Genomic DNA, 57,671 nt, shown 5'->3' with positions numbered 1-57,671 from the left:
CACATTCCGAAAGGTTACCTGTATGCCGCGATTGGCTTCTCGATCATCATCGAAGTGTTTAACCAGATTGCGCGTCGCAACTTTATTCGTCACCAGTCGACTTTGCCGCTGCGTGCGCGTACTGCCGATGCCATCCTGCGTTTGATGGGGGGGAAACGTCAGGCCAATGTTCAGCACGATGCCGATAACCCGATGCCTATCCCGGTACCGGAAGGTGCGTTTGCCGAAGAAGAACGTTACATGATTAACGGCGTACTGACGCTGGCGTCGCGTTCTCTGCGCGGGATCATGACGCCGCGCGGTGAAATAAGTTGGGTTGACGCTAATCTCGGGGTGGATGAAATCCGTGAGCAGCTGCTCTCCTCACCGCACAGTCTGTTCCCGGTATGTCGCGGTGAACTGGATGAAATCATCGGTATCGTACGTGCTAAAGAACTGCTGGTGGCGCTCGAAGAAGGTGTTGATGTGGCGGCGATTGCTTCGGCGTCTCCGGCGATTATCGTCCCTGAAACCCTTGACCCGATCAACCTACTGGGCGTGCTGCGTCGTGCTCGCGGGAGCTTCGTTATCGTGACCAACGAGTTTGGTGTGGTACAAGGCCTGGTCACGCCGCTGGATGTGCTGGAAGCCATTGCGGGTGAATTCCCGGACGCTGACGAAACGCCGGAAATCATTACCGATGGTGACGGCTGGCTGGTAAAAGGCGGTACAGATTTGCATGCCTTGCAGCAGGCGCTTGATGTTGAGCACCTTGCCGATGACGATGATATCGCGACGGTCGCGGGCCTCGTGATCTCGGCAAATGGTCACATTCCCCGTGTGGGCGATGTGATTGATGTAGGGCCACTGCATATCACCATCATTGAAGCCAATGATTATCGTGTTGATCTGGTTCGCATTGTTAAAGAGCAACCGGCGCACGATGAAGATGAGTAAGCGTTAACGTAACGGCATAACGGGCGTGATATGTCCATTATGCCGGGCGGGCGGCGGTTGGCTGCCCGCCAGCCATTTGGGAAAATCACGTAGCGGCATCGGCTGTGCGTACAAATACCCTTGCAAAATATGCACGCCATGACGGCGCAAATACTTCGCCTGTTCTTGTGTTTCCACACCCTCCGCCACCAGTTCAATATTCAGTCTTTGCCCCAGAGCGATGATGATATCGGTCACCGTCGAGTTAACCGCGTCAGAACCTATAGCTGCGGTAAATGACTTATCAATTTTCAGCACGTCAGGACGTAATGTTTCAAGCCAGGAAAATGAACTGTTGCCGGTGCCGAAGTCATCAATCGCCAGTTTGACGTTTTTACGATGCAGCTCGCGGGCAATCCGATAATCAACATCCAGTAAGGCATCGCGTTCGGTGATTTCGAGGATTAGTTGCTGAATCGGGTTAGCGCTAAACCAGTACTGATTGAGATCTTTTATCAGCACACCACGGCGAAAATGGCTGGGTGCGACGTTAATGCCAACATGAAACTGACTACTCATTGGGAAAACATGCCGCTGACGGATGGTTTCTGCCATCACATAGCGGGTCAGTGGCACAATTAAATGATGTTCTTCCGCGATAGGAATAAACACATCCGGTGAAATCCAGCCCTGACGTGGATTGTTCCAGCGCAGCAAAATCTCTACACCAATACATTGCTGGCTGCGCGCATTAAGCAAAGGCTGGCAGAACAATTCGAACTCATGTTGCGCCAGGCCCAGATTGATTTCACGGGAAAAACTCATCCGGTAAGCGGTCGCCAGCCAGGCGATATAGCCCACAAGTAAACTTAGCAGCACCGCCAGCGGTAATTGTGTTGGAAGATAGTGCCATGCCAGCGCCGTAGCCCCCGGACCATTAACGTTAATGGTAAAAGGAAAGCGTTGCGAAGAAACATGATAGTTTTCATTGTCTTCAGGTTGCGGAAGGGAATCTACCAGCCCATTACCATAGAGCAAATGCCGATCGTCCACCGTCAGGCTGGCGCTACTGATTTGCGGCAGTTGTGGCTCAAGCAGCATTGCCGCCAGTAAGTCGATGTTGATCATCTCCATGACCCCAGCATTGCTGCTGCCCGCTGCAGGCGTCCATTGAATCAAAACCGGACTGCCTTTAATCAGGGCATGGTCGGTCGTCAGTCGTAAAAGTGGTTGCGGTGCAGGAAGTTCAGCCAGAATGTCCACGACGGGCACATTGCGATAACCAAAAATGCTGGAGCAATAAAGTGTGCCGTCTTGCACCAGGCCAATGGATCGCACAGTTTGGAGTTTTGCCGCCTGTTTACGTAATGGCAAATGGGCGACAGAGCAGGGCAGACCAATTAGCGGAAGTAAGACTTCGCTACCTGCCTGTAGGGGAAGCAGTACTTTATCTAATTCCTCTACAGCGTGATTGGCGAATTGTACTACCCGTTGTTGATTTAAGTTACGCTGTGAAATAAATCGCACGCTCAGGGTCGAAGCGAGCGTAACGAGTGCGCAAATCGTACAAACAATCATTCGATTACGGCGATAGGTTTTAATGATCCGTTGTGCTTTTTGCATGCGGGCCACCCTGTAAGCGTATGGCGACAAACGCCTGACGCAACAGTGGAAGTGTAGTGGGGAAAATTACAGCAGACGAGAAAGCAGGGATAAATTCGCCCATCCGTTGCAGATGGGCGAGGATAAAGTATTAGTCACACTGGACTTTAATTGCCAGACCACCACGAGACGTTTCGCGGTACTTGGCGTTCATGTCTTTACCGGTTTCGTACATCGTTTCGATGACTTTATCCAGCGAGACGCGCGGCGCACTGGTGCGACGCAGGGCCATCCGCGCGGCGTTAATCGCCTTGACTGACGCAATGGCGTTACGTTCAATGCACGGCACCTGAACTTGCCCTGCAACAGGGTCACAGGTCAGACCGAGGTTGTGCTCCATGCCAATTTCCGCTGCCACACAAACCTGTTCCGGGCTACCGCCCAACAGCTCGGCAAGGCCCGCAGCAGCCATTGAACAGGCAACACCCACTTCGCCCTGGCAACCGACTTCCGCACCGGAAATAGAGGCGTTCATTTTATACAGTGCACCAATCGCGCCCGCAGCCATAAAGTAACGGGTATAGATGTCCGGGCTAACCGATTCAATAAAGTGGTCATAATAAGCCAGCACTGCCGGAACAATGCCACAAGCACCGTTGGTTGGCGCAGTTACCACACGACCACCGGCGGCGTTTTCTTCGTTAACTGCCAGCGCAAACATGTTTACCCAGTCAATGACATTCATCGGATCGTTAGACAGTTTATCGCTGGAAACCAGCATCCGGCGCAGGGCCGACGCACGACGCGGCACGCGCAGCGGGCCTGGCAGTACGCCTTCGGTGTTCATCCCGCGATCGATACATGCCTGCATGGTTTGCCAGACATGCGCGAAATACTCATCGATCTCTTTCTTGCTGTGCAGCGCCAGTTCGTTCTGCATAGCGAGACCAGACAGCGAATAGCCGGTTTCATTACAGTACGCGAGCAGTTCGGTGGCAGATTTGAACGGATACGGCACGCTCACTTCGTTGGCTGCATCCTGACCAAAGTGTTCTTCATCGACGATAAAACCGCCGCCGATGGAATAATAAGTTTTGCTGTAGACGACTTCATCGCCGTTATAGGCGTGGATTTGCATACCGTTTTCATGCAGCGGCAGGTTGCCGTTATGAAAACGCATCCCGTTGTCGCGCGGGAAATCCACTTCATGCCGTCCCTGTGCCAGCAGCAGACGTTCGCGCTCTTCTACGTCGCGAATAAAACCGGGAATACTGTCGATATCCACGGTGGCAGGTTCGTTACCTGCAAGACCCATAATAATGGCGATATCGGTGTGGTGGCCTTTACCCGTCAGCGACAGTGAACCATAAACGTCCACGGCAACGCGAGTAACGCTATCCAGTAAGCCTTTTTCGACCAGATCATCGACAAACTGTTTACCCGCCTTCATAGGCCCTACGGTATGGGAAGATGAGGGACCAATCCCCACCTTAAACATGTCGAATAGACTAATCACGATAATACTCCTGACAAGGTGACTGGACTTCCAGTAACGAACGAATAACAGCGCATAGTGTAAGAGGGAACGCGGCGACTGGCTTAACTATTCACATGAATTAAACTAATCAAAAACCGCGATTTAACTAATATTGCGATGATTGTCTCAAGTAGTGTTTTGTAGATGTAAAGATAAGTATAGTCAGGGTTTCACACCAATTTGCAGCGCCAGCTCACGAATTATGCCTGCGGTCATTCCCCATACAAAATACTGTTCATACCAGGACAGCCATACCCGATGTGAATCGCCACGGCGATAGATATCTAACGGGTGATAACGGCCTAAATGCAGCGCCTGGGCGAGCGGCATTTCAAACACAGCGGAGACTTCATCTTCACTGGCGCGATACGGTAGATCGGGCGGGATAATGCCGACCACTGGGGTTACCTGGTAGCCAGTTACGCTATCGACGGGCGGCAGCACGCCGATAACTTCAACGGCGGAAGGCGGTATAGCGACCTCTTCTTCAGCTTCGCGCAGCGCGGCGGCGATAACTGACGCGTCCGTGTCATCGACTGCACCTCCAGGGAATGCCACTTGTCCGGCGTGTTTACGCAGATGAATCGAACGCTGAGTCAGCAACAACCCCGGTTGCGGTCGACGGACGATGGGGATTAACACGGCAGCCTGACGATGATTTAACGTTTCCCGGTTAATTTGCGGGCGCAAAAGTTGAAAGCGCGATAAAAAATCATCAAGCGTCAGGCTACGGTATTCCACGTCTTACTTCTCCAGTTGGCGTAATATCTTATTAACTTTATCAAAAGTTTCCTGATATTCCGCTTCTTCCTGGCTATCGGCGACAATTCCACCGCCCGCAGAGCAGTAAATTTGTCCGTTAATGGCAGTCAGCGTGCGGATAGTTATGCTGGTATCCATGTTGCCGCAAAAGCTCAAATAGCCAATGCTACCGCACCAGGCATTGCGTCGCTGCGGTTCCAGTTCGTCGATAATTTCCATAGCCCGTACTTTCGGTGCTCCAGTTATTGAGCCACCAGGAAAAGCTGCGCGCAGCAGATCGCTGGTGTGTAACTGTTCTGGTAGTTGCGCCGTTATGGTGCTGACCAGATGATGCACGGCAGGGAAGGGTTCCACCACGAACAGCTCTGGTACTTTTACCGAACCTGCTACGGCAACACGACCGATATCATTACGCATTAAATCGACAATCATCAGATTTTCGGCACGATCTTTCGCTGAGTTCGCCAGTTTTTCTGCTTGTTTGCTATCTTCCTGAGGATCGGGCAGGCGTGGTAGCGTGCCTTTAATCGGGCGGGTCTGGATTTCACTATTATCACAAAGAATAAACCGCTCTGGCGAAAGGCTTAAAATCGCGCCCTGTTCAAGACGTAAAAAAGCGCTAAATGGCGCGCGGTTGGCCTGATTAAGCTGAAGGAATGCCTGCCATTCATCGCCAGAATAGGTCGCATGGAAACGCTGGGCGAGATTCACCTGATAGCAATCACCGCTGTGCAGATATTCCTGTACCTGGCGAAATTTTTCGCCGTACAGCTCGCGGGTCATATTGGATTGCCAGTCGGAAGTGAGCGTGAAATCTTCCTGCGGCGAGAATTGCTGGCTTTCCAGCCAGGCCCGACGGGCATTGACATCATTATGACTCAGCAAAGAAACTGTTTGACGCTGGTGGTCGACAATGAGCGCCCAGTCGTAGATACCCACAGCCATATCCGGCAGAACGATATCTTGCTGCGCAATTTCTGGCAGTGACTCAAAACGGCGGCCCAGATCGTAGCCAAACAACCCCAGCGCGCCGCCCTGAAATGGCAAATCTTCGTTATGCGCTGGGCGAATGTCTGCGCGATCCAACACCTGCTGGAGCACCTGTAGCGGGTCATCAGTGGTCGTTGTGCGTTTTTCGCTTTCACTAACAACGGTTTCTTTACCGAAAGTGGTTAAAGTGCAAATCGGCTCGGCGACCACAATATCAAAGCGGCTATATGGATGATCGGCATAGCCGGAGTGTAAAAGCATCGCCCACGGCAGGTGACTTAAGCGGGAGAAATAAAATTCAGCGGCGTCCTGACGCCAGGGTAAAGTAATCACAGCGGGAGATAACGTCTTCATCAGTCCTGACTCTACTGGCTATGTGCCGGGTAGCATGAAATAATTAGCGCCAACAATTTAGCAGGAGTTAACAATGTTTGCAGGTTTACCTTCACTCACCCATGAACAGCAGCAAAAAGCCGTCGAGCGGATCCAGGAACTGATGGCACAAGGGATGAGCAGCGGCCAGGCAATCGCGTTGGTGGCAGAAGAGCTGCGTGCCAACCATTCCGGCGAGCGAATCGTGGCGCGTTTTGAGGATGAAGACGAGTAAAACTCTAATCCGTATCGCTTTCGTTATAGAAGCCGATGATTATTTGATTGTGAGAAAAAGGACGCTTTTTATATGTGGTTAAAAGCGTCCTACCCCATTTATGCTGATGTAAATTTAACTCAGACCAGTGCTTTTAGTTCTTCCTGCATATATGTTGAAAAGTATTCAGGATTTTTAATCACAATGCGTTCACCAGACTCCATTTTTTTTGCCCATCCAACCATTTTTTCCGTGAACCCAGGGTTCCAGCCTTCCTGGTCAGCTCGCGCCGTAATATCAGCGGCACTCGCGGGTACTCCCAGTTCTTTCAAATATTTAAAGATTCCCTTCGCCGTGCTTTCATTCATCGAACTTGGTGTTGGCGCTGATACATCCATGGCACCAATGAAATCCAGGGCTTTATCTATTACAGCAGGCATATTCTTATCCTTAAAATTAACCATGTTATCGATAAGGCTATATATGACCTTAATTTGCATCTAATATCAAAGGGATTATAACGATATGGCACGAGTTAACCTGTTGACATTCAGGTGTTTTAAAGGTAGCAGCTCATGGTGTGTTATCCAGTAAGAGGGAGAAAATTAACGGTCAGTTCTCACGCTATAACCAGATTGTTCAGCTAAGAAAGAAAACCAGAGATGCTAATCGAAGGGCGAACACAACGGCATTGTTATGTTTATTTATATAGTTAGTTTATAGCTAAAATTGAAATTATAAAAATAAATAATGAATTAGCAGGAGCATCAACAGTAATATCTTAATCTCTGGTCGATTTATGTAAAACCGACCAGTATTATCGATAAATTATCGTCTGACTTATTTTGCTTCGATAAAGCTTACACCGCAGCCACAATCTTAATTTCAACTTTATACTTCGGGTTCATCAAACCCGCTTGTACCGTGCAGCGCACCGGCGCATGACCCGCGACAACCCAGGCATCCCACGCTTTATTCATCGCCGCGAAGTCGTTTTTATCAGCCAGGAAAATGGTGGCATCCAGAATGCTCGATTTATTGCTGCCCTGTTTTTCCAGCACGGCGTCAATCTGCGCCAGCGTGTTGGCGGTTTGCTCAAAGGCATTGGCGTCAAGGTTTTCCGGCACACCCGTATAGTAGAGAGTGTTGTTGTGGATCACGACATCAGACCAGCGGGCTTCGGCGTCGATACGAACGATAGTCATCATTTTGTCCTCATTATCCTTCCATTTTCGTGCTGCAAAGACTGCCACAATGTGAGGTCGCCGTCACCACTTCAACTGGCGAAAGCGCCCTCATCCTGACATAATCCCTGTTCAAATCAACAGGGGGTAGTGTGACGGACGATTTTGCACCAGACGGTCAGCTGGCGAAAGCGATACCAGGCTTTAAGCCGCGAGAACCACAGCGTCAGATGGCGGTAGCCGTCGCCGGGGCGATAGATAAAAGCCAGCCGCTGGTGGTGGAGGCCGGAACCGGTACGGGCAAAACCTACGCTTACCTGGCCCCTGCGCTGCGGGCGAAAAAGAAAGTCATTATCTCGACCGGTTCAAAAGCGTTGCAGGATCAGCTCTACAGCCGCGATTTGCCAACGGTTTCAAAGGCGTTGAAATATACGGGCAACGTGGCGTTGCTGAAAGGGCGCTCTAACTACCTCTGCCTCGAACGTCTCGAACAGCAGGCGCTGGCGGGTGGCGATCTACCGGTGCAAATTTTAAGCGATGTGATCCTGCTGCGCTCCTGGTCTAATCAAACAGTCGATGGTGATATCAGCACCTGCGTCAGCGTGGCGGAAGATTCACAGGCGTGGCCGCTGGTCACCAGCACCAACGACAACTGCCTTGGCAGCGACTGCCCGATGTATAAAGATTGCTTTGTGGTTAAAGCACGCAAAAAAGCGATGGACGCCGATGTGGTGGTGGTAAACCATCATCTCTTTCTGGCGGATATGGTGGTGAAAGAGAGTGGATTTGGCGAACTGATCCCGGAAGCTGACGTCATGATCTTCGACGAAGCCCACCAACTGCCTGACATTGCCAGCCAGTATTTTGGTCAGTCACTCTCCAGTCGACAACTGCTCGACCTGGCAAAAGACATCACCATCGCCTACCGCACCGAATTAAAAGACACCCAGCAGTTACAAAAGTGCGCCGACCGCCTTGCCCAGAGCGCGCAGGATTTTCGCCTGCAATTAGGTGAGCCAGGTTATCGTGGCAACCTGCGCGAACTGTTAGCTAATCCGCAAATTCAGCGAGCATTTTTACTGCTCGATGACACCCTGGAACTTTGTTATGACGTGGCGAAACTGTCGCTGGGGCGTTCCGCCTTGCTGGATGCGGCATTTGAGCGCGCCACGTTGTATCGTACGCGGCTGAAACGGCTAAAAGAGATCAATCAGCCGGGCTACAGCTACTGGTACGAATGCACTTCGCGCCATTTTACTCTGGCACTCACGCCGCTCAGCGTGGCGGATAAATTCAAAGAGTTAATGGCGCAAAAACCAGGTAGCTGGATCTTTACCTCAGCAACGCTGTCGGTGAATGACGATCTGCATCATTTTACCTCGCGGCTTGGCATTGAACAGGCAGAGTCGTTGCTGTTACCCAGCCCGTTTGATTACAGCCGCCAGGCGTTACTCTGTGTGCCGCGCAACCTGCCGCAAACCAATCAACCGGGCTCCGCACGGCAACTGGCGGCAATGTTGCGACCGATCATCGAAGCTAACAACGGTCGTTGTTTTATGCTTTGTACCTCGCACGCCATGATGCGCGATCTGGCCGAGCAGTTCCGCGCTACCATGACGCTTCCCGTTTTGTTGCAGGGGGAAACCAGCAAAGGGCAACTGTTGCAGCAATTTGTCAGCGCCGGTAACGCGCTTCTTGTGGCAACCAGCAGCTTCTGGGAAGGGGTGGATGTGCGTGGCGATACATTGTCATTGGTGATTATCGACAAGTTGCCGTTTACCTCACCGGATGATCCACTATTAAAAGCGCGCATGGAAGATTGCCGTTTGCGCGGAGGCGACCCGTTCGATGAAGTACAGCTGCCGGATGCGGTCATTACTCTCAAGCAGGGGGTAGGGCGACTGATTCGCGACGCCGACGATCGAGGGGTTTTGGTGATTTGCGACAATCGGCTGGTGATGCGCCCTTACGGCGCGACGTTTCTCGCCAGTCTGCCGCCAGCGCCGCGCACCCGTGACATTGCCCGTGCGGTTCGTTTCCTTGCGATACCATCCTCCAGGTAATTTGTGATGGAGTATGGTATGATGCGCGCCTTTTTATTGATCTAAGCACGAAGACCCATGCGAATTCTGGCTATCGATACCGCGACAGAGGCCTGCTCTGTCGCCCTGTGGAACGACGGTACTGTCAACGCTCATTTTGAGCTTTGCCCTCGTGAACATACTCAACGAATCTTACCGATGGTGCAGGATATCCTGACCACCAGCGGAACTTCCCTGACGGACATAAATGCTCTGGCTTACGGGCGCGGCCCCGGTAGCTTTACCGGCGTGCGCATTGGTATTGGCATTGCGCAAGGGCTGGCGCTTGGCGCGGAATTACCGATGATTGGCGTCTCCACGCTAATGACGATGGCGCAAGGGGCGTGGCGCAAAAACGGCGCAACCCGCGTGCTGGCAGCCATTGACGCGCGAATGGGCGAAGTTTACTGGGCCGAATATCAGCGTGATGAAAATGGTATCTGGCACGGTGAAGAAACCGAAGCCGTACTCAAACCTGAACTCGTTCATGAACGGATGCAACAGCTTTCCGGCGAATGGGTGACGGTAGGGACGGGCTGGCAAGCCTGGCCGGATCTCGGTAAAGAGAGCGGGCTGGTTTTGCGCGATGGTGAAGTATTACTGCCTGCCGCAGAAGATATGCTGCCGATTGCTTGTCAGATGTTTGCTGAGGGTAAAACAGTGGCGGTGGAACATGCCGAGCCGGTTTATTTACGTAACAACGTCGCGTGGAAGAAACTTCCGGGCAAAGAATGAATCTTAAGAGTATGCCCTGAGAAAAAAGGAGTCGCATCATGGCGGTTCAAAAGAATGTTATCAAAGGCATACTGGCAGGTACGTTTGCGCTAATGCTGAGCGGTTGTGTCACTGTGCCGGACGCCATTAAAGGCAACAGTCCCACGCCGCAACAAGATTTAGTTCGGGTAATGAGTGCGCCGCAGCTGTACGTTGGTCAGGAGGCACGCTTTGGTGGCAAAGTGGTTGCGGTACAAAACCAGCAAGGGAAAACCCGCCTGGAAATTGCTACCGTACCGCTCGACAGCGGAGCCAGACCAACTTTGGGAGAACCTTCACGCGGGCGCATTTATGCCGATGTGAACGGTTTTCTTGATCCGGTGGATTTCCGTGGACAACTGGTTACGGTAGTCGGGCCAATCACCGGTGCGGTTGACGGCAAAATCGGCAACACGCCCTATAAATTTATGGTGATGCAGGTAACGGGTTACAAACGTTGGCATTTAACCCAGCAGGTGATTATGCCGCCTCAGCCGATTGATCCATGGTTTTATGGCGGTCGTGGCTGGCCCTATGGCTACGGTGGATGGGGCTGGTATAATCCCGGCCCCGCGAGAGTACAAACTGTTGTAACTGAATAATTGCTTGTTTTTAAAGAAAAAGAAACAGCGGCTGGTCCGCTGTTTCTGCATTCTTACGGTAAAGATAAAAATAAATAGTGACGCGCTTCGCAACCTTTTCGTTGGGTAATTATCAAGCTGGTATGATGAGTTAATATTATGTTAACGGCATGTATATCATTTGGGGTTGCGATGACGACGAACACGCATTTTAGAGGTGAAGAATTGAAGAAGGTTTGGCTTAACCGTTATCCCGCGGACGTTCCGACGGAGATCAACCCTGACCGTTATCAATCTCTGGTAGATATGTTTGAGCAGTCGGTCGCGCGCTACGCCGATCAACCCGCGTTTGTGAATATGGGGGAGGTGATGACCTTCCGCAAACTGGAAGAACGCAGTCGCGCGTTTGCCGCTTATTTGCAACAAGGGTTGGGACTGAAGAAAGGCGATCGCGTTGCGTTGATGATGCCTAATTTATTGCAATATCCGGTGGCGCTGTTTGGCATTTTGCGTGCCGGGATGATTGTCGTAAACGTTAACCCGTTGTATACCCCGCGTGAACTTGAGCATCAGCTTAACGATAGCGGCGCATCGGCGATTGTTATCGTGTCTAACTTTGCCCACACTCTGGAAAAAGTGGTTGATAAAACCGCCGTTCAGCACGTAATTCTGACCCGTATGGGCGATCAGCTATCTACGGCAAAAGGCACGGTAGTCAACTTCGTTGTTAAATACATCAAGCGTCTGGTGCCGAAATACCATCTGCCAGATGCCATTTCATTTCGTAGCGCCCTGCACAACGGCTACCGGATGCAGTACGTCAAACCCGAACTGGTGCCGGAAGATTTAGCTTTCCTGCAATACACCGGCGGTACCACTGGTGTGGCGAAAGGCGCGATGCTGACTCACCGCAATATGCTGGCGAACCTGGAACAGGTTAACGCGACCTATGGTCCGCTGTTGCATCCGGGCAAAGAGCTGGTGGTGACGGCGCTGCCGCTGTATCACATTTTTGCACTGACCATTAACTGCCTGCTGTTTATCGAACTGGGTGGGCAGAACCTGCTTATCACTAACCCGCGCGATATTCCAGGGTTGGTAAAAGAGTTAGCGAAATATCCGTTTACCGCGATAACCGGCGTTAACACCTTGTTCAATGCGTTGCTGAACAATAAAGAGTTCCAGCAGCTGGATTTCTCCAGTCTGCATCTTTCTGCAGGCGGTGGTATGCCTGTTCAACAAGTGGTGGCTGAACGTTGGGTGAAACTGACCGGACAGTATCTGCTGGAAGGTTATGGCCTGACCGAGTGTGCGCCGCTGGTCAGCGTTAACCCGTATGATATTGATTATCATAGTGGTAGCATCGGTTTGCCGGTGCCGTCGACGGAAGCCAAACTGGTGGATGACGATGATAATGAAGTACCACCGGGTCAACCGGGTGAGCTTTGTGTCAAAGGACCGCAGGTGATGCTGGGTTACTGGCAGCGTCCGGATGCTACCGATGAGATCATCAAAAATGGCTGGTTACACACTGGCGATATCGCGGTGATGGATGAAGAAGGATTCCTGCGCATTGTCGATCGTAAAAAAGACATGATTCTGGTTTCCGGTTTTAACGTCTATCCCAACGAGATTGAAGATGTCGTCATGCAGCATCCTGGCGTACAGGAAGTCGCGGCTGTTGGCGTACCTTCCGGCTCCAGTGGTGAAGCGGTGAAAATCTTCGTAGTGAAAAAAGATCCATCGCTTACCGAAGAGTCACTGGTGACTTTTTGCCGCCGTCAGCTCACGGGCTACAAAGTACCGAAGCTGGTGGAGTTTCGTGATGAGTTACCGAAATCTAACGTCGGAAAAATTTTGCGACGAGAATTACGTGACGAAGCGCGCGGCAAAGTGGACAATAAAGCCTGAGCGTTAAGTCAGTCGTCAGACGCCGGTTAATCCGGCGTTTTTTTTGACGCCCACTAAAGAGAATACAATTTGAATTACCAAATGATTACCACGGACGATGCGCTGGCTTCTTTGTGTGAAGCTGTCCGTGCCTTTCCGGCGATAGCCCTGGATACTGAATTTGTTCGTACGCGCACCTATTACCCGCAGCTGGGTCTAATTCAACTTTTCGATGGCGAGCATCTGGCGCTAATTGATCCTCTCGGGATCACCGACTGGTCACCGCTGAAAGCGATCCTGCGCGATCAGTCCATCACAAAATTTCTCCATGCAGGCAGTGAAGATCTGGAAGTGTTCCTCAATGTCTTTGGCGAATTACCACAACCCCTGATTGACACGCAAATCCTTGCTGCCTTCTGCGGACGCCCGATGTCATGGGGTTTTGCTTCCATGGTGGAAGAGTATTCCGGCGTTACGCTCGACAAGAGTGAATCGCGCACCGACTGGCTGGCCAGACCGCTGACCGAACGTCAGTGTGAATACGCAGCGGCGGATGTCTGGTATCTGTTACCGATCACCGCAAAGCTTATGGTAGAAACGGAGGCCTCCGGCTGGCTACCTGCGGCGCTGGATGAATGCCGCCTGATGCAAATGCGTCGTCAGGAAGTCGTTGCACCGGAAGATACCTGGCGTGATATCACCAATGCCTGGCAGTTACGCACACGCCAACTGGCCTGTCTGCAACTGTTAGCCGACTGGCGACTGCGCAAGGCGCGGGAGCGCGATCTGGCGGTGAACTTTGTCGTGCGTGAAGAGCATTTGTGGTCGGTAGCGCGTTATATGCCGGGAAGTTTAGGCGAACTGGACAGCCTGGGCTTATCCGGTAGCGAAATCCGCTTTCACGGTAAAACGCTGCTGGCGCTGGTGGAAAAAGCGCAGACATTGCCGGAAGAGACCTTACCGCAGCCGATGCTTAACCTGATGGACATGCCGGGTTATCGTAAAGCGTTTAAAGCGATTAAGTCGTTGATTACTGACGTGAGCGAAACACACAAGATCAGCGCCGAATTGCTGGCATCGCGTCGGCAAATCAACCAGCTGCTGAACTGGCACTGGAAACTGAAACCGCAGAACAATTTGCCGGAGCTGATTTCCGGCTGGCGTGGTGAGCTGATGGCGGAAGCATTACACAATTTATTGCAGGAATATCCACAGTAAAATCTTCCGAAGCCGGACTGGGCGCGCTCAGCGCCACATCCGGCTTCGGCAAACTACAAATCCAAAACCAGGCGTTTACCCTTCGCGCGTGAACAACAGATCAACATACTTTGCTGGCTGGCACGCTCTTCATCGCTAAAATACTGATCCCGATGGTCAGCTTCACCTTCCAGTATTGCCGTTTCGCAGGTTCCGCATACCCCTTCACGACATAAACATTCCACTTTCGCTGCTTTACTATTTTCAATAACCTGCAAAATAGTCATCTCTTCCGGCACCACAAACTCTTTTCCGGAACGGGCAAGCACCAGCGTAAATGCATCGCCGGTTTTGTCTTCGATAGCAAATTGCTCAAAGTGCAGCGTATCGATGGCGATGTCCAGACGCGCAGCTTCACTTCTTACCGCCTCATTTAGCGCCTCGGGGCCACAGGTATAAACATGTGTGCCAGGTTCGATATCCGCCAATAATCGCGCTAATTCCAGTCGTGTTCCGGTTGATGAATGATGCAAATGGACTTTCTCGGCCTGCGGATGCTGGACTAGCTCATCACGAAATGCGCAACTTTCTGGATTTCGCGAGCAGTAATGTAACTGCCAGTCGACGTCGCTGTATTGCAACTCTGCCATGTGCGACAGGAAAGGGGTGATACCAATACCGCCCGCGATAAACAGATGCTTTCTGGCCGAGGGAATTAGCGCAAACAGATTATTAGGCGTCGAAATGGTCAACCGATCGCCTGCTTTCACCTGCTGATGCAAAAAGCGCGAACCACCGCGCGAGTTTTCTTCCAGCCGAACGGCAATCTGATAACGAGACGTATCGAGTGGCGAACTCAGCAGTGAGTACGCATTGCTGTACTGGTTATCACCATCGCTCATCTGCACAATGATGTGACTTCCTCCAGTAAACGCAGGTAATGGTTTGCCATCGGTTGCCACCAGCGTGAAGCGTTTCACCTGTTCGGTAAGGGGGTCAACCTGACTCACCTGTACTTCAAACATTTGATAGTCTGACATTGCTGTACTCCATCAAAAATCAGCCCGGCGGCGGAAAATACCGCCGCCGATGTCATTAGTCCTTAAACACCTGCGCCAGCAGATTATGGAAATGGGCGATACCATGTTCGGAAATGCCACTACCGCTACTGTCGGCCATGATGCGCCCCTGACCACGATAGCCACGCGATTTCAGCCCTTTCTGTACGCTTTCAACCAGACGTAAATCTTCCGGACGGAACACATCGCGATACCACTCAATCAGCGATTTTTGCTCGTCGGTTAACTCTTCATTGGTGAAGTAAATATCGTAGTTTTGCAGGGTAGTTTCAGAATCCACCGGGAATTCATAAATGACCGTCATCATGCCTTTGATCGGGGTGACGTTCAGCATCGTGCACGGCCACAGCCAGAAACCATGGAATGCCGCATCCGTGCCCTCTTTGAATTTGAAAGACTGTTCGGACGGTTTGGCGAAACCGTACTGCAGCGTCCAGTTACCGTGCATGGTGTGCCAGTAACGATCAACCTGAACGGAGTCGGAGAAACCTGGATGCGCCGGACCACAGTGATAGCACTCGAGATAGTTATCGACAATGTTCTTCCAGTTGGCAGGCGTGCGGGTGGTAAAGCGGGCCGCCAGTTTCAGGTCATGGACTTCCGGGCAGGCTTCCAGCACTTTCGCCCCCAGACCGGGTAACTGATCTTCTACGCTGGTGGCGTTGGGGTCCATGTTGATGAAGACGAATCCGGCATATTCTTCCAGACGTACTGGAACCAGTTGCGCTTTGTCGCTATCGAAATTGGCGACGTTTTCGCAGTTACGCGCATGGGCCAGGTTGCCATCGAGTTTGAATGCCCAGGCGTGATACGGGCAGGTAATCACATTTTTCGCTTTCCCTTCGCCGCTCAATAACTGATGACCACGGTGCGGGCAAACGTTATAGAACGCGCGCAAAACCTTATCACGACCGCGTACCAGCACGATGCTTTCGCCAATGATCTCACGCGTCACATAATCATTGGCATTCGCCAGTTCGCTGCTGTGAGCGACGCAAATCCAGCTTTTGGCGAAGACGTTCTCTTTTTCGTGTTCAAACGCGTTCTGATCGGTATAAAAACGGGCAGGAATGGTCCACGCCTCTTGTGGGTTAGCGCAAAAATTTTCGGGTAGTACAAAGTCAGGGCTCAGATTGCTCATAGGGATACCTTTATCGTTAGGATGATGGCGCTCAGTTGTCGCCTTTGAATACGGTTCCCGCAGGGAGCACTGGCGTTTTTTCCAGGGCTTCAACCGGTGTCTGCGGGAGATAATGTTCAACTTGATGAGCCGGAATGTCGGCGTAATCCTGTTTCAGCCAGCGAACAAATCCGCCGACTTTCACCAGTAAAATGGCGAGGAAGGGAAGGGCAGTGAGGACGACGGTAGTTTTCATTGTTTCCAGCGAAGCACCGGTAAACAAGATGGAAAGCGGGATCAGGGTGATCACCACGCACCAGAATAGGCGAAGACCACGGTCAGGGTCGTCACCTTCCTGAAGATTTCGCGTACTGGTCGCCGCCATAGTGTAGGCCACCGCATCCATATGCGAGGCAAGGAAAATAATCATCACGCCCAGGTATGCGGCGAGGAATAATTTACCGGCTGGCAATGACATCAGAACTTGTTGAACGGCAGTTTCACCGCCCAACGTTTCCAGCACTTGCGGGACGTTGATCACGCCATTGATAAACTGATGAATAGCATAGCTTTCCATTACGCCGAAGAAGAACCAGCAGCCGACGGTGCTTCCGAGGATCAAGCCCCAAATAACTTCTTTGATCTTACGACCGCGCGAAACTCGGGTGACAAACATTGCTACGCCAGGGGTGTATGAGATCCACCACAGCCAGTAGAAAACGGTCCAGTTGCGGGTAAATGAACCATCGCCAAGCGGATCGGTGAATAAGCTCATTTGCAGGAAGTTTTGCGTGGTCAGGCCGATGGCATTGATGATGCTGTTGGTAATAAATTCGGTTGGACCGACAATCAGCACCAGTAATGGCAGCAGGAATGCGCCCCAGCCAACCATTTTGCTTAGACGTTGCAAACCGTTGTTGATACCAATCCACGAGCTTAGGCAAAAAATGCCGCCGGAAAGCAGGATCACAAATGCCTGTACGGTAAAGTTATCGGGTAAACCGGTCAGCGCGGAAAGCCCACGGGTAAAGGTTGCTGCGGTGACAACAAGGGAAATGGTCAGTGCGCCGACAGTGGCGATCAGGAACATCAAATCGACCAGTTTCCCCCACGGGCCTTGCGGGCGAACGCCGGTAATAGCAGCAATAATGCCGGAAAGGCTCAGCCCTTTATTTTTCCGCACATGAAAGTGATAAGCCATGATTAAGAGGCCAGCGTATAAGTTGCCCAGGCGCTGATGCCCCAGTGGAAGAAGGAGTAGGGAACGCTAAATTCGAGTGCCTGTTGTGAACGCGGTGCGATATTTAATCCAGGCGTTTGATAATAATAGGCCCATTCAGCAACCCCCCAATAAAGCGTAGAAGAACCTAAACCTGCACAAATAAACATAAACAGCCAGGAGAGCGTGCTGTATTCCGGTTTTTCTTCGCCAAGACGAATATTGCCGTATTTACTGGTGGCTAAATAAATCACCAGTCCCATTGCCAGCAAAACCAATACCTGTACGGCGGAACCTAACGTACGCGTAACAAAAGTGTATATTGCGTTGGCCGCGTCGGCCGATTGTTGTGGGAAAAGGCTTAATGCAGCTGCGATGAAAAGAATGGCCACCAGGCTGATGCTTATCAACGGCACATCTTTTTTCTTAACATTGCTCATCATGAGTCATCTCCTGGGCATAAAAGCCCGTCTCTGGCTTTTGCCAGTTGTAATTATTTGCAGGGTATGAGTTGTATGTTGTGTTTAACAAATTGATTATTTACATGTTACATAAATTAAACAATTAAGAATACGGAAAGCCATAAAACACGAAACGGAAACAATAAAAGGTGAAATGACGCAGGTTATTTACTGCAAAGAACGAATAAAAAAACCGCGTCAGTGACGCGGTTCAAATAAACTGGTTTGACCTTAACGCAAAATAATTTTGCAAATCGCGTCGGCAACCTGTGGCGTGGTGGCATTGCCTTTCATATCAGGTGTTTTCGGCCCGTGAGCAATCACTTCTTCAATCGCGGCCAGAATACCGTTATGCGCTTGCCGGAAACGCTCATCGCCATTGCCGAGAAAATCGAGCATCATTGCACCGGCCCAAATTGTGGCGATAGGGTTAGCAATATTTTTCCCGTAGATATCCGGCGCGGAACCGTGGACTGGCTCGAAGAGCGACGGGAAAGTGCGTTCTGGATTCAGGTTGGCGGATGGGGCAATGCCGATGGTGCCGGTGCAGGCCGGGCCAAGATCGGAAAGAATATCGCCAAACAAATTAGACGCCACCACCACATCGAAGCGTTCCGGCTGCATCACAAAACGTGCGCAGAGAATATCAATATGCTGCTTGTCCCAGCGGATCTCCGGGTAATTCTCAGCCATTGCTTCCACTCGCTCATCCCAGTACGGCATGCTGATGGCTAAACCGTTCGATTTAGTGGCAGAAGTTAGCGTCTTACGTGGGCGGCTTTGCGCAAGTTCAAAGGCATAGCGCAAAATACGATCGACACCACGACGAGTAAATACCGATTCCTGAATGACGACTTCATGCTCTGTACCTTCATTCACTCTACCGCCGAGCGAGGAATATTCGCCTTCGGTGTTTTCCCTGACCACGTAAAAATCGATGTCGCCAGGCTGTTTTCCCGCCAGCGGGCAGGGAACGCCAGGAAAGAGACGAACCGGGCGCAGGTTGACGTACTGGTCGAACTCACGACGAAATTTCAGCAGCGAACCCCACAACGAAATATGGTCCGGAACGGTATCCGGCCAGCCGACGGCACCAAAATAGATGGCGTCGAAACGACTAAGTTGCTTATGCCAGTCGTCCGGCATCATTTTACCGTGATGGCTGTAATACTCGCAGCTCGCCCACTCCATTTGCTCAAAACTCAAGGCGAAGCCCCAGCGCTCAGCGGCAGCCTGTAACACGCGAATCCCTTCAGGAAGGACTTCTTTGCCAATCCCGTCTCCCGGGATCGCAGCAATACGCATCGTTTTCATCATTGGGTTCTCACTTCCTGACCATCAAAATTGACAATACCCTCATCCTATAATTGACTGAAAAGGAATTAATCCCCGTAACTGGTGAAACATAAAACACGAATCATGAATAATTTACCGCTGCTGAACGATTTGCGCGTCTTTATGCTGGTGGCTCGCCGGGCTGGTTTTGCCTCCGTGGCAGAAGAATTGGGCGTTTCACCGGCGTTCGTCAGCAAGCGCATCGCCTTGCTGGAGCAAACGCTAAACGTGGTGTTGTTACACCGCACCACCCGCCGCGTCACCATTACCGAAGAAGGAGAGCGGATTTATGAATGGGCGCAGCGGATTTTGCAAGATGTCGGCCAGATGATGGACGAGCTTTCTGACGTGCGTCAGGTGCCGCAGGGGATGTTGCGTATTATCAGCAGCTTTGGTTTTGGACGACAGGTAGTGGCTCCGGCGTTATCAGCGCTGGCGAAAGCGTATCCGCAACTGGAATTACGTTTTGATGTGGAAGACCGGTTGGTCGATTTGGTCAATGAAGGTGTCGATCTCGATATTCGCATTGGCGATGACATCGCCCCTAATTTAATCGCCCGCAAACTGGCGACCAATTACCGCATTCTCTGCGCTTCGCCGGAATTTATTGCGCAATATGGCACGCCGAAACATTTAACCGACCTTTCTGCATTGCCATGTCTGGTCATTAAAGAGCGCGATCATCCTTTTGGTGTCTGGCAATTACGCAATAAAGAAGGCCACCATGCGATTAAAGTCACCGGCCCGCTGTCGTCTAATCATGGAGAAATTGTCCATCAGTGGTGTCTCGATGGGCAGGGGATTGCTCTGCGCTCCTGGTGGGATGTTAGCGAAAATATTGCCAGTGGACATTTAGTGCAAGTGCTACCGGAGTATTACCAGCCAGCAAATGTCTGGGCCGTTTATGTTTCAAGGCTGGCGACGTCAGCGAAAGTGCGGATAACGGTAGAATTTTTACGCCAGTATTTTGCCGAGCACTACCCGAATTTTTCACTGGACCACGCCTGATTAATGATTCAATTATCGGGTTGATATCAGGTTAAACCCTGATTTTCTCCTTTCTAAGCCGCTAGAGATTGGTTAGCATATTCACCTTTAATCGCGCATGATCGATAGATAATTAAAGAGGTTAATGTGTTCGCTGAATACGGGGTACTGAATTACTGGACCTATCTGGTTGGAGCCATTTTTATTGTGTTGGTGCCAGGGCCAAATACCCTGTTTGTACTCAAAAATAGCGTCAGTAGCGGTATCAAAGGCGGCTATCTTGCGGCCTGTGGCGTATTTATTGGCGATGCAGTATTGATGTTTCTGGCATGGGCCGGAGTGGCGACATTAATTAAAACCACCCCGATATTATTCAACATTGTACGTTATCTCGGTGCGTTTTATTTGCTCTACCTGGGGAGTAAAATTCTCTACGCGACCCTGAAGGGTAAAAATAGCGAGGTCAAATCCGACGAGCCCCAATACGGTGCCATCTTTAAGCGCGCGTTAATTTTGAGCCTGACTAATCCGAAAGCCATTTTGTTCTATGTGTCGTTTTTTGTACAGTTTATCGATGTTAATGCTCCACATACGGGAATTTCATTCTTTATTCTGGCGACGACGCTGGAACTGGTGAGTTTCTGCTATTTGAGCTTCCTGATTATTTCTGGTGCTTTTGTCACACAGTACATACGTACCAAAAAGAAACTGGCTAAAGTGGGCAACTCACTGATTGGTTTGATGTTCGTAGGTTTTGCCGCCCGACTGGCGACGCTGCAGTCCTAATGCTTTCAGCCCGCGTTATCGCGGGCTTCCTGCCTGTAATCTTTCCTTATTCATCGCTGATACGGTGCTAAAGAGTAACCAATAAATGGTATTTAAAATGCAAATTATCAGGCGTACCCTGAAACGGCTGAAATAAACTGTTTTCAGCACATTCATCGAAGGAGGGAAAAGGATGCTGCAAATCCCACAGAATTATATTCATACGCGCTCAACGCCTTTCTGGAATAAACAAACTGCGCCTGCCGGAATATTCGAACGTCATCTTGATAAAGGAACGCGCCCGGGGGTTTACCCACGCCTTTCCGTTATGCATGGGGCGGTCAAATATCTCGGCTACGCTGATGAACACAGTGCAGAGCCTGATCAGGTGATCCTTATCGAAGCGGGGCAGTTTGCGGTGTTTCCGCCAGAAAAGTGGCACAACATTGAAGCCATGACTGACGACACTTATTTCAACATTGACTTCTTCGTTGCTCCTGAAGTCCTGATGGAAGGCGCGCAACAACGAAAAGTCATTCATAACGGGAAATGAATCATGGGCAAAGCAACGTATACCGTGACCGTCACCAATAACAGTAATGGCGTTTCTGTCGATTATGAAACAGAGACGCCGATGACTTTGCTGGTGCCAGAAGTGGCGGCTGAAGTGATAAAAGATCTGGTGAATACCGTGCGTTCTTATGACACGGAAAACGAACATGATGTTTGTGGTTGGTAATTATCACTGATCGTAGATGGCGCAATTTCTGCGCCATTGCAAAAAAATCCTCCGTGACGCTTGTCACAAATCTTGCCCTCCTGATGTTGTGCTATGCTTTTTATCAGCGACTAACCCGCTAATGCAAAACAGATAAGTGAGGAAACAATGGGCATTCTGTCATGGATTATTTTTGGGCTTATTGCCGGTATTCTGGCGAAGTGGATCATGCCAGGTAAAGATGGTGGTGGATTCTTTATGACTATCCTGCTGGGGATAGTCGGTGCCGTAGTCGGCGGATGGATCAGCACGCTGTTTGGCTTTGGTAAAGTCGATGGCTTCAATTTTGGCAGCTTCGTGGTTGCCGTTATTGGCGCGATTGTCGTGCTGTTTATCTACAGAAAGATTAAAAGTTAACGCTTAAATTGCACAAAGGCTGCACACAGGCAGCCTTTGCTATTTTCTAGATGTGACGTTACCACCATCCCAGCTCAGTGCCGAGTACGACAATAATCGCCACACCCATCATAATAATCGTTGTTTTTTTCATCTTTATGCTCCCGGGGCAGCATAGCCGCCAATAAAAAACCATGCTAAAAATACGACCGCTGTAATAAAGATTACAACCGGAAAAATAATACCGATTCGCATGTTATCACCAATCAAAAGGATGTGAATACGCCTCAGGAATGTAGCGCTGGATGCGCGACAAAAGGGGTTTTCTGTTTGTGTTTTTTCTCCTGATACATCGCGATATCGGCAGCATGCAGGGCGCTGTCTGCATCGGTCGTTTCAGGATCGACTTCTACTATGCCAAGACTGGCACCAGGATAATACAAATCAACATCACCTAAGTGATATTCTCCGCGTATTTGCTGTTGAATACGTTCTCGCAGCGATGGAATATCTGCATTCTCATTGTTCAGTGAAACAACCAAAAACTCATCACCGCCGAGACGACCAATAACTTCGCCATTTTGCTGGAGCGTATTAAGGCGCTCGCCAACCTGAATAAGAAACAGATCGCCACTATTATGACCAAAACGATCATTGATTAATTTGAAGTTATCCAGATCGATAAATGCGATCATTATCTTATGGTTAAGATGCCTCGCAAGAGAAAACAGCGTCGTCAGGTTTTCAAAAATCGCCCGCCGATTCGGTAGCCCGGTTAACGAGTCGGTATACGATTGCGCAATCAGTGCGGCATTGGCTTCGCGCAGCTGTTCAACCAGCGCCTCTTTTTGAATATATTGTGCAATCAGTCCGGCGAATAACTGCAAAACCTGTTCCGCGCGTTCACTCCACTGGCGCTTCTCACTGCTGGCGGCGCAAAGCGTGCCATAGAATGATCCATCCGGTAAGTGAATTGGCGTGCTCAGAAATGTGGTGATGCCAAGATTTCGTGCCGCAATACAGTCGCCCCAACGGTCGGGGACTTCATCGCTGAAAAAGCAGTTTTCATCAATGGCGCGTTTGCATAACGAGTAATCCCACGAGACGGTAAAATTCTCCGGGATGTGCATTTTCTGGCTGTTACGGGCAAACATTATATGCTGCAGGCGCGCTTCGACATCCACTTTGGTCAGGTAGGTTGATTCCATATCAGTGACCATTTCCAGCATCTCCAGAAGCTGTCGGACCAGGCTTTCCAGTGACTGTTCTTTGGCAAGGGATTGCGAGACGCGGGCGATAATCTGATCTGACACGAAACAACTCCAGGATACGGCGGGTAAATGCTGATTATTTAATCTTTGCAGGCATGATAAAACATCAACAACAAAGATGAAACAAGGCGTAATATGATTTGAGTGAATGTAATAAAAATAGTGCTGCAAAACAAAACGATACCGCGATACTCTAAGCCTGGATAAATATGTGAGATCAATAAATGAAAATTATCAGTTTTGTTCTGCCTTGCTTGCTGGTCCTGGCTGGTTGTTCAACCCCTTCTCAGCCAGAAGCACCTAAACCGCCGCAGATTGGTATGGCAAATCCGGCGTCGGTCTATTGCCAGCAGAAGGGCGGGACGCTCATTCCTGTGCAGACAGCGCAAGGGGTCAGCAACAATTGCAAATTACCGGGCGGTGAAACGATTGATGAATGGGCATTGTGGCGACGGGACCATCCGGCTGGTGAAAAATAACCGCCGGATGCTGCACTAAAATCACAAGCTACGTAGCCAGTCGGCCAGCACCAGTGCATGGTTCTGCGTGGTGTTTTTTGCTGAGTAGAGCAGGGTTAGCGGCTGTTTTTTGGCGATGTCTGCCAGCCGCTTTCCTTCTTGCTCGTGTTGCGTCAGTTCTGCAAGATATTGCTCGCGAAAGGTTGCAAAATCGACGACTTCGCCGTGAAAGGCTTTGCGCAGTTCCGTTGACGGCGTGATTTCTTTATCCCACTCATCAAGGGCTAAATCGGTTTTTTTGATACCGCGTGGCCAGAGGCGGTCGACCAGTACGCGATAACCATCGCTCTGTTCAGCCGGATCATAAACGCGTTTGCACTGAATATTCATCGTATTTGTTCTCCCTTTCACGCATGATTTGTCACGTCACTATAGCACCGGATATTAGCGAATTTCTTTGTCTCTCCCGGCGCAAAGTCCGAAAATCGCCATCAGTAGTGAAAGTATTGCAACACCCATCAGTGGTACGGACCAGTCACCGTTAGCATCGTGTATTTTACCCATCAGTGGCGGCCCACAGGCTGCCAGCAAATACCCGACGGATTGTGCCATCCCCGAGAGTGCCGCCGCCTGATGCGCAGAACTTGCCCGCAGACCAATGAACGTCAACCCCAGTATCATTGTTGCGCCGGAACCAAAACCGAAAAGCAGAGTCCAGGTGATCGCGTGTGCTGGCATAAAGCAGAGCCCAACCGCGCCCACTGCGCACATCAAGGCAACGAACGCTGCAATACCACGCTGATCTTTCACATGATGTAAGAAAAGTGGGATCAGCAAACCGGGAGCTGCTGTGGCTAGTTGCAGCAAACCATGCAGTGAACCCGCCTGTGCTTCGCTATAGCCGTGACTGATGAGGATCGCCGGAAGCCAGCCAATAATCACGTAATAGACGAGTGAGTTGATCCCAAGAAACAATGTTACCTGCCAGGCAAGCGGCGAACGCCAGATACCCCGAGTATGTAAGGCGCGTGAGGTACTCAAATTTGCATGTTGTTGACTTCGCCACTGTGGCAGCCATAAAAAAAGAGCCAGCAGAGGAAAACACATCAGCATGAGCAACGCGCCTTGCCAGCCAAAACCGTTCAAAGCCAGCGGCACGACCATAGCCGATCCCAGTGCCGCCGCAGCTCCCATTGTCAGGGAATATGCGCCGGTAAGTCTGGCGACGGAATGAGGGAAATCGCGTTTAATTAATCCTGGCAGTAAGACATTGCCTAATGCAATCCCACCGCCAATGACCGCTGTACCGCCAAATAATAAGTAAGGCGAAGGGAGAGAGCGAATTGCAATACCAGCACAGATCAAAAGTAACGCGGCAAACAGGCTACGTTCCATACCAAAACGTCGCGCCACCGGGGCAGCCAGCGGTGAGATTAGCGCAAAGGCTAATAATGGCAGGGTGGTCAATAAGCCGGTTTGCGCCGTCGTCAGCGAGTAAGCGGAACGAATCGTATCCAGTAACGGTGCTGCGCCGGTAAAGGTGACGCGTAATGTTGTGGCAATCATCAGAATGCCAGCGATAAGGACAATCCTGTTTTTGCCGCTTAATGAAGTTGAACAGGTCATATGCTTCTCATTGTTACAAACGAGGCTGTACCCTACCGTTTTTATTGTTATGTTGAATCAAGCTAAAATGACAAATTATCGCTAAATTCGGACAAAATGATGCACAGGTTGAATCTCAATGGCTATGAACCCGACCGACACCATGAAGCCGCGGTCGCATTTTGTATTCACGCCGGAACGGATGAGTTAACCAGTCCTGTACATCAGCACCGCAAAGGGCAGCTGATACTGGCGCTACATGGTGCAATTACCTGTACGGTGGAAAATGCTTTGTGGATGGTGCCGCCGCAATATGCGGTTTGGATACCGGGAGGGGTGGAACATAGCAATCAAGTGACAGCTAACGCTGAACTCTGTTTTTTGTTTATAGAGCCCAGCGCAGTGACAATGCCGACAACATGTTGCACATTGAAAATATCGCCCTTATGCCGGGAATTAATTTTAACCCTGGCAAACAGGACGACGACTCAGCGTGCTGAGCCGATGACCCGCAGATTAATTCAGGTCCTGTTTGATGAACTCCCTCAGCAGCCACAACAACAGCTGCACCTGCCCGTTTCTTCTCATCCTAAAATCCGCACGATGGTGGAGATGATGGCGAAAGAGCCCGTCGAGTGGGGCTCATTGGGGCAATGGGCTGGCTTTTTTGCGATGAGTGAACGCAATCTTGCCCGGCTTATAGTGAAAGAGACGGGGTTGAGTTTTCGCCAGTGGCGTCAGCAGTTACAGCTGATTATGGCGCTTCAGGGATTAGTGAAAGGCGATACTGTACAGAAAGTTGCTCATACGCTGGGGTATGATTCAACAACGGCCTTTATTACTATGTTTAAGAAAGGCCTGGGGCAAACGCCAGGCCGATATATTGCGGGATTAACTACTGTTTCCCCACAATCAGCGAAACCAGACCCGCGGCAATAAGCGGGCCAACCGGTACGCCGCGAAACAGCGCCACGCCCAAAACAGTGCCCACCAGCAGCCCGGCGACCAGTTGCGGCTGGCTGCCCATTAACGTCACGCCGCGCCCACCTAGCCAGGAGACAATAACGCCTACTGCAATTGCCACCAGCGATTTCCAGTTCAGAAACGAGTGAATCAGGGTTGAGGGCGGTAGCGTCCCGCTGGCGATGGGGGCCATAACGCCAATCGTCAGAATGATTATCCCGATACTTAGCCCCTGTTTTTCAATCCACGGGAAAAAGGTGCTTAACGGTGTGACGCGGACAATGATTAACACCAGAATTGAAACGGCGACAGTGGTGTTATGACTGATAAAGCCCAGCGCAGCTAACCCGAGCAGGATCAGCAAAGTGACATCAAACATCGTGGTTTCCTTGCCAAAAAATAATAAGCCTGCTTACTTTACGCTTGCTGCAGGAAGGAAGTAGAAAATCTTTACGTTTTTTGCATAAAAAATCAGGCGAACTGTCATCAAACTGCCATTTGTGCACGCTAACAATAACGTGAAAACAGCTATCTCCCCGGGGCATACTATGAACGATCAAATGTTTGTCGAGACACTGATTATCACGTCATCGTTTTTTGCCATTGCTGTTGTGCTGGTTTTGTCCGTTCTTCTTATCGAACGGACAGGCTAGTTACGCAGTGCGGCGGAAATTGACCAGTTCTGGTTGCGCAATGCGCAAATAATCCGCGGTTTTCAAAATAACGGATTTATCCAGCATGCCTGCATTAAAGGCGATTTCATCGAATCGCTCGAAGAGCAATGGGTCGGCGACCAGTTTGAGTTTTGGATGGAAGCTGAAAGGGGGGATCGCGCCAAAGACACAGCCTGTCAGTTCATCGACTTCCGCAGGACTGGCCAACGAAGCGCGTAATCCGCCTATATGACTGGCGAGTTGGCTCAGATCGGCCTGTTGATCGGCAGCGAGGATCGCCAGAACATGTTGATTCACGCCATTGCCTTTGACTTTACATACCAGCGCTTTTGCACCCTGGCCTAAAGCGGTGCCACGAATTTCTGACACCGCTTCACATTTACCTACCGCTTCGTGGGTAACGACGCGGAAGTCAGCACCTTCTTGTGATAATAAAGCGATTAACCGCTGATGCGTCACGCTTCCTTTAGCCATTTCAGTCATTTCATGCTCCTGAGATTACAAGCAAACAACCACAGAAGATTATCATGAACGGCTGTTTTTGTTCTGCTTATTGACATATAAACGCTCATCGGAAGCTTTATACGCATCATGTAACGTATCGTTTTCTTTCATCGCGTAAATACCGGAAGAGAAGCCGATCTCTTTTTGCGGCGCGATATGTTGCAGACGTTTTTCGATACGTTCAGGCAGTTGTGCTGCAATTTGCGGCGTCGAATCGACAAGAATGATGCAGAATTCATCGCCACCGAGTCGGATGGCATAATCACTTTTACGAATCGACTGTTTAATCGCCTGAGCTAATAACGTAATCGCTAAATCTCCTTCCTGATGACCGAGCGTGTCATTTATTTGCTTTAACTTGTCCATGTCAATTGCAATAAACATCACCGAAGAACCAGATTGCACCAGTTTTTGCAACCGCTGCTCCAGTTCAGGGGTTAATATTTTGCGATTATACAGTCCGGTCATCGCATCACTAATATTTTCTCGCGACACGTTTTGGTATAAACGGAAGTGCATCCGGACCATATTCAGCAAAATTAACGCCGTCAAAATCCAGAACAGAACGCTTTTCCACGAAGACGTGATAAAGTAAAGAATATCAATGGATAACGAGACACGAATACCGCCCGGTAAGTCATGGACGTAACTGACATACTGGAACAGATTATCTTCGCTCTGGTTGATGATAATGTCGCGCCCTGAATCTGTATCAGTTAGCGTGACATTGAGAAAACGCCAGAGGAGAGGGCGGTCATGAGTGTAAAAGATATTCCGCAGATTGTTTTTGTTAATATCCAGCAGCACAATCCCTTTTAGCTGCCCTGCGACATATACCGGCGTCAGCAAACTCATCACGTTCTGTTTAGTACGCTGATCCTGGTAAATGCTCGATAATACGGTACGCCCGGTAAATACCTTTTCAATATCTTTGCGATCGATGCCAATACTTCCTGACTGCAGGAAGGACCAGTTATTCATCGCAAAGTACTCAACATTAACCGGCTCATAAAAATAGACATAGCGGTCATTGAGATCGAGATAATAGTGAAATTTCTCTTCGGCCATTCCAAGACCTGAACCATAATCATCCTGGTGGCGGTTGCCTTCCACTGCCTGATCAAAAGCGGGTAATAGTGCCGCAGCTTCTACAATTGTGTCGCAGTCAGTGGATGCGGTTTGTAGTGTACCGTGTAAGTCCGTGTACTTATGGGCAGTCAGGTTTAAGCCATGGGTATTATTGGCAGACTCAAAAGCCTCGCAGATGGCACGCCGCTGTTCTGGCGACACTTCCGACTGCTCTGCAGCGAGAGCGCGCATCACATGCGCGGCAATACTCTGATTTTGATACTTGTCATAAAGAAAGGAGGAGTCTGCTCTCTGCACGATATAGCGCAGATAGGCACTCATTGCTCTGTCGCTGGCGACAAGTTCAAAAATAAGGAAGGAAGATGTCAGCACAATGACACTTGCGGCGATAAAATGCCGGAGCATTCTATGGTGCAATTTCATGATAAATGGCACTCCTTCGGTTAGTGAAACGAGAAAACCAGATAAAGTTCGATTGCGGCCTGGCACAGGGGCGCTAATTATACTCATCTCTGCGCCGCTGGGGAGGGGAAATTTAGGGGTAATAGTAATAAATTGTATGCAAAAGCCACGCAAAAAGCATGGCTCTGAATATTTTTGCACTTAAATATGATGAATAATCACTTTGTTGCCCCCCTCGCTTTTCGCTTCGCGTAAGGCTTTATCTGCTTCCGTCATGACAAGCGAGATATTACGCGTGTCACCCGTTGAAAAAACCGTGCCAATACTGATGGTCATTTGTTCAGGAACATCATATCTGTTACTAAAACCGGTCAGGAGTTCGACATTTTTACGCATACGTTCCGCAATGATTTTTGCCTGGGCACTATTGAGTTCGGTAAATAGCAAGCCAAACACCTCACCCTCCAGTCGCGCTAAAATATCATCGGGGCGGATGCTTTGCTGGATAATATCGACAATTGAAACCAGCACTTTATCACCCACACGATGTCCCCATTGGGCATTGATGCGCTTGAACTGATTAATATCAACCAGCATGACACAAAAGTCCTTAACAACAGGTCGCGACAATAATGACTCTACGCTGTTGAAAAAGTAGCGCCGATTATAAATATTGGTCAGTACATCATGAACTGCCAGTTTGCTGGAGAGTTGCAGTTCCTGAAAAATGTTATAAATCAGAAAAGACACAACAAACAGTTTACTGGAAACTTCAATCCCGCGACTGATATACCAGATGGTGTAATTATACTCATCCAGAGTCAGTAGAAGTAAGTTGCAGCATAGCGATGCCAGACATAATAATGCTATTAACGGCCATAGTTCGCTGGCTAATCGTGTACGCATGATAATAAAGAACAGTAAAAATGCCCACAAACAAACCAATATTTTTGTATAGTTGATTCCCCAGGTCGCAGTATGGTTGTCCGGACAGTAATCGACGACATACAAAGAATAGTCAGCGTTATAACTGCTCAGATTGTGTGCCAGAAGGGGAAAAACTAAAAAAGGAATCAGCGCCAGCAACAGAATGCCAGTTTTTTTCTTATTGTTGTCAAGGATGTTGTCTTTCCCATAACAAAAGAGCGCCAGCGAGGTTAAACAAATGAAACTGAGTTGGCGGAAAATATAGAAAATAGAAACATCATTCGACTTTGTCTGGATCAGTGTACTGCCGTTGATTGGTTTATAGATAATTACAATGGTTTCAACTAAATAGATAAGGCCACTTAAAAATGCAAGGCTTAAAATGAGTGTTGGTAAAATTTGTTTGTTAGTGAAATACTTCATTAACATGAAAAGAAAAATGACGGCGTTAAGGAAAAACAAAGCCACAACAACCATCAGGTAATTCATCTGTGGGATGAGTTTTACATTCGTGTTTTCGTTATATAAGGTAGTAATGCAAAATAAAATTAACGTCAGCAATAAGCTGAAAATAAAAAAGCCTTGAGCTTTTAATTTTTGTGTACCCATAGAAGCCATAAAAAGGAGAGCAATGTGAGTGCTGGATTTTATTGATGGCAGAGATATATGGTTTTGACCAGGATCAATTTTCGTTGACGATAAAAAATAATTAAAGAATAACCCCAGGGAAATACGTGTTGACCGAATCATTTTTCCGAATGATTGTTTTCTGAAACTAAATTGTGTAAAGGTTATGCTGTCATATTTAAAGCGATTGTAAGCTAATGTATGTAATAAATGAGATAATTTACAGTGAGCTAAAAATCAGCCAGGCGATAATGACCCGGCTGACAGTTTTAGTCTTTAGCTGTTGCATTTTGTTTATGAAACAGTTCACGGAACACCGGATAAATATCATCCTGGTCGCGGATATGCTGCATCGCAAAATTGTCGAAAGTAGATTGCAGATGTTCATATTCTCGCCACAGTGTCTGATGAGCGCGACGGGTAATTTCGATATAGCTGTAATAACGAACAACGGGCAATAATTTTTTCGCCAGGATTTCATGGCAAAGTGGAGAGTCATCGGCCCAGTTATCGCCGTCCGATGCTTGTGCCGCGTAAATATTCCATTGCGCCGGGTTATAACGCTCTTTCACCACCTCATCCATCAGTTTCAGGGCGCTGGAAACAATGGTACCGCCAGTTTCCTGTGAGTAGAAAAACTCATGTTCATCGACTTCTTTCGCCTGGGTATGGTGCCGGATGTAAACGACTTCCACGTTCTTGTACGTTCTGCTAAGGAACAGATACAGCAGAATATAAAAACGCTTAGCCATATCTTTAGTGGACTGATCCATTGAACCCGAAACGTCCATCAGGCAAAACATCACTGCCTGGCTGGAGGGATCGGGTCGTTTTTCGTAGTTCTTGTAACGTAAATCGAAGGTGTCAATAAAAGGGACGCGTTCAATTTTGGCACGTAATTCTGCAATTTCTTTGCGCAGACGTTCCTCTTCCAGTAGTTGCGCAGGCTCACTGTTGCTGATGATGGCCAAATTCTCTTCCAGCGCATGAAGTTCCCGCCGCTTGCCCGCCGTCATGGCTGTGCGTCGCGCCAGTGAGTTCTGCAATGAACGCACAACGCTGATATTGGCAGGAACGCCGTTAGCGGTATAACCCGCCCGATGCGTTTTATATTCGGTCAGCTGGCGTTGTTGGTTTTGTTTCAGATTCGGTAAGGCCAAATCTTCAAAGAGCAGATCAAGATACTCATCTTTCGAAATCTGAAAGACAAATTCATCCTGACCTTCACCATCCTGGCTGGCCTGGCCCTGACCACTGCCGGAACCTCCGCCACCACCCTGGGGACGTTCAATTCGGTCGTTCTGGACGAAATGGTCATTGCCCGGATGTACGCGGTGGCGCAGGCCACCACGCCCCTGATGAAACATCGGTTCGCTAATATCTTCCGTGGGAATGGATACGGACTCGCCGCTGTCGACGTCAGTCACCGAACGCTTATTAATGGCCTCGGAGATCGACTGTTTAATTTGCGCTTTATAACGGCGTAAAAAACGCTGGCGATTCACCATGCTTTTGTTTTTGCCGTTCAGACGCCGGTCAATAAACCAGGTCATATGCCCCCCGTACTACATTTGCCAACTGTTTGCTACGCCTGTGTTGCCGCTTCTCTGGCCCACGGTTCGCTGTCGTTGTAGGCCCGGTAGCATGCGTACCGGGCCATGGTTGTTAAGACGATTTACGTACGCGCAAATACCATTCGCACAGTAAACGCACCTGTTTACGGGTGTAGCCTTTTTCCATCATACGGTCGACAAAATCGTCGTGTTTCTTCTGCTCGTCGGTTGACGTTTTGGCGTTAAACGAAATAACCGGCAACAGCTCCTCGGTATTAGAGAACATTTTCTTCTCAATAACCGTGCGCAGTTTTTCATAGCTGGTCCAGTTCGGATTGCGTCCGCTGTTATTCGCTCTGGCGCGCAGTACGAAGTTGACAATCTCGTTGCGGAAATCTTTTGGATTACTGATCCCCGCCGGTTTCTCAATTTTCTCCAGCTCAGCGTTGAGAGATTCGCGGTCAAATAGCTGCCCGGTATCCGGGTCGCGATACTCCTGATCCTGAATCCAGAAATCTGCATACGTGACATAACGGTCAAAAATGTTTTGTCCATATTCAGAATAGGATTCAAGATACGCAGTCTGAATCTCTTTGCCGATAAACTCGGCATATTTCGGGATCAGATAACCTTTCAGGAACTCCAGATAGCGTTCTGCCTGCTCTTGCGGGAACTGCTCGCGCTCGATCTGCTGTTCCAGGACGTAGAACAGATGAACAGGGTTTGCTGCCACTTCCACGTGGTCGAAGTTGAACACGCGAGAGAGGATCTTAAACGCAAAACGCGTGGACAGACCGTTCATCCCTTCATCAACGCCTGCGTAGTCACGATATTCCTGATACGACTTGGCTTTCGGATCGGTGTCTTTCAGACTTTCGCCATCATAAACCCGCATCTTCGAATAAATGCTGGAGTTTTCCGGCTCTTTCAGACGCGAAAGAATGGAAAAACGAGACAGCGTTTCCAGCGTGCCAGGTGCGCAGGGGGCGTGAGTCAGTTCACTGTGATTAAGCAATTTCTCGTAGATTTTGATCTCTTCGGAAATACGCAAGCAATATGGCACCTTCACGATATAAACACGATCGAGGAAGGCTTCGTTGTTCTTGTTATTACGGAAAGTGACCCATTCGGATTCGTTCGAATGGGCGAGAATAATCCCGTTAAACGGCAAGGCGGAGATACCTTCCGTCCCGTTGTAGTTACCTTCCTGAGTGGCGGTTAACAGGGGATGCAGCACTTTAATCGGTGCTTTAAACATCTCGACAAACTCCATGATCCCCTGGTTGGCGCGGCACAGTGCACCAGAATATCCGTAGGCGTCTGGATCGTTCTGCGCGTAGTGTTCAAGTTTACGGATATCGACTTTCCCTACCAGCGCTGAGATGTCCTGGTTGTTCTCATCGCCAGGTTCCGTTTTGGCGATAGCAATTTGTTGCAGAATTGACGGCCAGACCTTTACCACCCGGAACTTAGTAATATCGCCACCAAATTCATGCAGGCGTTTTGCTGCCCACGGCGACATGATGGTGCCAAGATAGCGTCGAGGAATGCCATACTCTTTTTCCAGAATCTGCGCATCTTCTTGCGGATTGAAAAGACAGAACGGATGATCGTTGACCGGGCTCCGCTCACCGTTAGCGCTTAATACATAGATCGGCACGAGCTGCATTAATGATTTCAGTCGCTCAGCAAGCGATGATTTACCCCCACCCACAGGCCCCAGCAGATACAGGATTTGTTTCTTCTCCTCCAGCCCCTGAGCCGCGTGTTTCAGATAAGAGACAATCTGTTCAATCGCGTCTTCCATGCCGTAAAACTCTTCAAAGGCCGGGTAACGTGCAATGACCCGGTTAGAAAAGAGTCGAGAAAGTCTGGGTTCCTGGGCTGTATCGACCATGACAGGCTCACCGATAGCCATCAATAGCCGCTCAGCCGCGTTGGCATAAGCACTGCGATCTTGCCGACAAGTGGTAAGAAACTCCTGCAGTGTGAACTCTTCGTCCTTGGCAGCTTCATATCGCTGGCGATAGTGATCGAATATATTCATGGTATGCCGTCCTTTCGTTTTTTAGCACAGGTTAAGAGCCGTTCATATGAATAGTAGAGGCTCCCGGAAGAGGTAAACTGAACGACGTCTCTTGCTAAAACACAGCAACTCTCATGCCATTTTATCGACGATGAGAACAACGTGCCCGGTGATACACCTTCAAAATTAAGCGTAGATGGCAAATGGAAAACTTGCCTGCACGGCTTTCTTAATTTCAATGGCATATCAACAACTCATCCATAAAATTTGCATAATTAATGTAAAGACCAGGGTCGCCAGTAACGCGTAATTCATTTGGCTGTAAGCGTGGTGTCATCTGCGTCAGGAAAATTAAACAGTTACTTTAAAAAATGAAAACGTAAAAAGGTTGGGTTTCGATGTATTGACGGGTAAACTTTGTCGCCCGCTAAACATTTGTTTAAGGAATGATTAATTGTGACCAAACTCAAACTTCTGGCACTTGGAGTGCTTATCGCAACGTCTGCAGGCGTAGCGCACGCTGAAGGTAAATTTTCCCTGGGCGCAGGCGTAGGTGTCGTTGAACACCCATATAAAGATTACGATACCGATGTTTACCCAGTACCGGTAATCAACTATGAAGGCGATAACTTCTGGTTCCGTGGCTTAGGTGGTGGTTACTACCTGTGGAATGACGCAACGGATAAACTTTCAATTACCGCTTACTGGTCGCCGCTTTACTTCAAAGCTAAAGACAGTGGCGATCACCAAATGCGTCACCTGGATGACCGTAAGAGCACCATGATGGCTGGTCTGTCTTATGCTCACTTTACCCAGTACGGTTACCTGCGTACCACCCTGGCTGGCGATACCCTGGATAACAGCAACGGCATCATCTGGGATATGGCCTGGTTGTATCGTTACACCAACGGCGGCCTGACCATAACCCCGGGTATCGGTGTGCAGTGGAACAGCGAAAACCAGAACGAATACTATTATGGCGTATCGCGCAAAGAGTCTGCGCGCAGCGGTCTGCGTGGCTATAACCCGAACGACAGCTGGAGCCCTTACCTGGAGCTGAGTGCCAGCTACAACTTCCTCGGTGACTGGAGTGTTTACGGTACCGCGCGCTACACCCGTCTGTCTGATGAAGTTACTGACAGCCCAATGGTGGATAAATCCTGGACTGGCCTGATTTCTACCGGGATCACCTACAAATTCTGATAATGCATCTTTCCAGGGCATTTTGTGCATAAAAACAGGGCGTAACGCCCTGTTTTGCATTACGGTGGTGCAATACTTGGGAGGAAACAATGCAACAAAAAATGATTCAATTTAGTGGCGATGTCTCACTGCCAGCCATAGGGCAGGGAACATGGTATATGGGCGAAGATGCCAGTCAGCGTAAAACAGAAGTTGCTGCACTACGCGCGGGCATTGAACTCGGTTTAACCCTCATTGATACCGCCGAAATGTATGCCGATGGCGGTGCCGAAAAAGTGGTTGGGGAAGCATTAATCGGTCTGCGTGAGAACGTCTTTCTCGTCTCTAAAGTCTATCCGTGGAATGCTGGCGGGCAAAAAGCGATAAATGCATGCGAAGCCAGTTTACGCCGTCTCAATACTGATTATCTCGATCTCTACTTATTACACTGGTCTGGCAGTTTCGCTCTCGAAGAGACTGTCGCAGCGATGGAAAAATTGATCGCCCAGGGAAAAATCCGCCGCTGGGGCGTTTCTAACCTTGATTATGCCGATATGCAGGAACTCTGGCAGCTGCCGGGGGGAAATCAGTGTGCCACTAATCAGGTGCTTTACCATCTCGGTTCACGAGGGATTGAGTACGATCTACTTCCCTGGTGCCAGAAACAGCAGATGCCGGTGATGGCTTACAGTCCATTAGCCCAGGCCGGGCGGTTGCGCAATGGACTGTTAAAAAATGCGGTAGTCAACGAAATTGCACATGCTCACAATATCAGTGCGGCACAAGTATTGTTGGCGTGGGTAATCAGCCATCAGGGTGTGATGGCGATTCCAAAAGCGGCAACTGTCGCACATGTCCAACAAAATGCGGCTGTGCTTGAGGTTGAACTTTCGTCAGCGGAATTAGTTATGCTGGATAAAGCGTATCCGGCACCAAAAGGAAAAACTGCGCTGGATATGGTGTGATGTTGATACGTGCCGGATGCATCGCACCCGGCACACAATATTAACGCAAATTAACGTTTCGCAACGCGAATGGATTGCGCCAGATGTGCAGGTTTCTCTTTGGTGACTTTTTGCGTTTCTGAAGCGTATGCCGTTTCTACACAAACAAAGGTCTTGTAGCCATCATCCGGCATATCGCCCATGCTAACTGAAAGCGCCGGTCCTGGGTTCCAGCCTACAACGTTCAGATGATGCTGGTGGCCTACGGCGATAATACGATTCAGCGCTTCGTCATTAATTACGCTGCAATCTTGCGGATTCAGATACACGCGATCGGTACGGTCAGGGAAGGTCTGAATACCGTCGGTCAGTACATCTTCTTTCGCGTCATTTACTTTATCAATGAAGCGATCGCCTAGTCCACTGACGCTTACCTTAGCGATATCACCCACGTTAAAGTAGGTATGCAGAGCAGAGGTAGTTTCAAATTCGCCGTGTGCTTCAAGATCGATTTCACAGGTTTTACCCACGTGGAAATGCGCTAACAGCGTAAAGTCGTGCGGCCAGAATTTTTTCGTCTCTTCGCTTTGTGTCAATTCAAAAGCCAGCGCTACACCATCAGCATCTTCACGATGTGATTTCAGCGTCCACGGCAGGTTGCGGGCAAAACCGTGCGCAGGCAGACCTTGTTGTGCAGCCGGACCAAACCACGGCCAGCAAACCGGTATGCCACCGCGAATGGCGACGCCATTTTTGAACGGTGTGTTGTTACTCAACCACAGAACTTCTTCTTCACCCGCAGGTTTCCACGAGAGAAGGTGTGCGCCCTGTAATGCAAAAGAGGCTTTTACCTGGGGATGATCGACCACAATGAGGTCCAGTTCATCCAGTTTACGACGGGAGAGGACAGGGGAGATTTGTTCGATGACCGGAAGGGCAAAAATTTTCTTAATCATGACGCAGTCCTTTAACTTCATTTTATCAGGTAAAAAAAAGAGCGACCGAAGTCGCTCTTTTTAGATCACAGAGTCATCTCAACTTATTTGGAGATGTGAGCGATCAGGTCCAGAACTTTGTTGGAGTAACCGGTTTCGTTGTCGTACCAGGATACCAGTTTCACGAAGTTGTCGTTCAGAGCGATACCCGCTTTAGCATCGAACACGGAAGTGCAAACTTCGCCGTTGAAATCGGTAGATACTACGTCATCTTCGGTGTAGCCCAGAACGCCTTTCATTTCGCCTTCAGCAGCAGCTTTAACGGCAGCTTTGATCTGCTCGTAAGTTGCAGCTTTTTCCAGACGAACGGTCAGGTCAACTACGGATACGTTCGGGGTCGGAACGCGGAACGCCATACCAGTCAGTTTGCCATTCAGTTCTGGCAGTACTTTACCTACAGCTTTAGCAGCACCGGTAGAGGACGGGATGATGTTCTGGGAAGCGCCGCGGCCACCGCGCCAGTCTTTGTGAGACGGGCCATCAACGGTTTTCTGAGTAGCGGTAGTAGCGTGAACGGTGGTCATCAGACCTTCGATGATGCCGAAGTTATCGTTGATAACTTTAGCCAGCGGAGCCAGGCAGTTGGTGGTGCAGGAAGCGTTAGAAACGATGTCCTGGCCAGCATATTTGTCGAAGTTAGCGCCTTTAACGAACATCGGAGTGTTGTCTTTAGACGGACCAGTCATAACCACTTTTTTCGCACCAGCGGTGATGTGTTTACGAGCAGTTTCGTCAGTCAGGAACAGACCAGTTGCTTCAGCGACAACGTCAACACCAACTTCGTCCCATTTCAGGTTAGCCGGATCACGTTCAGCGGTAACACGGATTTTTTTACCGTTAACGATCAGATGACCGTCTTTCACTTCAACGGTACCGTCGAAACGGCCGTGAGTGGAGTCATATTTCAGCATGTATGCCATGTAATCAGCGTCTAACAGGTCGTTGATTGCAACGATCTCGATGTCAGAACGTTTCTGAGCAGCACGGAAAACAATGCGACCGATACGGCCAAAACCGTTGATACCTACTTTGATAGTCATATATTCCACCAGCTATTTGTTAGTGAATAAAAGGTTGCCTGTAAAATTACAAAAACCTTACGCAGCGTCAAGCGGAATCGTGTCAATCATTGCGACAAATCAATCCTGTGCCTAAGCATTATGCGACTGACTCGCCTCACTCTTCCTTTGGGCTTGAGACCACATGGGGTCGGCGCCCCGAATTTTAAAGGGCAATTACGATAAAAATGTGATTTTCATCACGATTTAGGTGCAGCCATTTCGTCGAGATCAAGTTTAGGACAAAATTTTGCCAGTTGGTGTTAATGTTTTGTTAGAATCAGTCACGTAATGTGAGCACGATTAAAGTGAGATGTGAGCAAATGGCTAATAAACCTTCGGCAGAAGAACTGAAAAAAAATTTGTCCGAGATGCAGTTCTACGTGACGCAGAATCATGGGACAGAGCCGCCATTTACGGGTCGTTTACTGCATAACAAGCGTGACGGCGTATATCACTGTTTGATCTGCGATGCCCCGCTGTTTCATTCCCAAACCAAGTATGATTCCGGCTGTGGCTGGCCCAGTTTCTACGAACCGGTGAGTGAAGAATCCATTCGTTATATCAAAGACTTGTCACATGGAATGCAGCGCATAGAAATTCGTTGCGGTAACTGTGATGCCCATCTGGGGCATGTCTTCCCCGACGGGCCGCAGCCAACGGGTGAACGTTATTGTGTTAACTCAGCCTCTTTACGCTTTACCGATGGCGAAAACGGCGAAGAAATCAACGGTTGAAAAAACGATTCAGCAACTTATTCCACAGGAGCGGAAAAATTATGAATCTTGATGACATTATCAACAGCATGACGCCTGAGGTATACCAGCGTTTGTCGACTGCTGTTGAACTGGGAAAATGGCCCGATGGTGTTGCGCTGACCGAGGAACAAAAAGAGAACTGCCTGCAATTGGTGATGCTTTGGCAAGCCCGCCATAATACCGAAGCTCAGCATATGACAATTGACACAAATGGTCAGATGGTTATGAAGAGCAAACAACAGTTAAAAGAAGATTTTGGTATCTCAGCAAAGCCTATTGCCATGTTTAAGTAAGTGGTTTGTCCCCTTTTTGCCGCGGTTATAAAGGGGATAGCCAACAATAACCCCACGACTCATCTCAATTATCTCGCCCCGACCTGGCTAAGTCCCAGCCCGGTCTCTTGCAGTCGCGTTCACGCCTGAATGACTTCTCCTGAACTTAAGTCTCAGACCTATTTGGCCGGTAATCCCTCTCAAATTTGCTCATTTTGCGTTCCACCTTCCATCACCCTGTAACAGACCCGGCCATTTTCTGCGTAATTGTGATCTGAGTTGTAAAACACAGATCAATATCTGTGTTTTACAGATTTAATGTTGACCTCAAAAATCATGTGGGTAAGTATGATGGCCATCTAAGCAAAACAAAACACAGAGGATGACGCAATGAAAGCACTGGCTCGGTTTGGCAAAGCCTTTGGCGGCTACAAGATGATCGATGTCCCACAACCCATTTGTGGCCCGGAAGATGTGGTGATTGAAATTAAAGCTGCGGCAATCTGCGGCGCAGACATGAAGCACTACAATGTCGATAGCGGTTCTGATGAGTTTAACTCTATCCGCGGCCATGAGTTCGCAGGTTGTATTGCGCAGGTTGGTGAAAAAGTCAAAGACTGGAAAGTGGGGCAACGCGTCGTGTCGGATAACAGCGGTCACGTTTGCGGCGTTTGTCCGGCCTGTGAACAAGGTGATTTTCTGTGTTGTACAGAAAAAGTAAACCTTGGTCTGGATAACAATACGTGGGGCGGTGGTTTTTCCAAATATTGTCTGGTTCCTGGTGAAATTCTCAAAATTCATCGTCATGCGTTGTGGGAAATCCCTGATGGTGTTGATTATGAGGATGCAGCCGTACTTGACCCTATCTGCAATGCCTACAAATCCATCGCGCAGCAATCGAAATTCCTCCCTGGTCAGGATGTAGTCGTCATCGGCACTGGCCCACTCGGGCTGTTCTCCGTACAAATGGCGCGGATTATGGGGGCGGTAAATATCGTCGTCGTTGGTCTACAAGAAGATGTGGCGGTCCGCTTCCCGGTTGCAAAAGAACTGGGTGCGACGGCTGTAGTAAATGGTTCTACCGAAGATGTGGTGGCGCGCTGCCAGCAAATTTGTGGTAAAGACAATCTGGGACTGGTGATTGAATGCTCCGGTGCCAATATCGCACTTAAACAAGCCATCGAAATGCTCCGTCCGAACGGGGAAGTGGTACGCGTTGGAATGGGCTTCAAGCCTCTTGATTTCTCGATTAATGACATTACCGCCTGGAACAAAAGCATCATTGGGCATATGGCCTATGACTCCACCTCATGGCGTAACGCTCTCCGGCTATTAGCCAGCGGCGCTATCAAAGTCAAACCGATGATCACGCATCGTATCGGCCTGTCGCAATGGCGCGAAGGGTTTGATGCGATGGTCGATAAAACCGCAATCAAAGTGATCATGACTTACGACTTTGATGAATAACTACTCTCCTGAAGGAACGTTATCGCATGGAACAGATAACAAAACCGCATTGTGGTGCACGGCTGGATCGCTTACCGGATTGCCGCTGGCATTCGTCAATGTTTGCCATCGTCGCGTTTGGCTTGCTTGTCTGCTGGAGTAATGCCGTTGGTGGCTTGATCCTCGCGCAGCTGAAAGAGTTGGGCTGGACAGATAATTCCACCACTGCCACATTCTCAGCAATTACGACCGCCGGAATGTTTCTCGGTGCGCTGGTTGGCGGCATCATCGGTGACAAAACCGGTCGCAGAAATGCGTTCATCCTCTATGAGGCCATTCATATTGCCTCGATGGTTGTCGGTGCTTTTTCACCGAATATGGATTTCCTTATTGCCTGCCGTTTTGTGATGGGCGTTGGGCTGGGAGCTTTACTGGTGACGCTGTTTGCTGGTTTCACCGAATATATGCCCGGTAGAAATCGCGGAACATGGTCCAGTCGGGTTTCCTTTATTGGCAACTGGTCATATCCGCTCTGTTCATTGATTGCGATGGGACTCACGCCACTGATTAGTGCAGAGTGGAACTGGCGAGTACAACTGCTTATCCCTGCAATATTGTCGCTTATCGCTACGGCGCTGGCCTGGCGCTACTTTCCTGAATCCCCGCGCTGGCTGGAATCGCGCGGACGGTATCAGGAAGCCGAGAAAGTCATGCGGAGTATAGAAGAAGGCGTCATACGCCAGACGGGTAAACCTTTGCCGCCCGTGGTTATTGCTGATGACGGTAAAGCGCCACAAGCGGTGCCGTATTCAGCCTTACTGACAGGAGTATTACTGAAACGCGTGATATTAGGTTCTTGTGTGCTGATTGCCATGAACGTTGTGCAGTACACACTAATTAACTGGTTGCCAACGATATTCATGACCCAGGGGATTAATTTAAAAGACTCGATTGTTTTAAATACCATGAGTATGTTTGGCGCGCCATTTGGTATTTTTATTGCCATGCTGGTGATGGATAAAATTCCGCGTAAAACAATGGGTGTGGGGTTATTAATCCTGATTGCGGTGCTCGGATATATCTATTCACTGCAAACCAGTATGTTGCTCATAACGCTGATTGGTTTCTTCCTGATTACTTTCGTCTATATGTACGTTTGCTATGCCTCGGCAGTGTATGTCCCTGAGATCTGGCCGACAGAGGCCAAATTACGTGGCTCCGGTCTGGCGAATGCAGTAGGGCGAATCAGTGGTATTGCCGCACCTTATGCCGTTGCAGTGCTGCTCAGTAGTTATGGCGTAACGGGAGTCTTTATTCTTCTGGGGGCGGTTTCAATTATTGTCGCAATTGCTATCGCCACCATTGGAATTGAAACCAAAGGTGTCTCCGTTGAAAGTTTAAGTATTGATGCAGTAGTCAATAAATAATACTGGTGGATTCAAAATGAAAAATTCAAAAGCAATATTGCAGGTGCCGGGCACAATGAAAATTATTTCTGCAGAAATACCTGTGCCTAAAGAAGATGAAGTTTTGATTAAAGTAGAATATGTCGGTATTTGTGGTTCAGATGTACATGGTTTTGAATCAGGCCCGTTTATTCCGCCTAAAGACCCAAATCAAGAAATTGGCCTGGGTCATGAATGCGCCGGGACGGTTGTGGCTGTGGGAAGCCGTGTGCGCAAATTTAAAGCGGGGGATCGGGTAAATATCGAACCTGGCGTTCCTTGCGGTCACTGTCGTTACTGTCTGGAAGGCAAATATAACATTTGCCCGGACGTTGATTTTATGGCGACACAACCTAACTACCGCGGTGCATTAACGCACTATCTGTGTCATCCGGAGAGCTTTACTTACAAACTGCCCGACAATATGGACACGATGGAAGGGGCGCTGGTGGAGCCTGCTGCAGTCGGTATGCATGCCGCGATGCTGGCAGATGTTAAACCGGGTAAGAAGATAATTATTCTGGGAGCGGGTTGTATTGGTTTGATGACGTTGCAAGCATGCAAATGCCTGGGAGCTACGGATATTGCCGTCGTTGATGTACTGGAAAAACGTCTGACAATGGCGGAACAGCTCGGCGCGACAGTGGTTATTAACGGCGCAAAAGAAGACACTATTGCACGCTGTCAGCAATTTACCGAAGAAATGGGCGCAGATATTGTTTTCGAAACAGCGGGTTCTGCGGTCACCGTTAAACAGGCACCTTATCTGGTAATGCGCGGCGGTAAAATTATGATTGTTGGTACTGTACCGGGCGATTCGGCAATCAATTTCCTCAAAATCAATCGCGAAGTCACTATCCAGACAGTATTCCGCTATGCCAATCGTTATCCGGTCACGATTGAAGCTATTTCCTCAGGGCGATTCGATGTGAAATCGATGGTGACACATATTTACGATTATCAGGATGTACAACAGGCATTTGAAGAGTCGGTTAACAACAAACGCGACATTATTAAAGGCGTTATTAAAATTAGCGATTAATTAATACGGGAGAACAGAATATGCTCGCAGATATCAGATATTGGGAAAACGATGCCACAAATAAACATTATGCAATTGCCCATTTTAACGTATGGAATGCAGAAATGTTGATGGGCGTTATCGACGCAGCCGAAGAAGCGAAATCACCGGTTATTATTTCTTTTGGTACAGGTTTTGTCGGGAACACCTCATTTGAAGATTTCTCTCACATGATGGTATCAATGGCAAAAAAAGCAACGGTGCCGGTAATAACTCATTGGGATCATGGTCGGAGTATGGAAATTATTCATAACGCCTGGACTCATGGTATGAATTCATTAATGCGTGATGCTTCCGCATTTGATTTCGAAGAAAATATTCGTTTAACCAAAGAGGCTGTTGATTTCTTCCATCCGCTGGGTATTCCGGTAGAGGCAGAATTAGGGCATGTCGGTAATGAAACCGTTTATGAAGAAGCGCTGGCGGGCTATCACTATACCGATCCTGACCAGGCGGCTGAATTTGTTGAACGTACGGGCTGTGACTCATTGGCTGTCGCCATCGGCAACCAGCATGGGGTTTATACGTCAGAGCCACAATTGAACTTTGAGGTCGTCAAACGCGTACGCGATGCCGTTTCTGTTCCGCTGGTTTTGCACGGCGCATCGGGGATCAGTGATACCGACATTAAAACTGCAATTTCGTTGGGTATCGCGAAAATCAACATTCATACGGAGCTCTGTCAGGCCGCAATGGTAGCAGTGAAAGAAAACCAGGATCAGCCTTTCCTGCATTTAGAACGTGAAGTACGTAAAGCTGTAAAAGAACGGGCATTGGAAAAAATTAAACTGTTCGGTTCTGATGGCAAAGCGGAATAATGATATGGATAATCTCGACGTTATTTGTATAGGTGCCGCTATTGTTGATATTCCATTGCAACCGGTCAGTAAAAATATCTTTGATGTGGATTCTTATCCTCTTGAAAGAATCGCAATGACCACCGGGGGTGATGCAATAAATGAAGCAACAATTATTTCTCGTCTGGGCCATCGCACAGCATTAATGAGTCGTATTGGTAAAGATGCCGCCGGGCAATTTATTCTCGACCATTGTCGCAAAGAGAATATTGATATTCAAAGCCTGAAGCAGGACGTCAGCATAGATACCTCTATTAACGTTGGACTGGTGACGGAGGATGGCGAGCGGACGTTTGTCACAAACCGTAACGGCAGTCTGTGGAAATTGAATATTGACGATGTTGATTTTTCGCGGTTTTCTCAGGCGAAATTATTATCTCTGGCCAGTATTTTCAACAGTCCTCTATTGGATGGTAAAGCGCTAACAGAAATTTTTACGCAAGCTAAAGCCCGGCAGATGATTATCTGTGCCGATATGATCAAACCGCGGTTGAATGAAACGCTGGATGATATTTGCGAAGCATTGAGTTATGTCGATTATCTGTTTCCTAATTTTGCCGAGGCAAAATTACTCACTGGGAAAGAGACACTGGATGAAATTGCTGACTGCTTTCTTGCGTGCGGCGTAAAAACGGTGGTGATTAAAACGGGTAAAGACGGCTGCTTTATCAAGCGTGGTGACATGACGATGAAGGTGCCGGCGGTCGCAGGAATAACCGCCATCGACACTATTGGCGCAGGCGATAACTTTGCTTCTGGCTTTATAGCGGCTCTGTTAGAAGACAAAAATCTGCGTGAATGCGCACGCTTTGCCAATGCAACGGCGGCTATCTCGGTTCTAAGCGTCGGTGCCACCACCGGTGTAAAAAACAGAAAGCTGGTCGAACAATTGCTGGAAGAATACGAAGGATAATGAAGGCAAATGAAAAAGATACCTTTAGGCACAACGGATATAACGCTTTCGCGAATGGGGTTGGGGACATGGGCCATTGGCGGCGGTCCTGCATGGAATGGCGATCTCGATCGGCAAATATGTATTGATACGATTCTTGAAGCCCATCGTTGCGGCATTAACCTGATTGATACTGCGCCAGGATATAACTTTGGCAATAGTGAAGTTATCGTCGGTCAGGCGTTAAAAAAACTGCCCCGTGAACAGGTTTTAGTAGAAACCAAATGCGGCATTGTCTGGGAACGAAAAGGGAGTTTATTCAACAAAGTTGGCGATCGGCAGTTGTATAAAAACCTTTCCCCGGAATCTATCCGCGAAGAGGTAGAAGCCAGCTTGCAACGTCTGGGTATTGATTACATCGATATCTACATGACGCACTGGCAGTCGGTGCCGCCATTTTTTACGCCGATAGCTGAAACTGTCGCAGTGCTCAATGAGTTAAAGGCCGAAGGGAAAATTCGCGCTATAGGCGCTGCTAACGTCGATGCTGACCATATCCGCGAGTATCTGCAATATGGTGAACTGGATATTATTCAGGCGAAATACAGTATCCTCGACCGGGCAATGGAAAGCGAACTGCTGCCGCTATGTCGTGATAATGGCATTGTGGTACAGGTTTATTCCCCGCTAGAGCAGGGATTGTTGACCGGTACCATCACTCGTGATTACGTTCCGGGCGGCGCTCGGGCAAATAAAGTCTGGTTCCAGCGTGAAAACATGCTGAAAGTGATTGATATGCTTGAACAGTGGCAGCCACTCTGTGCTCGTTATCAGTGCACAATTCCCACTCTGGCACTGGCGTGGATATTAAAACAGAGTGATTTAATCTCCATTCTTAGTGGGGCTACTGCGCCGGAACAGGTACGTGAAAATGTCGCGGCACTGAATATCAACTTATCGGATGCAGACGCAACATTGATGAGGGAAATGGCAGAGGCCCTGGAGCGTTAAATACTCAACACGATTCACCTCTGTTTCTGTGAAAACTGTGATGAAAATCTGTGATTCAAACAGGTTATTTTGAAAGTAAACATCGGTTATGCGATAATCGTGCTAATGTGATGTAAAAAGATACAGGGGTGTAATCGTGGCGGCAAAAGACAGGATTCAGGCAATTAAGCAAATGGTTGCCAACGATAAAAAGGTGACAGTCTCAAATTTGAGTGGGATTTTTCAGGTAACCGAAGAAACCATTCGCCGCGATCTTGAGAAGCTGGAAGATGAAGGCTTTTTGACCAGAACCTATGGTGGTGCTGTTTTAAATACAGCGATGTTGACGGAGAATATCCATTTTTATAAGCGCGCTTCATCGTTTTATGAAGAGAAGCAGCTTATTGCACGCAAGGCACTACCCTTTATCGACAATAAAACCACTATGGCAGCCGATTCCAGTAGTACCGTTATGGAATTGCTCAAATTGTTGCAGGACCGTAGTGACCTGACGTTGCTAACTAACTCGGCGGAAGCGATTCATGTTCTGGCTCAATCAGAAATTAAAGTCGTTTCAACGGGGGGGGAACTAAACAAAAATACACTTTCCCTGCAAGGAAGAATTACTAAAGAGATCATCAGCCGCTACCATGTCGATATCATGGTAATGAGTTGTAAAGGTCTTGATATTAACAGCGGCGCGCTGGACTCTAACGAAGCGGAAGCTGAAATCAAAAAGACAATGATCCGTCAGGCGACAGAAGTTGCGTTATTGGTTGATCACTCTAAGTTTGATCGCAAAGCTTTTGTCCAGTTAGCTGACTTTAGTCATATTAATTACATAATAACTGATAAATCACCGGGTGCAGAGTGGATAGCATTTTGCAAAGACAATAATATCCAGCTGGTGTGGTAATTTAAGCACACGTTGTCAATATTATTTGTTCCTGCGCCTGGAAAATAAAATGATGATAAAGATGCGGCAAGTGAATTTGCCGCAATTGCTACCTTTTTAGCAAATCCGAGGCACCTAATGGAACAATATGATCAAATTGGCGCAAGACTGGACCGCTTGCCTTTGGCCCGGTTTCATTATCGTATATTTGGTATTATAAGCTTTAGTCTGTTATTAACGGGTTTTTTGAGTTATTCAGGCAATGTTGTTTTAGCAAAGCTGGTAAGCAATGGATGGTCAAATAATTTCCTCAATGCCGCCTTTACCTCGGCATTAATGTTTGGTTATTTCATCGGCTCTCTTACCGGTGGGTTCATCGGTGATTATTTTGGGCGGCGCAGGGCTTTTCGCATAAATCTTCTCATCGTCGGTATTGCGGCAACAGGGGCCGCTTTTGTCCCTGATATGTACTGGCTCATTTTCTTTCGCTTCCTGATGGGCACAGGAATGGGGGCGCTGATTATGGTTGGCTATGCTTCGTTTACGGAGTTTATCCCCGCGACGGTGCGTGGAAAATGGTCCGCGCGGCTGTCATTTGTCGGTAACTGGTCGCCCATGCTGTCTGCGGCGATAGGCGTGGTGGTTATCGCTTTTTTTAGTTGGCGGATAATGTTTCTGCTGGGTGGTATTGGCATACTGTTAGCCTGGTTTCTCTCAGGTAAATACTTTATTGAGTCGCCTCGATGGTTGGCGGGGAAAGGACAAATCGCAGGTGCAGAAAGCCAACTTCGTGAAGTAGAGCAGCAAATTGAAAGAGAGAAGAGTGTTCGTTTACCCCCGCTTACTTTGAATCAGAGCAACAGCAAGGCTAACGTAATCAATGGTACTTTCTGGCTGCTGTTTAAAGGGGAAATGTTACGACGTACATTAGTCGCGATTACTGTTTTAATTGCAATGAACATTTCACTTTATACCATCACCGTATGGATACCGACCATATTTGTTAACTCCGGCATTGATGTTGATAAATCAATATTAATGACTGCTGTTATTATGATTGGCGCTCCGGTAGGTATATTTATTGCGGCATTAATTATTGATCATTTTCCTCGTCGATTATTTGGCTCCGCCTTACTTATTATTATTGCCGTGTTAGGCTATATCTATTCAATTCAGACTACAGAGTGGGCGATTTTAATCTATGGCCTGGTGATGATCTTCTTTTTGTACATGTATGTTTGCTTCGCGTCGGCGGTTTATATACCGGAACTTTGGCCAACGCATTTACGCTTGCGTGGTTCGGGTTTCGTTAATGCCGTCGGACGGATCGTCGCAGTCTTCACGCCCTATGGCGTTGCGGCATTATTAACACATTATGGGTCAATCACGGTGTTTATTGTGCTTGGTGTGATGCTAGTGCTCTGCGCGCTGGTTCTCTCCATTTTTGGCATCGAAACGCGGAAGGTGTCGCTGGAAGAGATTTCTGAGGTGAATTAAATCTTTCGTTGATGGCGTCAATTGCCAGATGTACCACTGACGTGTTTTATCTGGCCTACAATGGCAGTACAGAATTGTAGGCCAGCATAAAATTACTCCTGCGTCTTTTCCCAGTCTGCCAGCGTATATAGCGTTGCCCCAGCTGCTGACATCTCCATAAACGCGTGCGCACTGTCCTGTGGCTGGATATTCACGCCACGACAACCATCGGTAATCACATTAACCTTATAACCTAACTGTAACGCGTCCAGCACGGTAAACTTCACGCAATAGTCAGTAGCCAGGCCCATAATGATCAATTCATCGATTTCATGATCGCGTAACCAGTCATCGAGCGTGGTTTTCTGCCGACGGCCGTTATCAAAAAAGGCACTGTAACTGTCAACTAAAGGATTTTCGCCTTTATGGAACACCGCTGCGATCGCTTTTTGGTTCAGTAACGGATGTAATTGTGCGCCTTCACTGTTCTGCACACAGTGATCTGGCCAGAAGGTTTGTGGCAAACCGTCGAGTTGGCCTGGCGTATAAGGCTCTACACCGTGCTGACTGGCAAAACTGCCGTGATTCGCCGGGTGCCAGTCTTGACTGGCGATAACCGCTTCACCGCGCGACTGACACCAGTCAATCAGGCGGTTAGCGACATCCACCGTACTGTCACCTTCCGGCACGGCGAGCGCGCCACCAGCACAGAAATCATTTTGTAAATCGACCAGTAACAGGGCGCGAGGGGGCATTGCAGTCTCCTTAATCATCCGGCGTCAGTTCGCCGCGCAGGTTTTGGCTCATGGCCTTGCGAATGGTTTCAGTATCCAGTTCCTGGCTAAGCAGGTAATGCAGTTTGGTTAGCGTGGCTTCTACAGTCATATCTGCACCGCCAATAACGCCGGCATGGGCGAGGGCGTTACCGGTGGCATAACCCCCCATGTTCACTTTACCGGACATACATTGTGTCAGGTTGACCACCACAATACCGCGATCGCTGGCTTCTTGTAATTCTTGCAGGAAGGCTTTGTTTTGTGGCGCATTACCCACGCCATATGAGCGCAGAATCAATGCTTTCACCGGTTGGCGCAGAAAATTGCGCACGACGTCAGCAGAAATCCCTGGATAAATCGTCACTACGCCAATCGGTTGTGGGGTGATTGGATGAACGATCAATTCCCCTTCACCGTGCGGGGCGGGTGGCGTATTCAAACGACGAATATGGATACCTGCTTCCAGTAACGGAGGAAGGTTTGGAGAAGCAAACGCATCAAAACCATCGGCATGGGCTTTGGTGGTACGGTTGCCACGATAAAGTCGATTATTAAAAAAGAGAGTTACTTCGTTGATAGGATAATTCGCCGCAACGTACAACGCATTCAGCAGATTAATTTGTCCGTCAGAGCGTAACTCAGCCAGCGGGATTTGTGACCCTGTCACAATGACCGGTTTACCGAGATTCTCGAGCATGAACGACAGCGCAGAGGCGGTATACGCCATCGTGTCGGTGCCGTGCAGAATGACAAAACCATCATAGTCGTCATAATGCGCTTTAATATCTTCAGCAATATGCTGCCAGTCTTCTGGCGTCATATCTGAAGAGTCCATCAGCGGCGTATATTCATGAATGGTGAAATCTGGCATCTCCGGGCGATGGAATTCCGGCATCAGCGCCAGTTGGCGTTGTAGATGACCTGACACCGGAATATAACCCTGCTCGGAACGCTGCATCCCGATGGTCCCGCCCGTGTAGGCGACGTAAATTGATTTCTTTTGCATGATATTGATATGAATGATATCGAAAGAGCAAAAGTATATACGTGAGGGGCAGCGAGCGCACCTGGATACTCTGTGGATATGAGAAAAGTCCGGCAGAACGGAGGGATTAGTGTCCCGCCGGAGAAAAGTGGTTAATCCTGCAACGCATAGGTTACGGTGGTGACTACGCGTACCGTTTTATTAATCGCCGTAGGATCATCTTCATCACTGCCACTGGCGAAGATCTGGAACACGCCTTGTGAGGCATCGCTAATTGACCCCACCTGGCTACCTGAGTCCGTTGCAAATTGTAATGCTGCGTTGCGTGCATCTTTGGTGGCGGCGGCAATCATCTCAGCGCGCAGTGCGCCAATACCATTAAAGCGATAGGCGACTTTGCTCTCAGCGATAGCGCCCTCCGTAGCGACTTGCAGTTCGTTTAATTTCGCGACGACTTTTTCGACAGCAGCAACATTATGGGTTTTTATCGTCACTGACCCGTCTGCGTTATAGCGTGGCATTGTGGGATCATCTTTCAGATAAAAGGAATCTGTTCGCTTGCTTGTCCATTGGCCCAGGGTTATCTCTTTCTCGTTAATCCCCTGAGCATTGAGTTCGGCAACAATTTTTTTCTGCGCGTCTTCCAGTTTCGGGAACAGTTCGCCGGGAATATTACCCTTAAAGTTAATCGCAATTGTTAATTCTGCCGTATCTGCGCGAACTTCTTTTTCAGAAAGCCCACGCACATTTACATAACGGTTATTGGTTTTTAAATGTTTAACACCATCGCCAACAAAATAACCACAGGCGCTAATCCCCAGTCCGAGGACGATAGCGGCAATTAAAGAGGGGGCCTTATTCACTGATGACTCCATATCAGATGCTAAATGAGCAAGGGAATGTAGTGGAGAGAGGGAGTGAAAGACAGTCCGATTCAGGAGTGTGGCCGACAGCATATCGGCCACATTTTTGCAGGATTTAACGCACGTTGGCGCAGGTCAGGCAAAACGCATAACGGTTTTGTGGGTCGTTAAACGCTGCCAGCTTGTCGCTTTCACTTTTAACGGTAGAGGCTACCGAGGCCAGCGGTGCAGGTAACATGGCCTGGAACGCATCTGGCAACATTGCCCGGACAGAACCAGACATATTGTCCATCACTTTGTCGAAGAAGGTCGGTTCATCAACGTAGTATTCCAGATGCCACTGTTTCACTTTTGCCAGCTCTGCTGCTTTGGCAACCGCATCATCGAAATCCCCGAGACTATCGACCAGCCCGTTAGCTTTTGCATCCTGACCGGTCCAGACGTGGCCCTGGGCGATTTTATCAATCTGCTCCGGCGTCGAATGACGCGCATCAGCAACCAGCGTGATAAAGCGTTTATAGCCATTCTCAATGCTTAACTGCATCATCTGCTGCGCTTCCGGCGGCAGTGCCTTGGTGATAGAAACATCCGCCAGCGGTGAAGTTGAGACGCCATCGGTATGAACACCAATCGAATCCAAACTATTTTCTACGGTAGTGATCACGCCGAAGATACCGATAGAACCGGTCAGGGTGCTGGGGTTAGCCACAATGTAATTAGCTGGCGTGGAAATCCAGTAACCACCAGATGCCGCCATGCCGCCCATCGATACAACCACAGGCTTACCCGCTGCCCTGGCTGCTGCCAGTTCAGCGCGAATCACTTCAGAGGCGGTAACGCTGCCGCCAGGGCTATTAACACGCAGAACAATCGCTTTCACTTTCGGGTCAAGGCGAGCGTCGCGGATTTGTGCCGCAGTGGTATCACCGCCAACATTCCCCTGAGTTTCCTCGCCATCCATAATTGCGCCATTCGCGAAGACGACACCGATGCTGTCACCGGTATCTGCCGGCGTTTTCAATGCGTAATCGTAATAACTGATGGCGCGATAATTTTTATCAGTCTTACTCCAGCCGAACTCTTTGGTCAGCGCTTTTTCGATTTCGGCACTTGATGCCAGTGCATCGACCAGCTTGTTTTCCAGCGCATATTTCGCGGTATCGCCACCTGTTTTGGTTAAACCCTCAAGCAACCCTTGCGCACCAGGGAATACCTGCTGAGCAGGGATCTGACGGTTAGCGGCAACAGTATTCAGATAGTTTTGCCACAACTCACCAATCCAGCGGCTGTCAGCTTCGCGGGCTGCTGGTGACATATCATCACGAATAAACGGCTCAACGGCAGATTTATACGTACCCACGCGGAACACATGAGTGGAAACTTTCAGCTTATCCAGTAACGATTTGTAGTACAGACCGTTGGTAGCAAAACCGTGCAGATCCACCACGCCTTGCGGAGATAGCCAAATTTTGTTAGCGAAACTGGCGAGATAATATTGCCCCTGGCTGTAGTTCTCGCCTATGGCATAAACTGGTTTCCCGCTGTCACGAAACTCTTTCAGGGCTTTGCCGATGTACTGCATAGACGGCTGGTCGCCGCCTGCGAAGTTTTTCAGATCCATCACGATACCGGTGATATTGCGGTCGTCCTTCGCCTGGCGAATGGTGTTGACGATATCAAACAGTGAGTTTTCCTGCAGACGATCGGAACTGGCACCAAGCAGCTGGCGGCTTAGCTTACTAAACCGCTGAGAACTGTCGGGTTTATCGACGATTACACCAGATATGTCCAGCAGCAGCGCGCCACGACTGGCCGTTTCTTTCGAATCACCACCACTGACCTGCATCCAGATCCCCACACCAACCAGTACGAGAAAAATAAAGAACAGGTTAAGTACCATTTCACGGACGAAATTCAGCAGACGCCACGTCCATTTAAAAAATCCGGCAATAAATCGCCAAAGGGTTCGCATGTATTCTCCCAACTTAAGGTCACACCTGTCACAGGCGCAATAGATGTGGTTATCGTAATGACCCAACCGGCACTTGTCAGCAGGAATTGCGGACTGTGCTGTAACAAAATCCACTCTCGTGTTAATTTTGTGAATAAATATCATGACAGGAGTTAATCAAATGGATGCACTCGAACTATTGATCAATCGCCGTAGCGCCTCCCGCCTGGCTGAACCCGCGCCAACGGGTGAACAACTGCAAAACATCCTGCGTGCGGGTATGCGTGCGCCGGACCATAAGTCCATGCAACCGTGGCATTTTTTTGTGATTGAAGGGGAAGGACGCGAGCGTTTCAGCGCATTATTGGAACAGGGGGCGATTGCTGCCGGTAGTGATGACAAAGCTATCGACAAAGCGCGTAATGCGCCGTTCCGCGCACCGCTCATCATAACGGTGGTGGCAAAATGCGAAGAAAATCATAAAGTCCCGCGCTGGGAACAGGAAATGTCTGCGGGATGTGCGGTCATGGCGATGCAAATGGCAGCAGTTGCCCAGGGGTTTGGCGGCATCTGGCGCAGTGGCGCATTAACTGAAAGTCCGGTAGTGCGTGAAGCATTCGGTTGCCGTGAGCAGGATAAAATTGTCGGTTTTCTCTACCTTGGTACGCCGCAGTTGAAAGCATCTACATCGATAAACGTTCCGGACCCGACGCCGTTTGTGACTTATTTCTGATAATTGTCGCGAAACTGTCTGGATTGTGAGCAAAGGCGCAGGAATTCAGACACTCTCACTTATCACTTCATGGAATGAGGGTTACCATACCCGGATTGCATTGACAGGAGATGTCCATGAGCGAGAACTCGATTCGTTTGACCCAATACAGCCACGGTGCAGGTTGCGGCTGTAAAATTTCCCCAAAAGTGTTGGAAACCATCCTGCACAGTGAGCAGGCGAAGTTTGTTGATCCGAATTTGCTTGTGGGTAATGAAACCCGCGACGATGCGGCGGTGTACGATCTGGGCAATGGCACCAGCGTTATCAGTACCACCGACTTCTTTATGCCGATCGTTGATAATCCTTTCGATTTTGGCCGCATTGCGGCGACTAACGCCATCAGCGATATCTTCGCGATGGGTGGCAAACCGATTATGGCGATTGCGATCCTCGGCTGGCCTATTAACAAACTTTCCCCTGAAATTGCCCGCGAAGTAACCGAAGGTGGACGCTATGCATGCCGTCAGGCGGGTATTGCGCTGGCTGGCGGTCACTCCATCGATGCGCCGGAGCCGATTTTTGGTCTGGCGGTAACGGGGATCGTACCGACCGAGCGGGTGAAGAAAAACAGTACTGCACAAGCCGGATGCAAACTGTTCCTGACGAAACCGCTGGGAATTGGCGTTCTTACTACGGCTGAGAAAAAATCACTGCTGAAACCAGAACATCAGGGACTAGCGACGGAAGTGATGTGCCGGATGAACATCGCAGGCGCGTCCTTTGCCAACATCGAAGGCGTAAAAGCGATGACTGACGTGACTGGTTTTGGTCTGCTGGGGCATTTGAGCGAAATGTGTCAGGGTGCTGGTGTGCAGGCGCGAGTCGACTATGAAGCGATCCCGAAACTGCCGGGGGTTGAAGAGTACATTAAGTTGGGCGCAGTGCCTGGCGGCACCGAACGTAACTTTGCCAGCTATGGGCATCTGATGGGTGAAATGCCGCGTGAAGTGCGCGATCTGCTGTGCGATCCGCAAACTTCTGGCGGTCTGCTGCTGGCGGTCATGCCGGAAGCAGAAAATGAGGTCAAAGCTACAGCCGCCGAGTTTGGCATTGAACTGACGGCGATTGGCGAACTGGTGCCAGCGCGCGGCGGTCGTGCCATGGTTGAGATTCGTTAAGTCGATGCGGTTGTTTATTGCCGAAAAACCGAGTCTGGCGCGCGCCATTGCTGATGTCCTGCCCAAACCGCACCGGAAAGGCGATGGCTTTATCGAGTGCGGCAATGGTCAGGTGGTGACCTGGTGTATCGGTCACCTGCTTGAGCAAGCGCAGCCAGACGCCTACGACAGCCGCTATGCGCGCTGGAATCTTGCGGATTTGCCGATTGTCCCGGAAAAGTGGCAATTACAGCCCCGACCCTCCGTGACTAAACAACTTAATGTCATCAAACGATTCCTGCATGAAGCCAGCGAAATCGTTCACGCCGGTGACCCGGACCGAGAAGGGCAATTGCTGGTAGATGAAGTGCTGGACTACCTGCAACTGGCACCGGAAAAGCGCCAGCAGGTGCAGCGTTGCTTGATCAACGACCTGAACCCGCAGGCGGTTGAACGGGCGATCGATCGTCTTCGCTCCAATAGCGAGTTTGTACCACTGTGCGTTTCTGCGCTGGCGCGAGCGCGTGCCGACTGGCTGTACGGCATCAATATGACCCGTGCGTATACTATTCTCGGTCGCAATGCCGGTTATCAGGGCGTGCTTTCCGTGGGCCGCGTGCAGACGCCCGTGCTCGGGCTGGTAGTGCGCCGCGACGAAGAGATTGAAAACTTCGTGGCGAAAGACTTCTTTGAAGTCAAAGCGCATATCGTGACACCTGCCGATGAGCGGTTTACCGCTATCTGGCAACCGAGCGAAGCGTGTGAACCTTATCAGGATGAAGAAGGGCGCTTGTTACATCGTCCGCTGGCGGAGCATGTGGTCAACCGCATCAGCGGCCAACCGGCTATTGTCACCAGCTATAACGATAAACGGGAATCAGAATCCGCACCGCTGCCGTTTTCGCTTTCGGCGTTGCAGATTGAAGCGGCTAAACGCTTTGGTCTGAGCGCGCAGAATGTGCTTGATATTTGCCAGAAGCTGTACGAAACGCACAAGTTAATCACTTATCCGCGTTCCGATTGTCGCTATTTGCCAGAAGAACATTTTGCCGGACGCCACGCGGTGATGAATGCTATCAGCGTCCATGCGCCGGATCTGTTGCCGCAACCAGTGGTAGATCCAGATATACGCAACCGCTGCTGGGATGACAAAAAGGTCGATGCGCACCACGCCATCATCCCGACCGCACGGAGTTCTGCGATCAACCTGACGGAGAACGAAGCGAAGGTCTATAACCTGATTGCCCGTCAGTATTTGATGCAGTTCTGCCCGGATGCGGTGTTCCGCAAGTGTGTTATCGAACTGGACATTGCCAAAGGCAAATTTGTCGCTAAAGCCCGTTTTCTTGCTGAAGCAGGCTGGCGCACACTGTTAGGCAGCAAAGAGCGCGATGAAGAAAACGACGGCACGCCACTGCCTGTGGTGGCGAAAAGCGATGAGTTACTGTGTGAAAAAGGTGAGGTGGTAGAGCGACAAACGCAGCCGCCGCGCCATTTTACCGATGCAACACTGCTTTCGGCGATGACCGGGATCGCGCGCTTTGTGCAGGACAAAGATCTGAAAAAGATCCTTCGTGCCACCGATGGTCTGGGGACAGAAGCAACCCGTGCCGGGATTATTGAACTGTTGTTCAAGCGTGGCTTTCTGACCAAAAAAGGGCGCTATATCCACTCCACCGACGCCGGAAAAGCGTTATTCCATTCGCTGCCAGAAATGGCTACGCGACCGGACATGACCGCGCACTGGGAATCGGTGCTGACGCAAATCAGCGAAAAGCAGTGCCGCTATCAGGACTTTATGCAACCGTTGGTGGGGACGCTGTATCAGTTGATTGATCAGGCCAAACGTACGCCGGTGCGGCAGTTTCGCGGCATAGTGGCTCCAGATGGCGGAGAAGGAAATAAAAAGACTTCACCCCGTAAGCGAGCAGCGAAAAAAAGCCCGCCATCAGCAGAGGCGGGCAGTGGAGTGATAATGTAATGCTCTGATGCAGTCAGTTTTCGTAGGCCAGATAAGGCGTTCACGCCGCATCTGGCATAAACGCCTGAAACGGCGCTAATGACTTAAATCACCCCCTGCGCCAGCATCGCATCCGCAACCTTCACAAAACCGGCAATGTTCGCGCCCTGCACGTAGTTGGTTTGCTCACCTTCACCACCATGCTCAACACAGGCATGGTGGATATCCAGCATGATGTGATGCAAACGTGCGTCAACTTTCTCGGCTTTCCAGCCCAGGCGCGCAGCGTTTTGCGCCATTTCCAGGCCCGATGTTGCTACACCGCCAGCATTAGCCGCTTTACCCGGTGCAAACAGTACGCCTGCCTGCTGGAACAGTTCAGTCGCTTCGATGGTGGTCGGCATATTCGCCCCTTCGGCGACGGCTTTAACGCCATTGGCGATAAGCTGATGCGCGGCGTCAACATCCAGTTCGTTCTGGGTGGCGCAAGGCAGGGCGATATCAACTGGTACAGACCACGGCTGTTGGCCTTCGAGATAGACCAGACCAAATTCTTTGGCGTAATCTGCCACACGACCATCGCGGCTGGCTTTGATTTCGATAAGACGCGCCAGTTTCTCTTTCGTGAATCCGCTTTCATCAACGACAGTGCCACTGGAGTCTGACGCAGTGATCACACGAGCACCAAATTCCATCGCTTTTTCGATAGCGTATTG

57 protein-coding genes and 1 pseudogene (2 of these 58 only partly in view) are annotated in these 57,671 nt (G+C 49.4%); 30 read left to right on the top strand and 28 right to left on the bottom strand.

From position 1 onward, the window contains the following. Positions 1–936: the 3' portion of a CNNM family cation transport protein YoaE gene (yoaE, locus tag AACU19_RS06635; protein ID WP_000394976.1), read on the top strand. The gene continues 621 nt to the left of window position 1, outside the view; the window shows 936 of its 1,557 coding nt (coding positions 622–1,557); its start codon lies off the left edge, out of view; the stop codon is at positions 934–936. A gap of 3 nt (positions 937–939) precedes the next feature. Here the strand turns inward: yoaE and AACU19_RS06630 are convergent, their stop codons facing one another. The 4 genes from AACU19_RS06630 to pabB form a co-directional block, all read right to left on the bottom strand. Beyond that, positions 940–2,538, bottom strand: a complete 1,599-nt coding sequence (locus tag AACU19_RS06630) for an EAL domain-containing protein (RefSeq protein ID WP_105278833.1) — start codon at positions 2,536–2,538, stop codon at positions 940–942. A gap of 130 nt (positions 2,539–2,668) precedes the next feature. Beyond that, positions 2,669–4,033, bottom strand: a complete 1,365-nt coding sequence (gene sdaA, locus AACU19_RS06625; protein ID WP_000624298.1) for an L-serine ammonia-lyase — start codon at positions 4,031–4,033, stop codon at positions 2,669–2,671. Between the two features lie 183 nt (positions 4,034–4,216). Beyond that, positions 4,217–4,795 (bottom strand): CoA pyrophosphatase, encoded by a 579-nt coding sequence (locus AACU19_RS06620; protein WP_000456725.1) that lies wholly within the window; start codon positions 4,793–4,795, stop codon positions 4,217–4,219. A gap of 3 nt (positions 4,796–4,798) precedes the next feature. Beyond that, entirely contained in the window at positions 4,799–6,160 is a 1,362-nt protein-coding gene (gene pabB / locus AACU19_RS06615; RefSeq protein ID WP_000855010.1) for an aminodeoxychorismate synthase component 1, read from the bottom strand. A 73-nt stretch (positions 6,161–6,233) separates the two neighbouring features. On the opposite strand from pabB, the gene AACU19_RS06610 reads away from it, so the two are divergent. Further along, positions 6,234–6,413, top strand: coding sequence for a YoaH family protein (locus tag AACU19_RS06610; RefSeq protein WP_000457334.1), 180 nt, complete (start codon positions 6,234–6,236; stop codon positions 6,411–6,413). A 119-nt stretch (positions 6,414–6,532) separates the two neighbouring features. Here AACU19_RS06610 and AACU19_RS06605 read toward each other — a convergent pair whose 3' ends face one another. Together AACU19_RS06605 and AACU19_RS06600 are read right to left on the bottom strand one after the other, a co-directional pair. After that, on the bottom strand, positions 6,533–6,832 hold the full coding sequence (locus AACU19_RS06605; protein WP_001111989.1) for a DUF1889 family protein: 300 nt from the start codon (positions 6,830–6,832) through the stop codon (positions 6,533–6,535). Between the two features lie 420 nt (positions 6,833–7,252). Continuing rightward, positions 7,253–7,597 (bottom strand): RidA family protein, encoded by a 345-nt coding sequence (locus AACU19_RS06600; RefSeq protein WP_001354727.1) that lies wholly within the window; start codon positions 7,595–7,597, stop codon positions 7,253–7,255. Positions 7,598–7,728: 131 nt separating this feature from the next. On the opposite strand from AACU19_RS06600, the gene AACU19_RS06595 reads away from it, so the two are divergent. The 5 genes from AACU19_RS06595 (at position 7,729) to rnd (ending at position 14,099) form a co-directional block, all read left to right on the top strand. After that, positions 7,729–9,639 carry an ATP-dependent DNA helicase gene (locus AACU19_RS06595; protein WP_105271074.1) on the top strand — a complete coding sequence of 637 codons (1,911 nt, stop codon included), beginning with the start codon at positions 7,729–7,731 and terminating at the stop codon, positions 9,637–9,639. Positions 9,640–9,696: 57 nt separating this feature from the next. Further along, complete coding sequence (gene tsaB / locus AACU19_RS06590) at positions 9,697–10,392, top strand: tRNA (adenosine(37)-N6)-threonylcarbamoyltransferase complex dimerization subunit type 1 TsaB (protein ID WP_001220981.1); 696 nt, start codon at positions 9,697–9,699, stop codon at positions 10,390–10,392. Positions 10,393–10,430: 38 nt separating this feature from the next. Beyond that, entirely contained in the window at positions 10,431–11,012 is a 582-nt protein-coding gene (yeaY, locus tag AACU19_RS06585; RefSeq protein WP_000290557.1) for a Slp family lipoprotein YeaY, read from the top strand. Between the two features lie 204 nt (positions 11,013–11,216). Further along, positions 11,217–12,902 (top strand): long-chain-fatty-acid--CoA ligase FadD, encoded by a 1,686-nt coding sequence (fadD, locus tag AACU19_RS06580; RefSeq protein WP_000758422.1) that lies wholly within the window; start codon positions 11,217–11,219, stop codon positions 12,900–12,902. Between the two features lie 81 nt (positions 12,903–12,983). Next, positions 12,984–14,099, top strand: coding sequence for a ribonuclease D (gene rnd / locus AACU19_RS06575; RefSeq protein ID WP_123057657.1), 1,116 nt, complete (start codon positions 12,984–12,986; stop codon positions 14,097–14,099). Positions 14,100–14,152: 53 nt separating this feature from the next. Here rnd and yeaX read toward each other — a convergent pair whose 3' ends face one another. The 4 genes and pseudogenes from yeaX to dmlA form a co-directional block, all read right to left on the bottom strand. Further along, complete coding sequence (gene yeaX, locus AACU19_RS06570; protein ID WP_105278831.1) at positions 14,153–15,118, bottom strand: carnitine monooxygenase reductase subunit YeaX; 966 nt, start codon at positions 15,116–15,118, stop codon at positions 14,153–14,155. Positions 15,119–15,173: 55 nt separating this feature from the next. Continuing rightward, positions 15,174–16,298 (bottom strand): carnitine monooxygenase, oxygenase subunit YeaW, encoded by a 1,125-nt coding sequence (gene yeaW / locus AACU19_RS06565; protein ID WP_096263816.1) that lies wholly within the window; start codon positions 16,296–16,298, stop codon positions 15,174–15,176. Positions 16,299–16,329: 31 nt separating this feature from the next. After that, positions 16,330–17,939, bottom strand: a pseudogene (gene yeaV, locus AACU19_RS06560) (BCCT family transporter YeaV). Between the two features lie 249 nt (positions 17,940–18,188). Beyond that, positions 18,189–19,274 carry a multifunctional D-malate/3-isopropylmalate/tartarate dehydrogenase gene (gene dmlA / locus AACU19_RS06555; RefSeq protein WP_105278830.1) on the bottom strand — a complete coding sequence of 362 codons (1,086 nt, stop codon included), beginning with the start codon at positions 19,272–19,274 and terminating at the stop codon, positions 18,189–18,191. Positions 19,275–19,376: 102 nt separating this feature from the next. Between dmlA and dmlR the strand changes: the two genes are divergently transcribed. From dmlR to AACU19_RS06530, 5 genes are all read left to right on the top strand, one after another. Further along, positions 19,377–20,300: a DNA-binding transcriptional regulator DmlR gene (gene dmlR / locus AACU19_RS06550; protein ID WP_105271125.1), complete on the top strand. Its 924-nt coding sequence runs from the start codon at positions 19,377–19,379 to the stop codon at positions 20,298–20,300. A 126-nt stretch (positions 20,301–20,426) separates the two neighbouring features. Next, the gene (gene leuE, locus AACU19_RS06545; RefSeq protein ID WP_000457194.1) at positions 20,427–21,065 is read left to right on the top strand and encodes a leucine efflux protein LeuE; all 639 of its coding nucleotides are present in this window, start codon (positions 20,427–20,429) and stop codon (positions 21,063–21,065) included. 172 nt (positions 21,066–21,237) lie between these two features. Next, positions 21,238–21,597, top strand: a complete 360-nt coding sequence (gene yeaR, locus AACU19_RS06540) for a DUF1971 domain-containing protein YeaR (RefSeq protein WP_000939317.1) — start codon at positions 21,238–21,240, stop codon at positions 21,595–21,597. A gap of 3 nt (positions 21,598–21,600) precedes the next feature. Next, positions 21,601–21,783, top strand: coding sequence for a DUF1869 domain-containing protein (locus AACU19_RS06535; protein ID WP_000513737.1), 183 nt, complete (start codon positions 21,601–21,603; stop codon positions 21,781–21,783). Between the two features lie 147 nt (positions 21,784–21,930). Beyond that, positions 21,931–22,179, top strand: a complete 249-nt coding sequence (locus AACU19_RS06530) for a GlsB/YeaQ/YmgE family stress response membrane protein (protein WP_000512153.1) — start codon at positions 21,931–21,933, stop codon at positions 22,177–22,179. A 58-nt stretch (positions 22,180–22,237) separates the two neighbouring features. On the opposite strand, the gene yoaJ is transcribed toward AACU19_RS06530, so the two are convergent. The 3 genes from yoaJ to dgcP are packed head-to-tail and all read right to left on the bottom strand — an operon-like array spanning position 22,238 to position 23,471. Beyond that, the gene (gene yoaJ / locus AACU19_RS06525; RefSeq protein ID WP_001386836.1) at positions 22,238–22,312 is read right to left on the bottom strand and encodes a protein YoaJ; all 75 of its coding nucleotides are present in this window, start codon (positions 22,310–22,312) and stop codon (positions 22,238–22,240) included. 2 nt (positions 22,313–22,314) lie between these two features. Then, on the bottom strand, positions 22,315–22,413 hold the full coding sequence (locus AACU19_RS06520) for a YoaK family small membrane protein (protein WP_001219350.1): 99 nt from the start codon (positions 22,411–22,413) through the stop codon (positions 22,315–22,317). Between the two features lie 32 nt (positions 22,414–22,445). Beyond that, entirely contained in the window at positions 22,446–23,471 is a 1,026-nt protein-coding gene (gene dgcP / locus AACU19_RS06515) for a diguanylate cyclase DgcP (protein WP_001559244.1), read from the bottom strand. Between the two features lie 182 nt (positions 23,472–23,653). Between dgcP and yoaF the strand changes: the two genes are divergently transcribed. Then, a complete protein-coding gene (gene yoaF, locus AACU19_RS06510) occupies positions 23,654–23,908 on the top strand; it encodes a DUF333 domain-containing lipoprotein YoaF (protein ID WP_000691930.1) in 255 nt (84 codons plus the stop codon). Positions 23,909–23,929: 21 nt separating this feature from the next. On the opposite strand, the gene AACU19_RS06505 is transcribed toward yoaF, so the two are convergent. Together AACU19_RS06505 and nimT are read right to left on the bottom strand one after the other, a co-directional pair. Continuing rightward, a complete protein-coding gene (locus AACU19_RS06505) occupies positions 23,930–24,277 on the bottom strand; it encodes a DUF488 domain-containing protein (RefSeq protein WP_001354723.1) in 348 nt (115 codons plus the stop codon). 54 nt (positions 24,278–24,331) lie between these two features. Continuing rightward, positions 24,332–25,513, bottom strand: coding sequence for a 2-nitroimidazole transporter (gene nimT, locus AACU19_RS06500; protein ID WP_000128490.1), 1,182 nt, complete (start codon positions 25,511–25,513; stop codon positions 24,332–24,334). 96 nt (positions 25,514–25,609) lie between these two features. Between nimT and nimR the strand changes: the two genes are divergently transcribed. Further along, a complete protein-coding gene (gene nimR / locus AACU19_RS06495; RefSeq protein WP_000972246.1) occupies positions 25,610–26,431 on the top strand; it encodes a DNA-binding transcriptional regulator NimR in 822 nt (273 codons plus the stop codon). Here nimR and AACU19_RS06490 read toward each other — a convergent pair. Further along, positions 26,388–26,834, bottom strand: coding sequence for a DUF441 domain-containing protein (locus tag AACU19_RS06490; RefSeq protein ID WP_000460707.1), 447 nt, complete (start codon positions 26,832–26,834; stop codon positions 26,388–26,390). The two genes, nimR and AACU19_RS06490, sit on opposite strands and share 44 nt — an antisense overlap. A gap of 169 nt (positions 26,835–27,003) precedes the next feature. Here AACU19_RS06490 and yoaI point away from each other — a divergent pair, with 169 nt between their 5' ends. Next, a complete protein-coding gene (yoaI, locus tag AACU19_RS06485) occupies positions 27,004–27,108 on the top strand; it encodes a small membrane protein YoaI (RefSeq protein ID WP_000999630.1) in 105 nt (34 codons plus the stop codon). On the opposite strand, the gene yeaK is transcribed toward yoaI, so the two are convergent. From yeaK to yeaG, 5 genes are all read right to left on the bottom strand, one after another. Then, positions 27,109–27,612, bottom strand: a complete 504-nt coding sequence (gene yeaK / locus AACU19_RS06480) for a mischarged aminoacyl-tRNA deacylase (RefSeq protein ID WP_000138043.1) — start codon at positions 27,610–27,612, stop codon at positions 27,109–27,111. Positions 27,613–27,654: 42 nt separating this feature from the next. After that, positions 27,655–29,145: a diguanylate cyclase DgcJ gene (dgcJ, locus tag AACU19_RS06475; RefSeq protein ID WP_105278829.1), complete on the bottom strand. Its 1,491-nt coding sequence runs from the start codon at positions 29,143–29,145 to the stop codon at positions 27,655–27,657. Between the two features lie 180 nt (positions 29,146–29,325). Next, positions 29,326–30,801 (bottom strand): sensor domain-containing diguanylate cyclase, encoded by a 1,476-nt coding sequence (locus tag AACU19_RS06470; protein WP_105278828.1) that lies wholly within the window; start codon positions 30,799–30,801, stop codon positions 29,326–29,328. Positions 30,802–30,947: 146 nt separating this feature from the next. Next, the gene (locus tag AACU19_RS06465; RefSeq protein WP_000219686.1) at positions 30,948–32,231 is read right to left on the bottom strand and encodes a YeaH/YhbH family protein; all 1,284 of its coding nucleotides are present in this window, start codon (positions 32,229–32,231) and stop codon (positions 30,948–30,950) included. 112 nt (positions 32,232–32,343) lie between these two features. Continuing rightward, complete coding sequence (gene yeaG / locus AACU19_RS06460) at positions 32,344–34,278, bottom strand: protein kinase YeaG (protein WP_001019882.1); 1,935 nt, start codon at positions 34,276–34,278, stop codon at positions 32,344–32,346. A 435-nt stretch (positions 34,279–34,713) separates the two neighbouring features. Between yeaG and mipA the strand changes: the two genes are divergently transcribed. Then, a complete protein-coding gene (gene mipA / locus AACU19_RS06455) occupies positions 34,714–35,460 on the top strand; it encodes a scaffolding protein MipA (RefSeq protein ID WP_000163766.1) in 747 nt (248 codons plus the stop codon). Between the two features lie 89 nt (positions 35,461–35,549). Next, positions 35,550–36,404, top strand: coding sequence for a methylglyoxal reductase YeaE (gene yeaE / locus AACU19_RS06450; protein WP_001296125.1), 855 nt, complete (start codon positions 35,550–35,552; stop codon positions 36,402–36,404). Between the two features lie 50 nt (positions 36,405–36,454). Here the strand turns inward: yeaE and AACU19_RS06445 are convergent, their stop codons facing one another. Both AACU19_RS06445 and gapA read right to left on the bottom strand, forming a co-directional pair. Further along, positions 36,455–37,339, bottom strand: coding sequence for a D-hexose-6-phosphate mutarotase (locus AACU19_RS06445; RefSeq protein ID WP_105278827.1), 885 nt, complete (start codon positions 37,337–37,339; stop codon positions 36,455–36,457). Between the two features lie 83 nt (positions 37,340–37,422). Beyond that, positions 37,423–38,418: a glyceraldehyde-3-phosphate dehydrogenase gene (gapA, locus tag AACU19_RS06440; RefSeq protein WP_000153502.1), complete on the bottom strand. Its 996-nt coding sequence runs from the start codon at positions 38,416–38,418 to the stop codon at positions 37,423–37,425. Positions 38,419–38,759: 341 nt separating this feature from the next. On the opposite strand from gapA, the gene msrB reads away from it, so the two are divergent. The 10 genes from msrB (at position 38,760) to AACU19_RS06390 (ending at position 48,569) form a co-directional block, all read left to right on the top strand. Then, entirely contained in the window at positions 38,760–39,173 is a 414-nt protein-coding gene (msrB, locus tag AACU19_RS06435; protein ID WP_001284618.1) for a peptide-methionine (R)-S-oxide reductase MsrB, read from the top strand. A gap of 41 nt (positions 39,174–39,214) precedes the next feature. Beyond that, the gene (locus AACU19_RS06430; RefSeq protein WP_001046790.1) at positions 39,215–39,487 is read left to right on the top strand and encodes a YeaC family protein; all 273 of its coding nucleotides are present in this window, start codon (positions 39,215–39,217) and stop codon (positions 39,485–39,487) included. A 369-nt stretch (positions 39,488–39,856) separates the two neighbouring features. Further along, positions 39,857–40,933: a zinc-binding dehydrogenase gene (locus tag AACU19_RS06425; RefSeq protein WP_001520669.1), complete on the top strand. Its 1,077-nt coding sequence runs from the start codon at positions 39,857–39,859 to the stop codon at positions 40,931–40,933. Between the two features lie 26 nt (positions 40,934–40,959). Beyond that, positions 40,960–42,339 carry an MFS transporter gene (locus AACU19_RS06420; RefSeq protein WP_000435312.1) on the top strand — a complete coding sequence of 460 codons (1,380 nt, stop codon included), beginning with the start codon at positions 40,960–40,962 and terminating at the stop codon, positions 42,337–42,339. A 16-nt stretch (positions 42,340–42,355) separates the two neighbouring features. Beyond that, entirely contained in the window at positions 42,356–43,399 is a 1,044-nt protein-coding gene (locus tag AACU19_RS06415) for an NAD(P)-dependent alcohol dehydrogenase (protein ID WP_000798095.1), read from the top strand. Between the two features lie 20 nt (positions 43,400–43,419). Next, entirely contained in the window at positions 43,420–44,256 is an 837-nt protein-coding gene (locus AACU19_RS06410) for a ketose-bisphosphate aldolase (protein ID WP_000878883.1), read from the top strand. 4 nt (positions 44,257–44,260) lie between these two features. Next, positions 44,261–45,208, top strand: coding sequence for a sugar kinase (locus tag AACU19_RS06405; protein WP_001354718.1), 948 nt, complete (start codon positions 44,261–44,263; stop codon positions 45,206–45,208). A 9-nt stretch (positions 45,209–45,217) separates the two neighbouring features. Next, positions 45,218–46,198 (top strand): NADH-dependent methylglyoxal reductase, encoded by a 981-nt coding sequence (gene ydjG / locus AACU19_RS06400; RefSeq protein WP_105278826.1) that lies wholly within the window; start codon positions 45,218–45,220, stop codon positions 46,196–46,198. A 136-nt stretch (positions 46,199–46,334) separates the two neighbouring features. Then, a complete protein-coding gene (locus AACU19_RS06395) occupies positions 46,335–47,093 on the top strand; it encodes a DeoR/GlpR family DNA-binding transcription regulator (RefSeq protein ID WP_000719088.1) in 759 nt (252 codons plus the stop codon). A gap of 117 nt (positions 47,094–47,210) precedes the next feature. Further along, positions 47,211–48,569, top strand: a complete 1,359-nt coding sequence (locus AACU19_RS06390; protein WP_000438819.1) for an MFS transporter — start codon at positions 47,211–47,213, stop codon at positions 48,567–48,569. A gap of 92 nt (positions 48,570–48,661) precedes the next feature. Here the strand turns inward: AACU19_RS06390 and pncA are convergent, their stop codons facing one another. From pncA to sppA, 4 genes are all read right to left on the bottom strand, one after another. Then, entirely contained in the window at positions 48,662–49,303 is a 642-nt protein-coding gene (gene pncA, locus AACU19_RS06385) for a bifunctional nicotinamidase/pyrazinamidase (RefSeq protein WP_105278825.1), read from the bottom strand. 10 nt (positions 49,304–49,313) lie between these two features. Beyond that, on the bottom strand, positions 49,314–50,330 hold the full coding sequence (ansA, locus tag AACU19_RS06380; RefSeq protein ID WP_001170162.1) for an asparaginase: 1,017 nt from the start codon (positions 50,328–50,330) through the stop codon (positions 49,314–49,316). A gap of 131 nt (positions 50,331–50,461) precedes the next feature. After that, positions 50,462–51,172, bottom strand: coding sequence for an SIMPL domain-containing protein (locus AACU19_RS06375; RefSeq protein ID WP_001030438.1), 711 nt, complete (start codon positions 51,170–51,172; stop codon positions 50,462–50,464). Positions 51,173–51,287: 115 nt separating this feature from the next. Next, positions 51,288–53,144, bottom strand: coding sequence for a signal peptide peptidase SppA (gene sppA, locus AACU19_RS06370; RefSeq protein ID WP_088541829.1), 1,857 nt, complete (start codon positions 53,142–53,144; stop codon positions 51,288–51,290). A gap of 160 nt (positions 53,145–53,304) precedes the next feature. Between sppA and AACU19_RS06365 the strand changes: the two genes are divergently transcribed. The 3 genes from AACU19_RS06365 (at position 53,305) to topB (ending at position 56,976) form a co-directional block, all read left to right on the top strand. Further along, a complete protein-coding gene (locus AACU19_RS06365; RefSeq protein WP_000339269.1) occupies positions 53,305–53,856 on the top strand; it encodes an NAD(P)H nitroreductase in 552 nt (183 codons plus the stop codon). Positions 53,857–53,972: 116 nt separating this feature from the next. Next, entirely contained in the window at positions 53,973–55,016 is a 1,044-nt protein-coding gene (gene selD / locus AACU19_RS06360; protein WP_001295485.1) for a selenide, water dikinase SelD, read from the top strand. Positions 55,017–55,020: 4 nt separating this feature from the next. Then, positions 55,021–56,976, top strand: coding sequence for a DNA topoisomerase III (gene topB, locus AACU19_RS06355; protein ID WP_105278824.1), 1,956 nt, complete (start codon positions 55,021–55,023; stop codon positions 56,974–56,976). An 83-nt stretch (positions 56,977–57,059) separates the two neighbouring features. On the opposite strand, the gene gdhA is transcribed toward topB, so the two are convergent. Beyond that, positions 57,060–57,671, bottom strand: partial view of an NADP-specific glutamate dehydrogenase gene (gene gdhA / locus AACU19_RS06350; protein WP_000373043.1) — the final stretch only. It continues 732 nt past the right edge of the window; 612 of the gene's 1,344 nt are visible here — the last part of the coding sequence; its start codon lies beyond the right edge, outside the window; it ends in the stop codon at positions 57,060–57,062.

It is taken from the genome of Escherichia sp. MOD1-EC4550 (assembly GCF_963876935.1).
In the GTDB taxonomy this organism is placed as follows: domain Bacteria; phylum Pseudomonadota; class Gammaproteobacteria; order Enterobacterales; family Enterobacteriaceae; genus Escherichia; species Escherichia coli_F.
This window is presented reverse-complemented; position numbering and strand designations above follow the sequence as displayed.

What these genes read in the sequence shown, in the direction of transcription:
- AACU19_RS06630 (WP_105278833.1), bottom strand. Translation starts at nt 2,538, where the DNA reads ATGCAAAAAGCACAACGGATCATTAAAACCTATCGCCGTAATCGAATG.
- pabB (WP_000855010.1), bottom strand. Translation starts at nt 6,160, where the DNA reads ATGAAGACGTTATCTCCCGCTGTGATTACTTTACCCTGGCGTCAGGAC.
- AACU19_RS06610 (WP_000457334.1), top strand. Translation starts at nt 6,234, where the DNA reads ATGTTTGCAGGTTTACCTTCACTCACCCATGAACAGCAGCAAAAAGCC.
- AACU19_RS06605 (WP_001111989.1), bottom strand. Translation starts at nt 6,832, where the DNA reads ATGCCTGCTGTAATAGATAAAGCCCTGGATTTCATTGGTGCCATGGAT.
- AACU19_RS06600 (WP_001354727.1), bottom strand. Translation starts at nt 7,597, where the DNA reads ATGACTATCGTTCGTATCGACGCCGAAGCCCGCTGGTCTGATGTCGTG.
- tsaB (WP_001220981.1), top strand. Translation starts at nt 9,697, where the DNA reads ATGCGAATTCTGGCTATCGATACCGCGACAGAGGCCTGCTCTGTCGCC.
- yeaY (WP_000290557.1), top strand. Translation starts at nt 10,431, where the DNA reads ATGGCGGTTCAAAAGAATGTTATCAAAGGCATACTGGCAGGTACGTTT.
- rnd (WP_123057657.1), top strand. Translation starts at nt 12,984, where the DNA reads ATGATTACCACGGACGATGCGCTGGCTTCTTTGTGTGAAGCTGTCCGT.
- yeaX (WP_105278831.1), bottom strand. Translation starts at nt 15,118, where the DNA reads ATGTCAGACTATCAAATGTTTGAAGTACAGGTGAGTCAGGTTGACCCC.
- yeaW (WP_096263816.1), bottom strand. Translation starts at nt 16,298, where the DNA reads ATGAGCAATCTGAGCCCTGACTTTGTACTACCCGAAAATTTTTGCGCT.
- dmlA (WP_105278830.1), bottom strand. Translation starts at nt 19,274, where the DNA reads ATGATGAAAACGATGCGTATTGCTGCGATCCCGGGAGACGGGATTGGC.
- dmlR (WP_105271125.1), top strand. Translation starts at nt 19,377, where the DNA reads ATGAATAATTTACCGCTGCTGAACGATTTGCGCGTCTTTATGCTGGTG.
- yeaR (WP_000939317.1), top strand. Translation starts at nt 21,238, where the DNA reads ATGCTGCAAATCCCACAGAATTATATTCATACGCGCTCAACGCCTTTC.
- AACU19_RS06535 (WP_000513737.1), top strand. Translation starts at nt 21,601, where the DNA reads ATGGGCAAAGCAACGTATACCGTGACCGTCACCAATAACAGTAATGGC.
- AACU19_RS06530 (WP_000512153.1), top strand. Translation starts at nt 21,931, where the DNA reads ATGGGCATTCTGTCATGGATTATTTTTGGGCTTATTGCCGGTATTCTG.
- AACU19_RS06520 (WP_001219350.1), bottom strand. Translation starts at nt 22,413, where the DNA reads ATGCGAATCGGTATTATTTTTCCGGTTGTAATCTTTATTACAGCGGTC.
- yoaF (WP_000691930.1), top strand. Translation starts at nt 23,654, where the DNA reads ATGAAAATTATCAGTTTTGTTCTGCCTTGCTTGCTGGTCCTGGCTGGT.
- AACU19_RS06505 (WP_001354723.1), bottom strand. Translation starts at nt 24,277, where the DNA reads ATGAATATTCAGTGCAAACGCGTTTATGATCCGGCTGAACAGAGCGAT.
- nimT (WP_000128490.1), bottom strand. Translation starts at nt 25,513, where the DNA reads ATGACCTGTTCAACTTCATTAAGCGGCAAAAACAGGATTGTCCTTATC.
- nimR (WP_000972246.1), top strand. Translation starts at nt 25,610, where the DNA reads ATGATGCACAGGTTGAATCTCAATGGCTATGAACCCGACCGACACCAT.
- AACU19_RS06490 (WP_000460707.1), bottom strand. Translation starts at nt 26,834, where the DNA reads ATGTTTGATGTCACTTTGCTGATCCTGCTCGGGTTAGCTGCGCTGGGC.
- yoaI (WP_000999630.1), top strand. Translation starts at nt 27,004, where the DNA reads ATGAACGATCAAATGTTTGTCGAGACACTGATTATCACGTCATCGTTT.
- yeaK (WP_000138043.1), bottom strand. Translation starts at nt 27,612, where the DNA reads ATGACTGAAATGGCTAAAGGAAGCGTGACGCATCAGCGGTTAATCGCT.
- dgcJ (WP_105278829.1), bottom strand. Translation starts at nt 29,145, where the DNA reads ATGAAATTGCACCATAGAATGCTCCGGCATTTTATCGCCGCAAGTGTC.
- AACU19_RS06470 (WP_105278828.1), bottom strand. Translation starts at nt 30,801, where the DNA reads ATGATTCGGTCAACACGTATTTCCCTGGGGTTATTCTTTAATTATTTT.
- AACU19_RS06465 (WP_000219686.1), bottom strand. Translation starts at nt 32,231, where the DNA reads ATGACCTGGTTTATTGACCGGCGTCTGAACGGCAAAAACAAAAGCATG.
- yeaG (WP_001019882.1), bottom strand. Translation starts at nt 34,278, where the DNA reads ATGAATATATTCGATCACTATCGCCAGCGATATGAAGCTGCCAAGGAC.
- yeaE (WP_001296125.1), top strand. Translation starts at nt 35,550, where the DNA reads ATGCAACAAAAAATGATTCAATTTAGTGGCGATGTCTCACTGCCAGCC.
- AACU19_RS06445 (WP_105278827.1), bottom strand. Translation starts at nt 37,339, where the DNA reads ATGATTAAGAAAATTTTTGCCCTTCCGGTCATCGAACAAATCTCCCCT.
- gapA (WP_000153502.1), bottom strand. Translation starts at nt 38,418, where the DNA reads ATGACTATCAAAGTAGGTATCAACGGTTTTGGCCGTATCGGTCGCATT.
- msrB (WP_001284618.1), top strand. Translation starts at nt 38,760, where the DNA reads ATGGCTAATAAACCTTCGGCAGAAGAACTGAAAAAAAATTTGTCCGAG.
- AACU19_RS06430 (WP_001046790.1), top strand. Translation starts at nt 39,215, where the DNA reads ATGAATCTTGATGACATTATCAACAGCATGACGCCTGAGGTATACCAG.
- AACU19_RS06425 (WP_001520669.1), top strand. Translation starts at nt 39,857, where the DNA reads ATGAAAGCACTGGCTCGGTTTGGCAAAGCCTTTGGCGGCTACAAGATG.
- AACU19_RS06420 (WP_000435312.1), top strand. Translation starts at nt 40,960, where the DNA reads ATGGAACAGATAACAAAACCGCATTGTGGTGCACGGCTGGATCGCTTA.
- AACU19_RS06415 (WP_000798095.1), top strand. Translation starts at nt 42,356, where the DNA reads ATGAAAAATTCAAAAGCAATATTGCAGGTGCCGGGCACAATGAAAATT.
- AACU19_RS06410 (WP_000878883.1), top strand. Translation starts at nt 43,420, where the DNA reads ATGCTCGCAGATATCAGATATTGGGAAAACGATGCCACAAATAAACAT.
- AACU19_RS06405 (WP_001354718.1), top strand. Translation starts at nt 44,261, where the DNA reads ATGGATAATCTCGACGTTATTTGTATAGGTGCCGCTATTGTTGATATT.
- ydjG (WP_105278826.1), top strand. Translation starts at nt 45,218, where the DNA reads ATGAAAAAGATACCTTTAGGCACAACGGATATAACGCTTTCGCGAATG.
- AACU19_RS06390 (WP_000438819.1), top strand. Translation starts at nt 47,211, where the DNA reads ATGGAACAATATGATCAAATTGGCGCAAGACTGGACCGCTTGCCTTTG.
- pncA (WP_105278825.1), bottom strand. Translation starts at nt 49,303, where the DNA reads ATGCCCCCTCGCGCCCTGTTACTGGTCGATTTACAAAATGATTTCTGT.
- ansA (WP_001170162.1), bottom strand. Translation starts at nt 50,330, where the DNA reads ATGCAAAAGAAATCAATTTACGTCGCCTACACGGGCGGGACCATCGGG.
- sppA (WP_088541829.1), bottom strand. Translation starts at nt 53,144, where the DNA reads ATGCGAACCCTTTGGCGATTTATTGCCGGATTTTTTAAATGGACGTGG.
- AACU19_RS06365 (WP_000339269.1), top strand. Translation starts at nt 53,305, where the DNA reads ATGGATGCACTCGAACTATTGATCAATCGCCGTAGCGCCTCCCGCCTG.
- selD (WP_001295485.1), top strand. Translation starts at nt 53,973, where the DNA reads ATGAGCGAGAACTCGATTCGTTTGACCCAATACAGCCACGGTGCAGGT.
- topB (WP_105278824.1), top strand. Translation starts at nt 55,021, where the DNA reads ATGCGGTTGTTTATTGCCGAAAAACCGAGTCTGGCGCGCGCCATTGCT.